The sequence below is a fragment of the Pedobacter sp. N36a genome (genome assembly GCF_014472395.1).
In the GTDB taxonomy this organism is placed as follows: Bacteria; Bacteroidota; Bacteroidia; order Sphingobacteriales; family Sphingobacteriaceae; genus Pedobacter.
Window position 1 is genome coordinate 576,489 of sequence record NZ_JACSZW010000001.1, and the last position, 57,671, is coordinate 634,159.

General features: G+C 40.7%; 50 protein-coding genes (2 of these 50 cut by a window edge). 20 read left to right on the plus strand and 30 right to left on the minus strand.

Annotated elements, in window-relative coordinates:
* The 4 genes from H9X96_RS02700 to murA all read left to right on the plus strand — a co-directional run.
* Positions 1-160 carry the final stretch of a PH domain-containing protein gene (locus tag H9X96_RS02700; protein ID WP_187664780.1) on the plus strand. The gene continues 1,433 nt to the left of window position 1, outside the view, so 160 of the gene's 1,593 nt are visible here — the last part of the coding sequence; the start codon falls outside the window, past its left edge; its stop codon occupies positions 158-160.
* Between the two features lie 119 nt (positions 161-279).
* Positions 280-2,586, plus strand: coding sequence for an ATP-dependent helicase (locus H9X96_RS02705; RefSeq protein WP_187664781.1), 2,307 nt, complete (start codon positions 280-282; stop codon positions 2,584-2,586).
* A 210-nt stretch (positions 2,587-2,796) separates the two neighbouring features.
* On the plus strand, positions 2,797-3,495 hold the full coding sequence (locus H9X96_RS02710) for a DUF4290 domain-containing protein (protein ID WP_187664782.1): 699 nt from the start codon (positions 2,797-2,799) through the stop codon (positions 3,493-3,495).
* A 41-nt stretch (positions 3,496-3,536) separates the two neighbouring features.
* Complete coding sequence (gene murA / locus H9X96_RS02715; RefSeq protein WP_187664783.1) at positions 3,537-4,862, plus strand: UDP-N-acetylglucosamine 1-carboxyvinyltransferase; 1,326 nt, start codon at positions 3,537-3,539, stop codon at positions 4,860-4,862.
* Positions 4,863-4,995: 133 nt separating this feature from the next.
* Here the strand turns inward: murA and H9X96_RS02720 are convergent, their stop codons facing one another.
* The 4 genes from H9X96_RS02720 to H9X96_RS02735 all read right to left on the minus strand — a co-directional run bounded on the left by H9X96_RS02720 (position 4,996) and on the right by H9X96_RS02735 (position 9,588).
* Entirely contained in the window at positions 4,996-6,357 is a 1,362-nt protein-coding gene (locus H9X96_RS02720; protein WP_187664784.1) for a pyridoxal-phosphate dependent enzyme, read from the minus strand.
* 153 nt (positions 6,358-6,510) lie between these two features.
* Entirely contained in the window at positions 6,511-7,599 is a 1,089-nt protein-coding gene (gene dprA, locus H9X96_RS02725; RefSeq protein WP_187664785.1) for a DNA-processing protein DprA, read from the minus strand.
* Positions 7,600-7,843: 244 nt separating this feature from the next.
* Complete coding sequence (gene rsmG / locus H9X96_RS02730) at positions 7,844-8,476, minus strand: 16S rRNA (guanine(527)-N(7))-methyltransferase RsmG (RefSeq protein WP_187664786.1); 633 nt, start codon at positions 8,474-8,476, stop codon at positions 7,844-7,846.
* Positions 8,467-9,588 (minus strand): glycosyltransferase, encoded by a 1,122-nt coding sequence (locus H9X96_RS02735; RefSeq protein ID WP_187664787.1) that lies wholly within the window; start codon positions 9,586-9,588, stop codon positions 8,467-8,469. The genes rsmG and H9X96_RS02735 overlap by 10 nt, the downstream gene beginning before the upstream one ends.
* Positions 9,589-9,717: 129 nt before the next feature.
* On the opposite strand from H9X96_RS02735, the gene tgt reads away from it, so the two are divergent.
* The 5 genes from tgt (at position 9,718) to H9X96_RS02760 (ending at position 16,131) form a co-directional block, all read left to right on the plus strand.
* Positions 9,718-10,848 (plus strand): tRNA guanosine(34) transglycosylase Tgt, encoded by a 1,131-nt coding sequence (tgt, locus tag H9X96_RS02740; protein ID WP_187664788.1) that lies wholly within the window; start codon positions 9,718-9,720, stop codon positions 10,846-10,848.
* Positions 10,849-11,952: an LptF/LptG family permease gene (locus H9X96_RS02745; RefSeq protein ID WP_187664789.1), complete on the plus strand. Its 1,104-nt coding sequence runs from the start codon at positions 10,849-10,851 to the stop codon at positions 11,950-11,952.
* Between the two features lie 12 nt (positions 11,953-11,964).
* Positions 11,965-12,846 carry a DMT family transporter gene (locus tag H9X96_RS02750; RefSeq protein ID WP_187664790.1) on the plus strand — a complete coding sequence of 294 codons (882 nt, stop codon included), beginning with the start codon at positions 11,965-11,967 and terminating at the stop codon, positions 12,844-12,846.
* A gap of 192 nt (positions 12,847-13,038) precedes the next feature.
* Positions 13,039-15,849: a PD40 domain-containing protein gene (locus H9X96_RS02755; protein WP_187664791.1), complete on the plus strand. Its 2,811-nt coding sequence runs from the start codon at positions 13,039-13,041 to the stop codon at positions 15,847-15,849.
* Between the two features lie 3 nt (positions 15,850-15,852).
* Positions 15,853-16,131 (plus strand): lipopolysaccharide assembly protein LapA domain-containing protein, encoded by a 279-nt coding sequence (locus H9X96_RS02760; protein WP_187664792.1) that lies wholly within the window; start codon positions 15,853-15,855, stop codon positions 16,129-16,131.
* Here H9X96_RS02760 and H9X96_RS02765 read toward each other — a convergent pair.
* From H9X96_RS02765 to ispE, 3 genes are read right to left on the minus strand one after another with little or no spacing between them, the layout of a single operon-like run.
* The gene (locus tag H9X96_RS02765) at positions 16,124-17,302 is read right to left on the minus strand and encodes a PLP-dependent aspartate aminotransferase family protein (RefSeq protein ID WP_187664793.1); all 1,179 of its coding nucleotides are present in this window, start codon (positions 17,300-17,302) and stop codon (positions 16,124-16,126) included. The genes H9X96_RS02760 and H9X96_RS02765 overlap by 8 nt on opposite strands.
* Positions 17,303-17,306: 4 nt before the next feature.
* Positions 17,307-17,723, minus strand: coding sequence for an OsmC family protein (locus H9X96_RS02770; protein WP_187664794.1), 417 nt, complete (start codon positions 17,721-17,723; stop codon positions 17,307-17,309).
* Positions 17,724-17,729: 6 nt separating this feature from the next.
* On the minus strand, positions 17,730-18,533 hold the full coding sequence (gene ispE, locus H9X96_RS02775; RefSeq protein ID WP_187664795.1) for a 4-(cytidine 5'-diphospho)-2-C-methyl-D-erythritol kinase: 804 nt from the start codon (positions 18,531-18,533) through the stop codon (positions 17,730-17,732).
* Positions 18,534-18,949: 416 nt separating this feature from the next.
* Here ispE and H9X96_RS02780 point away from each other — a divergent pair, with 416 nt between their 5' ends.
* From H9X96_RS02780 to H9X96_RS02800, 5 genes are all read left to right on the plus strand, one after another.
* Positions 18,950-19,744: a thymidylate synthase gene (locus tag H9X96_RS02780; RefSeq protein ID WP_187664796.1), complete on the plus strand. Its 795-nt coding sequence runs from the start codon at positions 18,950-18,952 to the stop codon at positions 19,742-19,744.
* Positions 19,741-20,226, plus strand: a complete 486-nt coding sequence (locus H9X96_RS02785; RefSeq protein WP_187664797.1) for a dihydrofolate reductase — start codon at positions 19,741-19,743, stop codon at positions 20,224-20,226. Before H9X96_RS02780 ends, H9X96_RS02785 begins: the two co-directional genes overlap by 4 nt.
* 113 nt (positions 20,227-20,339) lie before the next feature.
* Complete coding sequence (gene secDF, locus H9X96_RS02790) at positions 20,340-23,297, plus strand: protein translocase subunit SecDF (protein WP_187664798.1); 2,958 nt, start codon at positions 20,340-20,342, stop codon at positions 23,295-23,297.
* 86 nt (positions 23,298-23,383) lie between these two features.
* Entirely contained in the window at positions 23,384-24,688 is a 1,305-nt protein-coding gene (locus H9X96_RS02795) for an NAD(P)/FAD-dependent oxidoreductase (RefSeq protein ID WP_187664799.1), read from the plus strand.
* Positions 24,666-25,532 carry a hydroxymethylglutaryl-CoA lyase gene (locus H9X96_RS02800; RefSeq protein WP_187664800.1) on the plus strand — a complete coding sequence of 289 codons (867 nt, stop codon included), beginning with the start codon at positions 24,666-24,668 and terminating at the stop codon, positions 25,530-25,532. The genes H9X96_RS02795 and H9X96_RS02800 overlap by 23 nt, the downstream gene beginning before the upstream one ends.
* A 3-nt stretch (positions 25,533-25,535) precedes the next feature.
* Here the strand turns inward: H9X96_RS02800 and H9X96_RS02805 are convergent, their stop codons facing one another.
* Together H9X96_RS02805 and fbaA are read right to left on the minus strand one after the other, a co-directional pair.
* Positions 25,536-25,961 carry a GNAT family N-acetyltransferase gene (locus H9X96_RS02805; protein ID WP_187664801.1) on the minus strand — a complete coding sequence of 142 codons (426 nt, stop codon included), beginning with the start codon at positions 25,959-25,961 and terminating at the stop codon, positions 25,536-25,538.
* A 181-nt stretch (positions 25,962-26,142) separates the two neighbouring features.
* The gene (gene fbaA, locus H9X96_RS02810) at positions 26,143-27,222 is read right to left on the minus strand and encodes a class II fructose-bisphosphate aldolase (RefSeq protein ID WP_187664802.1); all 1,080 of its coding nucleotides are present in this window, start codon (positions 27,220-27,222) and stop codon (positions 26,143-26,145) included.
* 141 nt (positions 27,223-27,363) lie between these two features.
* Between fbaA and accD the strand changes: the two genes are divergently transcribed.
* Positions 27,364-28,209: an acetyl-CoA carboxylase, carboxyltransferase subunit beta gene (gene accD / locus H9X96_RS02815; RefSeq protein WP_062549979.1), complete on the plus strand. Its 846-nt coding sequence runs from the start codon at positions 27,364-27,366 to the stop codon at positions 28,207-28,209.
* Between the two features lie 183 nt (positions 28,210-28,392).
* On the opposite strand, the gene H9X96_RS02820 is transcribed toward accD, so the two are convergent.
* From H9X96_RS02820 to glmM, 5 genes are all read right to left on the minus strand, one after another.
* Positions 28,393-30,687: a GH92 family glycosyl hydrolase gene (locus H9X96_RS02820; protein WP_187665011.1), complete on the minus strand. Its 2,295-nt coding sequence runs from the start codon at positions 30,685-30,687 to the stop codon at positions 28,393-28,395.
* Between the two features lie 225 nt (positions 30,688-30,912).
* Positions 30,913-31,119, minus strand: coding sequence for a hypothetical protein (locus H9X96_RS02825; RefSeq protein ID WP_187664803.1), 207 nt, complete (start codon positions 31,117-31,119; stop codon positions 30,913-30,915).
* A gap of 113 nt (positions 31,120-31,232) precedes the next feature.
* Positions 31,233-31,778 carry a GNAT family N-acetyltransferase gene (locus tag H9X96_RS02830; protein WP_187664804.1) on the minus strand — a complete coding sequence of 182 codons (546 nt, stop codon included), beginning with the start codon at positions 31,776-31,778 and terminating at the stop codon, positions 31,233-31,235.
* Between the two features lie 10 nt (positions 31,779-31,788).
* A complete protein-coding gene (locus H9X96_RS02835) occupies positions 31,789-32,943 on the minus strand; it encodes a cysteine desulfurase family protein (protein WP_187664805.1) in 1,155 nt (384 codons plus the stop codon).
* Positions 32,943-34,331 (minus strand): phosphoglucosamine mutase, encoded by a 1,389-nt coding sequence (gene glmM / locus H9X96_RS02840; RefSeq protein ID WP_187664806.1) that lies wholly within the window; start codon positions 34,329-34,331, stop codon positions 32,943-32,945. The genes H9X96_RS02835 and glmM overlap by 1 nt, the downstream gene beginning before the upstream one ends.
* Positions 34,332-34,507: 176 nt before the next feature.
* Between glmM and H9X96_RS02845 the strand changes: the two genes are divergently transcribed.
* Genes H9X96_RS02845 through H9X96_RS02855 form a run of 3 tightly spaced genes read left to right on the plus strand, consistent with a single transcriptional unit; the run spans position 34,508 to position 36,530 of the window.
* On the plus strand, positions 34,508-35,242 hold the full coding sequence (locus H9X96_RS02845) for a bifunctional 2-polyprenyl-6-hydroxyphenol methylase/3-demethylubiquinol 3-O-methyltransferase UbiG (protein ID WP_187664807.1): 735 nt from the start codon (positions 34,508-34,510) through the stop codon (positions 35,240-35,242).
* Entirely contained in the window at positions 35,236-35,799 is a 564-nt protein-coding gene (locus H9X96_RS02850; protein ID WP_187664808.1) for a phosphatase PAP2 family protein, read from the plus strand. Before H9X96_RS02845 ends, H9X96_RS02850 begins: the two co-directional genes overlap by 7 nt.
* Positions 35,799-36,530: a ZIP family metal transporter gene (locus H9X96_RS02855; RefSeq protein WP_187664809.1), complete on the plus strand. Its 732-nt coding sequence runs from the start codon at positions 35,799-35,801 to the stop codon at positions 36,528-36,530. The genes H9X96_RS02850 and H9X96_RS02855 overlap by 1 nt, the downstream gene beginning before the upstream one ends.
* A gap of 84 nt (positions 36,531-36,614) precedes the next feature.
* Here H9X96_RS02855 and H9X96_RS02860 read toward each other — a convergent pair whose 3' ends face one another.
* From H9X96_RS02860 to H9X96_RS02900, 9 genes are all read right to left on the minus strand, one after another.
* On the minus strand, positions 36,615-37,088 hold the full coding sequence (locus tag H9X96_RS02860; protein WP_255430962.1) for a MarR family winged helix-turn-helix transcriptional regulator: 474 nt from the start codon (positions 37,086-37,088) through the stop codon (positions 36,615-36,617).
* Positions 37,066-37,239 carry a DUF5522 domain-containing protein gene (locus H9X96_RS02865; protein WP_187664810.1) on the minus strand — a complete coding sequence of 58 codons (174 nt, stop codon included), beginning with the start codon at positions 37,237-37,239 and terminating at the stop codon, positions 37,066-37,068. The genes H9X96_RS02860 and H9X96_RS02865 overlap by 23 nt, the downstream gene beginning before the upstream one ends.
* Before the next feature lies 1 nt (position 37,240).
* Positions 37,241-38,182 carry an MBL fold metallo-hydrolase RNA specificity domain-containing protein gene (locus H9X96_RS02870; protein WP_187664811.1) on the minus strand — a complete coding sequence of 314 codons (942 nt, stop codon included), beginning with the start codon at positions 38,180-38,182 and terminating at the stop codon, positions 37,241-37,243.
* On the minus strand, positions 38,182-38,778 hold the full coding sequence (gene coaE / locus H9X96_RS02875; RefSeq protein ID WP_187664812.1) for a dephospho-CoA kinase: 597 nt from the start codon (positions 38,776-38,778) through the stop codon (positions 38,182-38,184). The genes H9X96_RS02870 and coaE overlap by 1 nt, the downstream gene beginning before the upstream one ends.
* Positions 38,778-39,725, minus strand: a complete 948-nt coding sequence (locus H9X96_RS02880) for a YbbR-like domain-containing protein (RefSeq protein ID WP_187664813.1) — start codon at positions 39,723-39,725, stop codon at positions 38,778-38,780. Before H9X96_RS02880 ends, coaE begins: the two co-directional genes overlap by 1 nt.
* Before the next feature lie 81 nt (positions 39,726-39,806).
* Positions 39,807-40,151 carry a preprotein translocase subunit YajC gene (gene yajC / locus H9X96_RS02885; protein WP_187664814.1) on the minus strand — a complete coding sequence of 115 codons (345 nt, stop codon included), beginning with the start codon at positions 40,149-40,151 and terminating at the stop codon, positions 39,807-39,809.
* 29 nt (positions 40,152-40,180) lie between these two features.
* Positions 40,181-40,636 (minus strand): DUF1573 domain-containing protein, encoded by a 456-nt coding sequence (locus tag H9X96_RS02890; RefSeq protein ID WP_187664815.1) that lies wholly within the window; start codon positions 40,634-40,636, stop codon positions 40,181-40,183.
* 5 nt (positions 40,637-40,641) lie between these two features.
* Positions 40,642-41,535: a transcription antitermination factor NusB gene (gene nusB, locus H9X96_RS02895; protein ID WP_255430963.1), complete on the minus strand. Its 894-nt coding sequence runs from the start codon at positions 41,533-41,535 to the stop codon at positions 40,642-40,644.
* 111 nt (positions 41,536-41,646) lie between these two features.
* Complete coding sequence (locus H9X96_RS02900; protein ID WP_187664817.1) at positions 41,647-42,735, minus strand: Glu/Leu/Phe/Val dehydrogenase; 1,089 nt, start codon at positions 42,733-42,735, stop codon at positions 41,647-41,649.
* A 112-nt stretch (positions 42,736-42,847) separates the two neighbouring features.
* Here H9X96_RS02900 and H9X96_RS02905 point away from each other — a divergent pair, with 112 nt between their 5' ends.
* Together H9X96_RS02905 and H9X96_RS02910 are read left to right on the plus strand one after the other, a co-directional pair.
* The gene (locus H9X96_RS02905; protein WP_187664818.1) at positions 42,848-44,647 is read left to right on the plus strand and encodes an ABC transporter ATP-binding protein; all 1,800 of its coding nucleotides are present in this window, start codon (positions 42,848-42,850) and stop codon (positions 44,645-44,647) included.
* A gap of 138 nt (positions 44,648-44,785) precedes the next feature.
* Positions 44,786-45,112, plus strand: coding sequence for a DUF3276 family protein (locus H9X96_RS02910; RefSeq protein WP_187664819.1), 327 nt, complete (start codon positions 44,786-44,788; stop codon positions 45,110-45,112).
* A 184-nt stretch (positions 45,113-45,296) separates the two neighbouring features.
* Here H9X96_RS02910 and H9X96_RS02915 read toward each other — a convergent pair whose 3' ends face one another.
* The 7 genes from H9X96_RS02915 to H9X96_RS02945 form a co-directional block, all read right to left on the minus strand.
* Entirely contained in the window at positions 45,297-46,424 is a 1,128-nt protein-coding gene (locus tag H9X96_RS02915) for a TlpA disulfide reductase family protein (RefSeq protein ID WP_187664820.1), read from the minus strand.
* 32 nt (positions 46,425-46,456) lie between these two features.
* Positions 46,457-47,653 (minus strand): thioredoxin family protein, encoded by a 1,197-nt coding sequence (locus tag H9X96_RS02920; protein WP_187664821.1) that lies wholly within the window; start codon positions 47,651-47,653, stop codon positions 46,457-46,459.
* Between the two features lie 103 nt (positions 47,654-47,756).
* Positions 47,757-49,205 carry a RagB/SusD family nutrient uptake outer membrane protein gene (locus tag H9X96_RS02925; RefSeq protein ID WP_187664822.1) on the minus strand — a complete coding sequence of 483 codons (1,449 nt, stop codon included), beginning with the start codon at positions 49,203-49,205 and terminating at the stop codon, positions 47,757-47,759.
* Between the two features lie 18 nt (positions 49,206-49,223).
* Positions 49,224-52,784 (minus strand): SusC/RagA family TonB-linked outer membrane protein, encoded by a 3,561-nt coding sequence (locus H9X96_RS02930; protein ID WP_187664823.1) that lies wholly within the window; start codon positions 52,782-52,784, stop codon positions 49,224-49,226.
* 369 nt (positions 52,785-53,153) lie between these two features.
* Positions 53,154-54,356: a FecR family protein gene (locus tag H9X96_RS02935; RefSeq protein WP_187664824.1), complete on the minus strand. Its 1,203-nt coding sequence runs from the start codon at positions 54,354-54,356 to the stop codon at positions 53,154-53,156.
* A 102-nt stretch (positions 54,357-54,458) separates the two neighbouring features.
* Complete coding sequence (locus H9X96_RS02940; RefSeq protein WP_187664825.1) at positions 54,459-55,031, minus strand: RNA polymerase sigma factor; 573 nt, start codon at positions 55,029-55,031, stop codon at positions 54,459-54,461.
* A 221-nt stretch (positions 55,032-55,252) separates the two neighbouring features.
* Positions 55,253-57,671 carry the 3' portion of a TonB-dependent receptor gene (locus H9X96_RS02945; RefSeq protein ID WP_187664826.1) on the minus strand. Its footprint extends 536 nt past the window's final position, so 2,419 of the gene's 2,955 nt are visible here — the last part of the coding sequence; the start codon falls outside the window, past its right edge — the gene reads right to left on this strand; it ends in the stop codon at positions 55,253-55,255.

Sequence of the window (57,671 nt, forward strand, 5' to 3'; positions counted from 1 at the left end):
CAAGCAATATTTCTGGCATAAGAAAGCAGATATCGGGCATTTAATCCTGCATACTGCCGCCGGCACTTTACATTTTAAGTATGGAAAGTATACCGATATTCATCAGATCGTAAACTATTGGTTATATAAAGTAGAGTCGGGCAAAAAAGATTGGATGTAACTCCAATAAGAGACATAGTTTTCTTATTTTTGTCCGAATGTTTCGGACGTACTTTTAGGGTAGCCCGATAGCAATACATGGTTTAACAATACCTTTAAAAAGCAGAACAAGATAGCATTTTGGATTATTTAGCAGGATTAAACCCCCAACAACGCGCAGCAGTAGAAAACACCCAGGGACCAGCAATGATTGTCGCAGGTGCAGGCTCCGGAAAAACACGTGTCATTACTTATAGAGTAGCTCACCTGATTGAAAAAGGAATAGATCCATTCAATATTCTGGTGCTTACTTTTACCAATAAAGCCTCCAAAGATATGCGTGAGCGAATCATGAAAGTGATTGGCGCAGAAGCAAAAAATATCTGGATGGGTACTTTTCACTCTGTATTCGCGAAAATATTGAGAGTAGAAGCAGAGAAAATCGGTTATCCTTCCAGCTTCACCATTTATGATACGGACGATAGTAAAAGTCTGATCAGAGCGATATTGCGGGAGATGCAGCTGGACGACAAGCTTTATAATGCCAATTTCGTGTACAACAGGATCTCTTCTGCAAAAAACAACCTGGTTTCCCATATCGAATACCAGGAGAATGCGGAAATACAGGCGGAAGATATCAGTAATAAACGTCCTTTAATCGGAGCGATTTATGAAACGTATACCAAAAGATGCTTTAAATCAGGCGCCATGGATTTTGACGATTTGTTATTTAAAACAAATGTCCTGTTGAAAAACCACCCTGACGTCTTAAATAAATATCAGCAGAAATTCAAATACCTGATGGTGGATGAGTACCAGGATACTAACTTTTCCCAGTACACCATCGTGAAGAAACTTGCAGCAGCTTACCAGAACATTTGTGTGGTGGGTGATGATGCGCAAAGTATCTATGCCTTCAGGGGTGCAAACATTCAGAACATCCTGAATTTTGAACGCGATTACCCGGATTTGAAAGTCTATAAACTAGAGCAGAATTACCGCTCTACTCAAAATATTGTTGAAGTTGCCAACAGCATCATCGCCAACAATAAAAATCAGTTGGAAAAGAATGTATTCTCCGACAACGAGCCTGGCGACAGGATCAGGGTTCAGCGTGCCTTTACCGACAATGAGGAAGGTAAAATTGTAGCAGAAGCCATCATTCAGGAACGCAGTTCTAAAGGTTACAACTACAATGATTTTGCCATCTTATACCGTACCAATGCACAGTCCAGAGCAATGGAGGAAGGTTTAAGAAAACTCAATATTCCTTATAAAATCTATGGCGGACTATCTTTCTACCAACGTAAAGAAATCAAGGATTTAATCGCCTATTTCCGATTAACCTTCAATCCAAGTGATGAAGAAGCCATCAAAAGGGTGATCAATTACCCAAAAAGAGGGCTTGGTGATACTACCGTAGAAAAGCTATTGGTTGCTGCAGATGAACACAATGTGACCATGTGGGAAGTAGTTTGTAACCCACAGCAGTATATTGCAGGCAGAATTGCCAATCAATTGAATGATTTCGCAATGATGATCAAGAGTTTCACTGTAGAAGCCAAGAAATTGGATGCTTATGAAGCTGCTTTATACATCGCGCAACATTCTGGAATTTTAAAAGAGTTACATTCCGACATGACTGATGAAGGTCGTGGAAGACATGAAAACATACAGGAATTATTAAACGGGATCAAGGAATTTGGAGAACGCGAAGATATTGAAGACCGCAGTCTGGAAGTATTCATGCAGGACATTGCCTTGCTGACCAATGATGATAAATCAAACGACAAAAATGTTGATACCGTTTCCTTAATGACCATTCACTCTTCAAAAGGTTTGGAATTTAAGAACGTATTTGTAGTTGGTTTAGAGGAAAATCTCTTCCCTTCTCAGATGTCGCTCAATTCAAGGTCTGATTTAGAAGAAGAACGCAGGTTATTTTATGTAGCGGTAACCCGCGCAGAAAAGAAACTAACCCTTACCTACTCTACTTCAAGATACAGATGGGGTACTTTAACCAATTGTGAGCCAAGTCGTTTTATTGAAGAAATCAATGCCCGTTACCTGGAGATTGAAGTACCAAAATCTGCTAAACCACCTACTGGCGACGACAGTTTCTCTTCTGAGAGAAGAAGCTGGACACAGCAAAGAGATAGCTTCAGCAAGCCAAAACCAGCTGCTTCTGGTACATCAACAGGTACTTCTACCGCTCCAAGACCAAAAACGTCGGTATTGCCTAAAGCCCACGTGCCTACACCAGGTTTCGCACCTGATGCAGCCAACCTGTTCCAAAATGGAATGGATGTGGAACATGAGAAATTCGGTTTCGGTAAAATTGTGAGTCTGGAAGGCAGCTTGCCTGATGTAAAAGCAACGGTATTTTTTCAAGGTCTGGGTAATAAGCAGTTATTATTAAAATTTGCTAAATTGCGAATTGTTAAATAAAATATATCTTTACAGCATCCGGAGGAATTTATAAATCCGTGATTGCTACTTATTTGATTATAAATTATACAATTATTGGCTATAGTTCGTTATCACCTGATACGACCAGCCTTTAGCAAAATAGCTTACTCAAGAAGATAAATACGCCCTAAGGGCCGACCGGGACATTAAAACCGGTCGCACATAAAAATAAAAAGTATAATTATACAGATGAATTTCGATTATAATACCACAAGAAACGAGCTAATCCTCGCCGAATACGGCCGTAATGTACAGAACATGGTGAAGTACATTATTGAATTACCCGACCTTGAAGAACGTAATAAATATGCTCAGGCGGTGATAGATCTTATGGGATTCTTAAACCCCCATTTGCGTGATGTTGCTGATTTTAAGCATAAATTATGGGATCACCTACACATCATCTCGGGTTATAAAATCGATGTAGACAGCCCCTATCCAAAGCCTACTCCAGAGGATGCTTTGGTAAAACCGAAACACATCGGATACCCTCAGCAAAAAATCACCTATAAACACTACGGTAAAACTGTGGAAACGATGATCGAAAAGGCAAAAGCCGTTGATGATCCGGAACGCAGAGCAGCAATGGTACAAGGCATCGCTAATTTCATGAAAATGGCTTACGTAACCTGGAACAAAGACAGTGTTGCGGATGAAACGATCCTGAAAAACCTGCGCGAACTGTCGGGTGGTGAATTGCAATTGGACGAAAATGTAAACCTGGCGAAGGTTGAATTTAAGCCTGTAGTGACCAGACCAGCAAACAACAGTAACCGCGGCAGACAAAACAACAATAACAACAACGGTAAAGGCAGACAAAACAACACGAGTAACAACAATAACCGCCCTCAGCGTAACAACAATAGCAATCCAAAACCACGTCACTAGCGCTTACCAATTTTAATACTACTATACAAGCTTACTACAACATGAATGCATTCGAAATAATTGGTGGACAAAAGTTAAAAGGTGAAATCACACCTCAGGGAGCGAAGAATGAAGCCCTACAAATTATCTCAGCAGTTTTATTAACTGAAGAAAAAATAACCATCAGCAATATCCCAGATATTAAAGATGTTAACAAACTCATTGAACTCTTAGGAGACCTTGGTGTAACTGTAGAACGTCTTTCAAAAGATACTTATACTTTTGAGGCTAAAAATATTAACCTGGATTTCTTCCAATCAGATATTTTTAAATCTAAAGGCGGCAGTTTAAGAGGATCAATTATGATCGTTGGCCCACTATTGGCCCGTTTCGGTAAAGCGGCAATTCCTAAACCAGGTGGCGATAAAATCGGTCGCAGAAGATTGGATACGCATTTCTTAGGCTTTGAGAAATTAGGTGCTAAATTCGTTTATGACTCCAAAAAAGAGTTCTTTAACGTAGATGCCACTGCGCTTAAAGGTGCTTATATCCTGATGGATGAAGCTTCCGTAACAGGAACTGCAAATATCGTGATGACCGCTGTAATGGCTAAAGGAATCACAACCATTTACAATGCTGCCTGCGAGCCTTACTTACAGCAACTGTGTAAAATGCTGAACCGTATGGGTGCAAAAATCACTGGCGTAGGCTCTAACCTATTGACCATTGAAGGCGTAACCAAACTTGGCGGTACCACACACCGTATGCTGCCTGATATGATCGAAATCGGCTCTTTCATTGGCCTTGCGGCGATGACAGAATCAGAAATCACCATCAAAGACGTATGCTATTCAGAATTAGGAATTATTCCTGAAGTTTTCAGAAAACTGGGTATCAAGTTTGAACTTAGAGGTGATGATATTTTCATTCCTTCTCAGAAACATTACGTAATTGAGTCCTTTATTGATGGCTCTATGTTGACTATCGCAGATTCTCCATGGCCAGGTTTCACTCCTGATTTATTGAGTATCGTATTGGTAGTGGCTACTCAGGCAAAAGGATCGGTATTGATCCATCAGAAAATGTTTGAAAGCCGTCTGTTCTTCGTCGACAAGCTGATTGATATGGGTGCTCAAATCATACTTTGTGATCCACACAGAGCAACAGTAAATGGAATCGACAAGCAGTATAAACTAAGAGGAATCAGCATGACTTCTCCGGATATCCGTGCAGGAGTATCCTTATTGATCGCTGCTTTATCTGCAGAAGGAAAATCAACAATTTTCAATATCGAGCAAATTGAGCGTGGTTACCAGGACATTGACACTCGTTTACGTGCCCTTGGTGCACAGATTAAACGTGTAGATGCTTCAGCACCTAGTCACTAGAAAAACTGAGCCGATTTGCTTGGCTTAAATCACAAGACATAAAAAAATCCCGGAAATCCGGGATTTTTTTATGTCTAATAAATTGATACTGAATACATACGAAGGCTAGCCTCCTATTAAAAACGCCTTGATATTATGCAGAAATTGCATTGATGATGTCGTACTGAGTGATAATCTCAATTCTGCCATCCTCATCTTCTACCAATACCGCTGAATTTTCTTTATTAATCAACGATGAAATCTTATCAATAGAAGTATTCATATCTACAAAAGGAAAGGTACTCGACATGATTTCTTTCACTGGCGCAGATTTTAAAGAAGGGTTCTCTAAAAGTGCTTTAATGATATCGCTTTCTGCCAGCTTACCTACCACCATTCCTTGTTGAGTAACCGGAATTTGAGAGATATTTAAGGTATTCATATTGTTAATTGCTTCCAGAATGGTCTTCTCACAATCAATGGTAATGATTTCTGCGGATTCTTTTTTCGAAAGAATAGACCTTGCAGTCAGCTTCTCATCTTTAAGGAAACCACGTTCTCTTAACCAATCTTCATTGTACATTTTGCCCATATAACGGCTTCCATGGTCATGAAAAATCACTACAACCACATCTTCTGGTTTCAATTTATCTTTCAATTGCAATAGTCCGGCAATAGCAGATCCTGCTGAATTACCTACAAAGATCCCCTCTTTACGGGCAATATCACGCGTCATTAAGGCCGCATCTTTATCCGTCACTTTCTCAAAAAGATCAATGATGTCAAAATCTACGTTCTTTGGCAAAAAGTCTTCTCCAATTCCTTCCGTAATGTAAGGATAGATCTCATTTTTATCTAAAATTCCTGTTTCTTTATACTTCTTGAACACTGATCCATAAGTATCAATTCCCCAGATCTTAATGTCAGGATTCTGCTCTTTCAAGTATTTTCCAGTACCAGAAATGGTACCTCCTGTACCTACCCCAACCACTAAATGCGTGATCTTCCCTTCGGTTTGTGCCCAGATTTCAGGCCCAGTCTGCTCATAATGCGCCTGAGAATTGGCCAGGTTATCATATTGATTCGGTTTCCATGAATTCGGAACCTCACGTTCTAAACGAGAAGAAACTGAATAATAAGACCTTGGATCTTCAGGTTCTACGTTCGTCGGACAAACAATCACTTCCGCACCGAAAGCACGTAAAGCATCTACTTTCTCCTTAGACTGCTTATCTGTAGTGGTGAAAATACATTTATAGCCCTTAATGATTGCCGCCATAGCCAGGCCCATACCGGTATTGCCGGAAGTACCTTCTATGATCGTTCCACCCGGTTTAAGCTTACCGCTCTTCTCCGCGTCTTCAATCATTTTAACTGCCATACGATCCTTAATTGAATTCCCAGGATTGGTGCTTTCAACTTTCGCCAATACCGTAGCAGGGATTTCTTTCGTAATGTTATTCAATTTTACCAATGGCGTATTACCAATGGTTTCCAAAATATTATTGTACCACATAGTTACAAAAATACAAATTGATGCTTAGAATTCTATTTATAAAACATAATTCAATATTTAATATTGTAAAATTACATTAAGCAAAATTAGATTTTAATCTACTAGTCCAATAGACTTATCTGCCATCTATTATATAGGTAAATAAAGAATATCTCAATTGAGCCGATACCGTTTCCCCGGCAAAGAAGTCAGCAAGCCCTCGATTTCCAGCGTCAATAAATGCAATAATAACTTACTTTGGGGAAGTCCGATCTGCTGAGTCAAGGCATCAAGTTCCATATCCGAGACCTTTAACACCTTCAATATCTGGACTTCTATATCAGAAAGATCGACTGGCAGTTCTTCTGCCAAAATAGCTTTCACCCTAGGTTCCTCCCAGCCTAAAAAATAAGGAAGGTCTTTCGCATGATTGATCAATCCGGCGCAATTGGTCTTAATTAAAAAATTACAACCTTCAGAATACACATCCGTTGTCCTTCCAGGAAACGCATATACATCCCTATGGTAAGAATTGGCCAGATCTGCGGTAATGAGTGCTCCACCTTTGGATGCTGCTTCCACTACAATCGTCACATCCGAAATCCCTGCGATAATCCGGTTGCGTTTTGGAAAATTTTCCTTATCAGGATTTGTATACGGCAGAAATTCCGTTAACAAGCCACCATTCCACACCATCTTTTTGGCTGTAGGGCCATGCACCTGAGGATACATCCGGTCCAAACCATGCGCCAATACCCCTACCGTTGGAATCCCATACGCTAAACTTTCCTGATGCGCACAAATGTCAATGCCATAGGCAAGTCCACTCACAATTAACACCTCATAAGGTGCCAGCACTTCTGCCAATTGCTTACAGAGCAGCTTACCATAGTTAGTGGCCATACGAGTTCCGACTATACTGATGATTCGCGGGTGATTGAGATCAGCAGTTCCACGATAATATAAAATGATCGGCGCATCCTCACAGTTTCGCAATCGTGATGGATAATCATCATCCGTGTAAAACAGCACCTTCACCTGATATTTCTCTATAAACTTCAGCTGTTCTTTTGCTTTTAAAATCGCGTCCTTCCCTAAAATATGCGCTGCAGTTAGGAGACCAACTCCAGGAACCCTCATCAATGCTTTCTTATTCGCTTTAAATACCGCTTCTGGTGTGATAAAATGGGTTAACAGATGTTTAGCCGTAACGTGCCCCACATTTTGGATCATGCTGAGGGCAATTTTATAAATTAAGCTCATTAGACTAACTTATATTTTATCTATCGGCTTATCACCATGTTTGCTGTAATTCTATATTGGAGGGATCATTCCCAAAGCATTGGAAATGCCTACCCACTAGAAAGTTAACCTATGATGAACGCAGGTAGACGCGAAAAAAAAGCAGTTTGCTCTTTGAAGACATTCGAATTTTTGCCCTTCAGCAAAAATTCGGGGATGAAAAGAGTAACTGCTTTTTTATAAGGTCTCTCAAAGAGAAGAACCTTTATTGTGGGATATACATCACATACTTCGTATCGAAGAACTCTTCCTTAAAGTAATCAGAAAGCGGATAAAGCTCTGCTTTCAATCTTGTTTCTTTAATTTCTTCGGCCAGATCACCACCTTTAAGGTAGAGAATCCCGTTTGCAATTGCATTTTTAGAATCTTTATTGAACTTATCTTTTACCCAGGGATAGAAATCAACCAGGCGAGTCACTGCTCTTGAAACGACAAAATCATATTTATCAGGAACCTGTTCTGCCCTCAGGTGACTGGCTTTCACATTCTTCAATCCTAAACCAGCAGCAACTTCTGTGACCACTTTGATTTTCTTCCCAATAGAATCTACCAGGTGAAACTGTGTTTCCGGGAACATAATGGCCAATGGAATTCCAGGAAAACCACCACCAGTACCTACATCCAGCACCTTAGTGCCAGGTTTGAAGGTGCAAAATTTAGCGATACCCAAAGAATGAAGGATATGGCGTACATATAACTCTTCAATATCTTTTCTGGAGATCACATTGATCTGGGCATTCCAGAAACTGTATAAATCATATAACTGATCGAATTGAGCGATTTGCGCTTCAGTCAGATCTTTAAAATATTCTTGTATTAGCGTTGATCTTATTTCCACTTTACCTTTTTTACAAATATAGACAGAATGCCATTAAACACGAGGAAAATGAATAAGAGAATGTCCAGAAACGGGAAGCACCACCTTAAATCACTATAATTTAGCCGCTTTAAAATGCGGGGATAGATAAAACAACGGATCACAATGCTCAGCCCCAGGATCCCCAATGCCGGGTATAAAGTGGCTTTAAAGAACAATAATCCGGTGAAGAAAGCATAAAATAGAAACTGAAAGATAATCTGACAGGAAAGAATGAACTTATGTTTGCTTTTATAAAACTTTCCGGCACCGAAGTGGCGTTTTTTTTGTCGTAGGTAGCCCCCCCAGCTGGTATTTGGTTCTGACCATACCTGTGCGTCTTTATTAATTCTAATTTCCGTATTTGCTGCGGTAGCATTTGCATTTACGAATAAATCATCATCACCTGAAGGAATGTGCATGTGTGCTGCAAAGCCTTTATTCTTAAAGAAAAGCGTCTTTTTATAGGCCATATTCCTGCCAACTCCCATATAAGGCATCCCTTTTATGGCGTACGACAAATAATTTACTGCGGTAAAAAAGGTTTCAAAACGAATCAATGCGTTTAATATCCCTCTTTGTCTCATGTATGGGGAATACCCTAAAACGATATCAACTTCTGGATCTTCACTTTGCTGCATTCCCATTAACCAGTTTTCTGAGGCTGGCTGGCAATCGGCATCCGTAAAGACCAGCCAATCATTGGAGGCAGCTTTAATCCCCATCGTTACTGCAAATTTCTTTCCGGCGATGAACTTTTCACCCTCTCCGATCGTTACAATTTTTAATCGTTTATGCTGCGATGCAAAATTCTCTAGAAGCTGACGTGTGCCATCCCATGACCTGTCATTCACCACAATCACCTCAAAATCGGGATAATTCTGCGCCAACACCGAGGGCAGGTAAGCCGTTAAATTGTCGACTTCATTGCGGGCACAGATGACCACGCTCAAAGGTTTTTTTGCCGTTTCAGGGATAGGTTCTACGGGATAAAATGCAAGTTTCAGATGAACAAACAGACTAAAGTATAGTTGTATTAGGAAACAGAAGATAAATGCGCCCAGCAGGCAGGTCTCTAGTAAGGTTAATTCCACGTCGTATTTTTGTAGCCTCCAAATTTCAGGTTTTTAATCTGTAAATTCCTTTATGTGGATAAAAATTTAGGGCCATTTATAGCGTTATTTTTGCTATTTTTGGCAGATTTTAGTGGAGCATACAGATTTATGAAATTTACCTTACAGGCAAAAGATACACATTCAAAAGCACGAGCAGGAACAGTAACAACGGATCATGGGGATATACAAACTCCTATTTTCATGCCTGTAGGCACTGCCGGCACTGTTAAAGCAGTGCATCAACGAGAACTTAAAGAGGATATTGACGCCAAGATTATTCTTGGAAATACCTATCATCTATACCTCAGACCAGGTTTAGACATTATTGAAAGAAGCGGTGGATTGCATAAATTCATTGGCTGGGATCGCCCTATTCTAACGGATAGCGGAGGTTACCAGGTCTATTCTTTGAGTAAAGTAAATAAGATTAAGGAGGAAGGTGTGACTTTCCGTTCCCATATTGACGGTTCAAAACACTTATTTACGCCAGAAAATGCGATGGATATCCAGCGCACGATTGGAGCGGATATCATCATGGCATTTGACGAATGTACGCCATACCCATGTGATTATAAATATGCGGCGAACTCCATCAATATGACCCACCGTTGGTTAAAACGCTGCTGCAAGCGTTTCGACAGTACTGAACCTAAGTATGGTTTCAGTCAAACCTTATTCCCTATTGTACAGGGTTCTGTCTATAAAGATTTAAGAAAAAAATCTGCAGAATTTATTGCCAGTATGGACCGTGAGGGAAATGCGATTGGTGGTTTATCTGTTGGAGAACCCGCAGAGGAGATGTACGGCATGACTGAGGTCGTTTGTGACATCTTACCCTACGAAAAACCACGTTATTTAATGGGCGTAGGTACACCGATCAACATCCTGGAAAACATCGCTTTAGGTGTAGACATGTTTGATTGCGTGATGCCAACCAGAAATGCCAGAAATGGAATGTTATTTACCAGAAACGGAATCATTAACATCGGCAACAAGAAATGGGCGGACGACTTCTCTCCTATTGATGCAGACAGTGATTTGTACGCAGATCAGGTATATTCTAAGGCCTATTTAAGACACCTGATGCACTCGAAAGAGATGCTGGGCGCTCAAATTGCTACTTTACACAACCTGCATTTTTACCTTTGGTTAGTGAATACTGCCAGAGAAAAAATCATTAGTGGGGAGTTTTATGCCTGGAAAAACAAAATGGTGACCATCTTAGGTAATAAGCTATAAATGAACTTCATCAAGGGCAGGATTAAAATTATCGACTGGTATATTATCAGTAAGTATCTGGGTACATTTATTTATACCCTGACGCTTTTCGTCATCATTATCGTCATCTTTGACCTTTCAGAGAAACTCGATGACTTTCTTGGTAATAACCTGACCTTCTGGCAAGTGGTAACCCTGTATTATGCAGGATCGATTCCATTTTACGTCAATATGCTTTCTCCGCTGATCAACTTTATTGCCGTGATCTTTTTTACCGCAAAGATGGCCGATCAGACGGAAATTGTACCCATTTTAAGTGGAGGAGTAAGCTTTAACCGCTTCCTCCTTCCTTATTTCATCTCCGCATTCATCATTTTTGCAGTCAACCTAGGTTCCAATCTTTACATCCTCCCATATACCAATCAAATTAAGAACAACTTCGAAAACAACTTTATCAAGAAGAATGATCCGAGTAGTAAAACGGACATTCACATGAAGCTGGATGCGAAGACTTACATCTACATGAAAAGTTTTGACAACAAGACTAAGGTAGGGTCTCAGTTCACTTTAGACAATTTTAAAGGGGATATCCTAACCAAGAAAATTGTGGCGGATGAAATCAAATGGGATTCGCTGAAACGTTCCTGGAAACTGACAAATTATACAGTTAGAAATATTGACGGCTTAAAGGAAACCATGATAAACGGCAGTACGGTACCGAAAGATACAGTCCTGGATATGCGTCCTGACGATTTCTCAGCTTACGACAACATCTACGAAAACCTATCTAACAAAGACCTTTCTGAAAAGATTAAAAAAGAAGAAATCCGTGGTTCCGGCATCATGAACGACCTCTTATTTGAGCGTTATAAAAGATATTTACAACCACTATCCGCCTTCGTACTCACCCTGATTGGTGTGGCACTATCTTCCAGAAAAGTTCGTGGAGGAGTCGGTTTACCGCTTGGAATAGGAATTATCCTGAGTTTTGGCTATATTGTATTGAACCAATTCGCCAAGATGTTCTCCCTAAAAGGAGGGATTTCTCCACTATTTGCAGTATTGTTACCTACCATATTCTTCGGCTTACTGGGCTATTATTTACTCCGCAAAGCACCAAAATAAGTGGAACAAACAATGCAGAGCTCCTCCAATAGAAATCTTTTAATTCTACATGCGACTGTTTTTATCTGGGGTTTTACCGGCATTTTAGGTGCGGTTATTTCAGTAAATGCGGTGCAATTGGTCTGGTACCGTGTATTGATCGCCAGTTTAACTTTATTCATCTATTTTCTTTGTTCAAAAACCAGCTTAAAGATCTCCAGAAAGCAATTTCTGCAATTCTTCTTCACTGGAAGTGTGGTGGCCCTGCATTGGATTCTGTTCTTCTATGCGATTAAAGTTTCCACTGTATCCGTAACACTGGTTTGCCTCTCTTCTTTTACCTTATTTACCGCAATACTTGAGCCCCTGATCAAGAAGAAACCAATCCTGGTTCCAGACGTAATCATCGGCTTGATCATTATCCTAGGGATCTATATGATCTTTAAATTTGAATCCGGGTATACCCTTGGGATCATTATGGGTCTTTCTTCTGCATTGGCTTCGAGTTTATTTTCAACGATTAATTCTACTTTAGTACAGAAAAGTGATCCAAAAATCATCGGATTCTATGAAATGGCAGGCGCTTTATTCTGGATCACACTGTACCGTTTGTTTGACCGTTCCTTGCTGACTGAGCATTTTGACCTCAGCTTTTCGGACTGGTCATACCTGCTGTTATTGGGTACGATCTGCACCGCTTTGGCCTATGTGGCCGGCGTTTCAGTGATGCGCACCCTATCTGCTTTTCGCGTAGCACTCATCACCAATCTGGAACCGGTATACGGGATCATCCTGGCCTTCCTTTTCTTTGGCACCAAAGAAACCATGTCTGCCGGCTTTTACGCAGGAGCGATCCTGATTATTGGGGCGGTTTTCCTATACCCGATCTACCAAAAACGCAGGAAACTAAACTAAACTGGCCCCTTCCTATCTCTTGGAAATCAAGTCCATCCATCTCCAAAAAAATACTTATATTTCAACCGTATAAGAACTGCTGAAAGGTAAAAAAAGAGGGATAAACACCATGTATTCAGGGCTAAACCAAAGATCAACCGATAAAGAATTGAAAATTTCCAATAAAACCAATCACATTAGCATCGCAAATTAATGACGACATCTACCGCAAACAGAGCATTAATCATCAGCGCTATAACTTCATTAGTATTAAGTTTAACCGGGCCTAAAAGCGTTGCTCAGATCTTTAACTCCGAACAAAACCCGCTTAGTGTGAAATGGCGACAAATTAATGCCACCGGATTTCGGATTATTTATCCAATAGAGCTGGAGAAAGAAGCCCAGCGCATGTCGAACACCATTACCAAAATCTATCCTTATGTTGGGGCAAGCTTGGGCCAGCAAAAAGCCAGCATTCCGATTCTCTTACAAAACCGCGGAGTCATCGCAAACGGCTTTGTACAGCTGGCTCCAAAAAAATCCGAATTTTACACCACTCCTCCCCAGCAATTCGACAGTCAGGATTGGTTAAATAACCTCGCAGTACACGAACTTCGCCATGTGGCACAATACGATAAACTAACCGGTGGCGCCGCACATCCTTTTCCAGAAACTGTTTACTTTGCCTGGCTTGGTGTGAGCCTGCCGCTCTGGTATTTTGAAGGAGATGCAGTAAGCACAGAGACCTCGCTCACCAATGCCGGTAGGGGAAGAATTCCAAGCTGGATCATGCCCTACAGAACACAGCTGCTGGAAGGAAAAAACTATTCCTATACCAAATCCAACTTTGCTTCGGAAAAAGACCTGACCCCTGGATATTACCAGCTGGGTTATACACTGGCTTCCTCAATTCGGGCATCTGCCGGAGAATTTGTGTTCGACAGTGTCCTTACCGACATCAAACATCGCCCGGTTCGCCTCTACCCCTTCTCTAAAAGTCTGAAGAAATTTAGTGGAAAAGGAACCACCGAATGGTTTCATGCCAGTACCGAAAAATTGCGGGAAGAATGGACAGCGCAAGCCCATAAAACACCCTCCAAAGACTACGCTCCTCTAAACGGAAAACCGAATTATGCCACCAGCTATTTTATGCCGGTAAAGATCAACGATCAGCAAGTGCTCGCTTTGAAACAAAGTAAAGGAGAAACCCCTCATTTTGTGCTCATTGGGCCGGATAAAAAAGAAAAAAGATTGCTTTCTATTGCCGTACAGGAACAGCCATGGTTCAGCTATGCGAACGGTGTAGTGGTTTGGGATGAAATCAGATACGACCCCAGATACAGACAGCGCAATTACAGCGTGATCAATACTTACGACTTAAAGAGCGGCCGCAGTCATAAACTCAGCTCCCGAAGCCGGCTCTTCTCTCCTTCCCTTTCGGCGGATGGCAAGAAAGTAGTCGTGGTGAGGTACGACTTAAGTAACCAAAGCAACCTACTCGAAATGGATGCGGTAACCGGAGCTATCCTCCACACCTATCCAAATCCGCAAAACCTGATCCTGCAAACCCCAGCCTACAGTCCAGATGGCAGCACGATTGCTTTTATTGCGGTGACCGAGCAAGGCAAATCTCTTCAGCAAATGGACCGCACTGGAAAAACGGAAGTTTTAATCCCCCCAACACAGCAGCAGTTGAGCAGACCTGTTTACTTTTCCAAAGGAATCGCATTTAACGCACACTATAACGGAATTGACAACATTTACTTTATAGAACCCGAAACCAAAAAGATAAGCGCGCTGAGTGCCGCTAAATACGGTGCATTTAATCCTGCTTTTTCTGCCAATGAAAAATCCATGGTTTTCAACAATTATGGAATTGCAGGTTACAATGTGGCAGAAACGGAGATACAGCCAGAAGCCCCTGGAGAAAATCACTTTGTTTTTCTTGGAGCAGCCGCTGTAAAACAGGAAAATACAGGTAGTGTTTTTGCAGACATCCCCGATAGTACTTATACTTCCAAGTCTTATGGCGGATTAAAAAACCTGTTTCAGGTACACAGTATCAATCCGATAATTGAAGATGAATATCGCGGTGGCTTACAAATCAACTCCGATAACCTCCTCAACACCATGAACGTCTTTGCAGGCGTCAATTATTTCCGGGACCTGGGACGGTTTGAATACAATGCCGGATTTACCTATAGAGGTTTTTATCCGATATTGAGTACTACCTACCGCAACAGACCAAGGCGTGCTTTTTACAGCAGCAATAAAGGAATTCAACAAGGTGATTGGCGTGAAAATGACGTTCGCTTAGCCGCGACCTTGCCTATCAGCCTGAACGCTTTGGATGATTTTTACAACTTCTCCTTCACAACGGCTACCAGCTATACCAAAAGGTATCAGCCTGAAAATATGCCTGATAACTACATCAGCACCCTTAAATTCCCATTGGAGTACAGCGTTAGCTTTACGCACAGCATCCGGCAATCAGAAAGGGACATCGCCCCGAAATGGGCCCAGGTGCTGCGATTCAGCTATCTCCACCAGCCTTTTGACCCACAGTTGTCCGGTGATATTTTTGCGGCAGAAAGTTTCTTTTATTTTCCCGGACTCGCTAGAAACCACTCTTTTCTGGCCAATTTCAGCTATCAGCGCAGCTTTGGTGTGAGGAAATATGATCAGCAGATCAATACAGTATACGGATACAATAACATTCCAGCACTTAATATTCTCAAAAACACCTTACTGCTCAACTACCGCTTCCCAATTGTGTTTCCTGATGCGGAAATCGGTCCTTTGGCCTATATCAGAAACCTTCGTGGCGGCGTATTTTGTCACTACGAAAACCTTGGAGAAGATACAAATATTGGTCAGCCTAAAACTTTTGGCTTCGAATTGCGTAGTAGTATGAACTTACTGCGCTATCAACCTGTAGTAGACGTAGGCGGCAGGATCGTTTTTGTGAACAAAATGTATCACCAAAATCCTATCTTAGAATTACTTTTAAATTATAGCTTTTAACACATGCGTACTAAAACCATTTTCATCATCATCTTTACCGTCCTTATCACTGTCTTTTTAATGATCAACACCGATAAGGTAAAGTTCGATTTCATTTTTGGAGAGGCAGATGTTTCTAAACTATTAGTGATTGGCGTCTGTACTTTTATTGGCTTTATACTGGGTTATATGGCTGGGCGACCAAAAGTGACCATCAGTACTTATGATAAAGAAAGTCCCCAGGAAGCTCCTGAGGACCGTAAAAAATCGATCAGCGATGAGGATCGCGATTATATTAGCTAAGTGCCTGTTTGATATCCCCAAGGATGTCGTTGATGTGCTCCAGGCCAATTGACAAACGAACAGATCCTTGTTCAATACCCACCTCTAACCTTTGCTCTTCCGTTAATTTGGAGTGAGTACTGGTTGCAGGGTGTGTCGCGATAGACCTGGTATCTCCAAGATTTGCAGAGATCGAGAACATCTTTAGTTTGTCCATGAATTTACCTGCTGCTGCTGCGCCACCTTCAATGACCAGGGTCACGATACCACCACCTTGTTTCATCTGCTTTTTAGCAATGTCATATTGAGGGTGAGAAGGCAGGAAAGGATACCTCACTTTTTTAATGCGGGGATGACTTTCTAAGAATTCTGCTACTTTCAAGGCATTTTCACAATGTCTGTCCATACGAACAGCCAGGGTTTCTAAACTTTTCGACAGCAACCAGGCATTGAAGGGCGACATGGCCGGCCCACTGTGTCTGGCGAAAGCTTCAATTTCTCCAATCAGTTCATGAGAACCTAAAATCACACCACCTAATGTACGACCTTGTCCGTCGATAAATTTAGTGGCCGAATGGATAGAGATGTCTGCACCCAATTTAATTGGCTGTTGCAGATATGGGGTAGCAAAACAGTTGTCTACCACCAATAATACACCATGTTTTTTTGCCAGTTTCGCCAACCATTCCAAGTCGATAATATCGATTCCAGGGTTAGAAGGCGTTTCTACAAAAATCATTTTTGTATTCGGTTGGATGCCCTGCTCCATTTGTTCTGGTTTATCCAGATCCGCATAAGTATAGGTAATCCCCCATTTTGGGAAAATATTATTCAGCAGCTGGTGCGTAGATCCAAAAACAGATCTGCTGGCCAGTACGTGATCGCCGGATTTTAAAAAGGCAGCAAAAGTAGTAAAGATCGCAGCCATACCCGTTGCGGTTACCCATCCTGATTCTGCACCTTCTAAAACGGCCATTTTATCAATTAATTCAGAAGTATTCGGATTGGCGTAACGGCTGTAAACGTTGCCTTCCTTCTCATTTGCAAACAAAGCGCGCATTTCTTCTGAATCGTCAAATTTGTAACTTGAAGTCAGGTACAAGGGCACAGAATGCTCTTTAAAATGGGTTCTCTCGGCTTGTAAGCGTATGGCCAGGGTCTCGAAATTCTCTTCTTGATTCTCTTCTTGCATTTTGTTATTGATAAATAGTATATGTAAAGTTGATGGTTGCTGATCTTCCCAAAATATTGGATACCGAACAGTATTTATCGAAAGTAAGGGCCAGCGCACGTTCTACTTTTCGCACGTTTAAAGGACCATATAGATCGAAATGAATATTGATCACGTCAAATATCGGAGGCATTTCTTCCGTTTTTCTGGAAGCCTTGATTTTGATTTTTACATCATTCAATGGTTCTTTTTGTTTAGTGAGGACATTGACCATATCAATTCCGCTGCATCCGCCAAGGCCAATCAGCAGCATTTCCATTGGGCGGAAACCTTTTCCCTCACCACCGATTTCCGGCTTTGCATCCAATTCTACCTTAAAACCGGTAGAATTTTCCGCTTCAAAATTAAATTTATCGTTTTTTCTTATCAGGTTGATTTCCATAATTCACTAAACGTTATAAAATACTTTATTGGTTCTTTCGAGTTCAAGAAGTTGCACTGGTGCTTCAAATATTGCGTAAACCGCAGATCCGCTGCCACTCATCGAAGCGTAGATTGCGCCTTGCTGGTAAAGGCTCGCTTTGATGGCTTCAATTTCGGGGTACTTCAAAAACACAGAAGCCTCGAAATCATTTTTCAGATTCGCTTTCCAATCCCTCAAAGGCAAATGTATTAAATCTTTTACCGATGTCCCAGTATCAGCTACCATTATTCCTGCATAAGCATCGGCAGTAGAGACATGAATATCCGGCTTCACCAGAACAAGAAAATAGGCAGACAGATCTACCTGAATATCAGTAAATTCATCACCTTTCCCTTCGGCATATCGAGGTTCATTTTGAATGAAAAAGGCACAATCAGCACCAAGCTGCCTGGCATAACCCTCCAATTGCGGAATAGAAAGTCCCAATTTGAATTTATCATTCAGCAGTTTCAGGATAAAAGCGCCATCGGCAGAGCCACCACCCAAGCCTGCTCCTACGGGAATATTTTTTAATAGACAAATGTGCTGCGGAGGAAGGTCAAAGTCCTGTTTCAGCAGCTGATACGCTTTCAGACAAATATTGTCTGCGGTGGCACCTGGGACCTCAATTCCTTCGATCGTACAGCTCAAAACGTCTGCATCAAGGCATTCAACTACGTCGTAAAGCTTTACCGGATAAAATACGGTTTCAATATTATGATAGCCATCGGCACGTTTCCCGGTGATCTGTAACCCAAGGTTAATTTTAGCATTCGCAAAGGCAAGCATCGATTATGATTTTATAAGGCAAACTTACAAAATCAAATTTCTCCTTTGGACAAGTACTTATGAAAATGAGAATTTTTCCAGAAAAAAAATGAACTATTAGCCAGGTAGTGGTCTGGAAGTGTTCGGGAAGAGAAGGGCATTGGTGTAGAGAGGAGAAGGGCTTCCGATAGGGTCCAGGTCTTGCCTTAGGTTCTGCTATCCAAATCCCTTCCCAGCCCCTTCCTCCGGCTAAAAGAAAGCAGATCTCTTCCCGACTACAACTACAGCGCATTCCCTGAAGAATAATTCCTACTTTTGCAGTGGCTGATCATAAAACGGGAAAAGTAATCCAATCCTTTCCTAAAAAAATCCTGCGAAAAACTGTAAAAATACTATCTTGCAGGAGTCGCAGGCCGAAAAAAGAAGCTTGCCAACAGATGAAACAATATTTAGATTTAATGCAGCACGTGCTGGATCATGGCACACAAAAACATGACCGTACCGGAACAGGAACCATCAGTGTTTTTGGTTACCAGATGAGGTTTAACCTTCAGGAGGGCTTTCCTATGGTGACGACCAAGAAATTACACCTAAAATCCATCATTCATGAACTGATCTGGTTTTTAAGCGGAGATACCAATATCAAATATCTGAAAGATAATGGCGTGAAAATCTGGGACGAATGGGCGGATGCCGATGGCAACCTTGGCCCTGTTTATGGTTCGCAATGGCGTTCATGGCCAACACCTGATGGCCGTAAGATCGACCAGATCAGCCAAATTATCAACACTATAAAAAACAACCCGGATTCTAGAAGGATTATCGTATCCGCATGGAATGTGGCGGATATCGATGAAATGGCTTTACCACCTTGCCATGCCTTTTTCCAGTTTTATGTGGCAGATGGTAAACTCAGCTGTCAATTGTACCAAAGAAGTGCAGATATCTTTTTGGGAGTTCCGTTTAATATCGCATCTTACGCCTTGTTGACCATGATGGTTGCCCAGGTATGTGGATTGGAATACGGAGATTTTATTCATACACTTGGTGATGCCCATTTATACAATAACCATATAGACCAGGCCAGACTGCAATTGAGCAGGGAGCCAAAAAAATTACCGCTCATGAAGATTAACCCAGAGGTCAAAGACCTGATGGATTTTAAATTTGAAGATTTTAACCTGGAGGGTTACGAACCACATCCTCACATTAAAGGAGCTGTGGCCGTATGATCGTTTCCATTGTAGTCGCCATTGCCGAAGATAATGCCATCGGTAAAGACAACCAATTGTTATGGCACCTGCCAGCAGACTTAAAACATTTTAAAGACATTACCAGTGGACATACCATCATCATGGGCAGAAAAACCTATGATTCTATCGGCAGGCCACTTCCCAACAGACGTAATATTGTGATTACCAGAAATACCGGATTGGAGCTTCCGGGAACAGAAATCACCAATAGTTTGGATGAAGCGCTGGCGCTTTGCGAAGGTACAGAGGAGGTATTCATTATCGGCGGCGCCGAACTTTACAAGCATGCTTTAGCCGCTACAAACCGGATTTACCTGACCAGAGTGCATCAAACCTACGAAGCAGACACTTTCTTTCCAGAAATTGATCTGGAGGAATGGAACGAACTCAGCAAGGAAAAGCATCTTCCAGATGAGAAAAACAAGGTCGCTTATACGTTTTCAACACTTGAACGCAAATAGTTAAGCGCCCATAATAAAAAATTGAGAAGGTAGTCTATTATTTAAAAAAATAATTAGATTTGCCGACTTGTTAAAAAAATATATAGCTTATATAGACTAATAATTACAAACAAATGCAGGGTAAAGGTTTTATTAAATTTATGGCAATACTTCTAGGTATTGTCTGTGTGTATTCTCTCTCATTCAACTTTGTCACTTCGAAAGTTGAAAAAGACGCAAAGGCTTATGCCAAAGGAGACTTAGATAAGGAAAAAGCTTATTTAGATTCTATGGCCACAGTGCCGGTTTATCCTGTTTTTGGATTTAACTACCAGTTCTGTAAAGAAAAAGAAATTAACCTTGGGCTAGACCTTAAAGGTGGGATGAACGTAACGATGGAAATCTCGTTAGCGGAACTGGTTAAATCTTTAGCTGGTAATCCTGATGATGCTAATTTCAACAAAGCCTTAGCAATTGCTCAAGAGAAACTAAATGCTGGTGGAAAAGATTTCATCGCCATATTCGTAGATGAGTTTGAGAAACTTTCTCCAAATGTGAAATTGGCTGACTACTTTTCAAATCAGGACAACGCTAAATTGCTTAAAGCTAACGCCAGCAATTCAGATGTTAAAAATTATTTGTCTAAAGAAGCAACAAGTGCGATCGATCGTTCTTTCGTGATCATCAGAAGCCGTATCGATGGTTTCGGTGTGGTAAGCCCTAACATGCAGAAACAAGAAGGTACGAACCGTATCCTGATTGAGATGCCAGGTGTTCAGGATAAAGAAAGGGTTCACAAATTATTGCAGGGATCTGCAGAATTACAATTCTGGCAGGTATACAACAATGAGGAAGTGTATCCAGTATTAGAAAACATCAACAAGACTTTAGCTGCCACTTTAAAAACTACTGATGTAGCTCCAGCAGGTACAGATACTACTGCCGCTAAATCGGAAAGTAAATTGGCTGGTCTTGCTAAAAATAAAGACACTAAAGATTCTGCTGCAGTTAAAAACAAAGACCTTGCAAAATCTAACCCATTGTTCTCTGTATTAAACGTGCCTACTTACCAAGGCGAAAACGGTCAGACCTCATTACGTCCAGGACCAGTTGTAGGTTGGGTAGCTCAAAAAGATACGGCTAAAGTAAATTCATATTTCAAAAGATCAGAAGTAGCTTCTATCATTCCTCAGAGTTTCAAATTCATGTGGAGTGTGAAACCAATGGACGTGACGACGACTGGTGGTGCTAAGATTTTCGAATTGTATGCGATCAAATCTACTTCAATGGATGGTAAACCAGATTTAGGTGGTGATGCAATCAGCGATGCCCGTCATGATTACGATCAAAAAGGCAGACCAGAAGTAACCATGTACATGACTGGTGATGGTGCAACAAAATGGAAAAAAATTACTGCTGAAGCAGCAGCAGATCCAAACAATAAAAAATCTATTGCCATTGTATTAGACAACACGGTTTACTCTGCACCAACTGTACAGAACGAAATTCCTAACGGTATCTCTTCTATCACTGGTAACTTCACTGTAAACGATACACAAGATTTAGCCAACATCTTAAAAGCAGGTAAGCTTCCAGCTCCAGCTAGAATCGTTGGTGAGTTTGTGGTTGGTCCTTCTCTAGGTGAAGTGGCAATCCATGACGGTTTAATCTCTTTCGTACTTGCCTTCGTGGTGATCTTAGTGTTCATGGCTTTATATTACAATAAAGCAGGATGGGTAGCTAACCTTGCGTTAGTGATCAACTTATTCTTCATCATGGGTATCCTAGTTTCACTGGGTGCAGTATTGACCTTGCCAGGTATCGCAGGTATCGTATTGGTAATCGGTTTATCCGTAGATGCGAACATTCTGATCTTCGAGCGTGTAAGAGAAGAGCTGAACTTAGGTAAACCAACTCCGGTTGCGATTAAAGAAGGTTTCAAACATGCGATGTCTTCTATCATTGACTCGAACGTTACGGTATTTGTATTAGGTGCGATCCTTTACATCTTCGGTACTGGTCCGGTTCAAGGTTTTGCAACGACACTTTGTATTGGTATTCTTTCTTCATTATTCTGTGCGGTATTGATCTCACGTTTAGTGTTCGACTGGTTATTAGAGAAAAAATCAAACATTACTTTCGGTAATAAATACACCATTCACGCCTTCAAAAATATCGCGTTTAACTTCGTTGGACATAGAAAAATCTATTACAGCATTTCTACTGCGATCATCGTTTTAGGTTTTATCTTCTACTTCAAAAATGGTGGATTGAACTTAGGTATCGACTTTAAAGGTGGTAGAACTTATATCGTTCACTTCGATAAAGGCATGGAAACGGAAGATGTAAAAGCGAAATTAGCCGCAGTATTCCCTGAGTCGGAAACTGTAGTTAAAACTGCTGGTGCAAACAACGAACTGAAAATCACCACTACTTACCACATCACTGATCAAGACAATGGCGCGGATAAATTAGTAGAAAAGGCCCTTCAAGAAGGTCTTGCTAAAACTGGTGTTCCTTATAAAATTGAAAGTAATGAGAAGGTGGGTCCTATCATTGCAAGTGACATCGTTTACGGGGCTTACGGAGCAATCTTGTTCTCTTGTTTAGTGATGTTTATCTATATCGTAGTCAGGTTCAAGAAACTGAACTATGGTTTAGGTGCAGTAATCGCGTTATTCCATGACGTGTTACTGGTACTATCTTTCTACACGATCTTAGACGGTGTACTTCCATTCTCATTAGAGATTGGCCAGGATTTCATCGCAGCGATCTTAACGGTAATGGGTTATACCATGACGGAAACTGTAGTTGTATTTGACCGTATCCGTGAGAAATTAGCGGAAACTGGAAAAGAAGACTTACATGGTGAAGAACGTAATAAACTGATCAACTTTGCCCTAAACAGCACATTGAGTCGTACTATTTTGACTTCATTAACCGTATTCTTCGTATTACTTGTGATCTTCATCTTCGGTGGCGCAAGTATCCGTGGATTTATCTTCGCACTATTGATCGGTCGTATCATCGGTACGTACTCTTCATTGTGTATCTCTACCCCTATCGTTATCGATTTAGGTAAGAACAAATAAGAAATCTTAAGATTTAATAATTAAAGGCACCCTTTTTGGGTGCCTTTTTTGTTATCAGTATATTTAAGAATTCAAATTTTATAAATATGGAGCAGCACTTCCCGAAAGGCAGCAAAACGAGAATAGTCATTGTAGGTGGCGGATTTGGTGGGATAGAATTAGCGAAGAAATTAAGAGATAAAGAAATAGAAGTCATCATGGTAGATAAACACAACTACCATACTTTCCAGCCATTACTGTATCAGGTCGCTACCGGTGGTTTAGAAGCCGATTCGATCGCCTTCCCGCTCCGCAAGATTTTTAAAGGTCAGAAAAACCTGATTTTCCGGGTGGCCGAAGTAAGTGCTGTGGATCCTTTGAACAATTGCATTCAAACGAGTATCGGCACCATTGATTACGACCATTTGGTGATCGCTACTGGCTCTACCAGCAATTTCTTTGGACAGGATCAAATTCAGGCCAATGCCATGCCGATGAAGTCTATCCCAGAAGCCTTAAATCTGCGAAGCCTGATTCTTCAAAATTTGGAAGCTGCACAGATTGCCACGGATCCATTGGTGGCCAATGAACTGCTCAGCTTTGTGGTGGTTGGCGGCGGACCTACCGGAGTGGAAACTGCAGGAGCCATTGCCGAGCTTAAAAAACATGTATTGAAAAGTGATTACCCGGAACTGGATATTGACAAGGTGCGCATTTATCTGATAGAAGGTTCGCCGGAATTATTGGGAGCCATGTCTCCTCAGGCTTCTAAAAAAGCAAGGCTGTTTTTAACAGAATTAGGCGTTAATATTATGACGGAAGCCCGGGTGCAGTCGTTTAATGGCAAAGTGCTGACCCTCGCAGATGGACAGCAGATTGGCTCTTCCAATGTGATCTGGTCTGCAGGTGTAAAAGGTGTGGTTCTGGATGGTTTAAATCCAGAAGTCATTGTTCGCGGAAACCGCTTAAAGGTGGATGAAATCAATAAAGTAGATGGTTACTCCAATATTTACGCCATAGGCGATGTTGCCGCTATGATCACAAGCGAATTTCCTAACGGACATCCAGGCGTTGCCCCTGCGGCCATTCAACAAGGCCGACAATTGGCAGGAAACCTGTTGAACATTATTGAAAAGAAAGCCACCGCCAATTTTAAATATAAAGACAAAGGGGCTATGGCCACTGTAGGTCGGAACCGGGCAGTTGTTGATTTACATCATATCAGATTTCAAGGGGTATTCGCGTGGTTTACCTGGATGTTTGTACATTTGATGACACTCGTTGGCTTTAGAAATAAACTCGTGGTTTTTGTGAACTGGGTTTGGAGTTATTTCAGCTACGATCGTGGCACAAGATTGATTATCCGACCTTACTACAAGAAAATAAAGCATGAACCAGCAAAAGTCGATTAAACTGATAGAATGTCCAAGAGATGCCATGCAAGGTATCCATGATTTCATTGACACCGACCTGAAAGCAGCCTATATCAATTTGCTGCTGCAGGTGGGCTTTGATACCATCGATTTTGGCAGTTTTGTGAGTCCTAAAGCCATTCCTCAATTAAGAGATACTGCCGAAGTATTGGCAAAACTGGATTTGAGCAGTACCCGATCCAAACTGCTGGCCATTGTAGCCAATTTAAGAGGCATAGAAGCCGCTGTACAGCATCCGGAGATCCATCAACTGGGTTTTCCTTTTTCTATCTCTGAGACTTTTCAAATGCGCAATACGAATGCTACGATTGCTGCTTCCCTGGATACGGTCAAACAAATGCTGGAGCTTTGTACTCAGCATGATAAAACTGCAGTGGTGTATTTATCCATGGGTTTCGGAAACCCTTACGGCGATCCATGGAATGAAGAGATCGTGATGCATTGGGCAAGTACACTGACCGATATGGGCGTCAACATACTCTCTTTATCAGATACGATTGGCATATCCTCTCCGGAAAGAATTAAAGCGATTTTGCCAGGCATGATGAAGACATTTGATCAGGTAGAGATTGGCGTTCACTTACACAGCACTCCGGAGACGCGTATTGAAAAAATACAAGCAGCTTATGATTGTGGATGCTTTAGATTCGATAGCGCCTTAAAAGGCTTTGGAGGCTGCCCTATGGCAACTGACGACCTGACTGGGAATTTAGCTACTGAAGACCTGATCTGGTTTTTGGAAAGTAAAGGAGAAACTTTAGGACTGGATATGGAAAAATGGAAAGCTGCGGTACAGCTCTCCAATCAGATATTTTTGAGTTAATCGCTATCCTTTCTTTACCATTTTAAAATGCTGGAATCCTGCTTCTTCAAATTGCGGTCCTTCGGCCAAAAAGCCAAATTTAGCATATAAAGACATTGCAGGCAGCTGTGCGTTCAGGTAAATATAATGCGCATCTGCAGGTAAATCGGCTAACACTGCCGCTACCAGCGCCTGCCCTATTCGCTTACCCCGATATGCTTTCAATACGGCAAATCTCTCCAGCTTATAGCCTTGATCTGTTTTTCTCCACCTACAGGCACCACATGGCTGATTATCCATCTTAGCAAGAAAATGGGTCGATTCTTCTTCATTTTCCCATTCCAGTTCTGGCGGGCAATGCTGCTCATCCACAAAAACGACTCTTCTGATCGCAAATACATGATCTAGTTCCTCTTTTCCATTTACCTTATTTACGAATAGTGTTTCCATTGCCTGCTGATGTTTCTACAAATATGGTAAAAAATAGGGGTTTGAACAGCCAAAATCAGGAACAGAATAAGCAGCTCTTCGAAATTTAGAGTTAAATAACAAGGCCTGTTCCATATCATGGAGCAGGCCTTGTTTGATTTCAGGACTGTTTAAAGACTCCTGACGATCTGGAAACGAAAAACTATAGTTTATCGCTTGCGTCTCTACAGTTAAGGTCTTCGAAAGCCTGAGTTAAACGTTTAACAAAAGCTTCTTCACCTTTACGTAACCAAACGCGAGGATCATAATATTTCTTATTTGGTTTATCATCGCCATCTGGGTTACCGATTTGCGCTTGAAGATAAGCTTCATTTGCTTTATAGTAATCCAAAACACCTTCCCATAATGCCCATTGCATATCTGTATCGATGTTCATTTTGATTGCTCCGTAAGAAATCGCTTCTCTGATTTCTTCCTGAGTAGATCCTGAACCACCGTGGAATACAAAATTGATAGGTTTTTCAGCAGTGATTGCATATTTTTCTCTGATATAATCCTGAGAGTTCTTAAGAATTACCGGCTGTAATTTCACATTACCTGGTTTGTAAACGCCGTGAACATTACCGAAAGCTGCTGCTACCGTAAATTTATCACTTACTTTACTCAATTCTTCGTAAGCATAAGCTACTTCAGAAGGTTGAGTGTATAATTTAGAGCTATCTACATCACTGTTGTCTACTCCATCCTCTTCTCCACCAGTTACACCTAGTTCGATTTCGATAGTCATACCTATTTTCGCCATGCGAGCAAGATATTTAGCAGAAATCTCGATATTTTCTTCGATAGACTCTTCTGATAAATCTAACATGTGTGAAGAAAACAATGGTTTACCATGCGCTGCGAAGAATTTTTCGCCATGGTCTAGTAAACCGTCGATCCATGGTAATAGTTTCTTTGCTGCGTGGTCAGTATGCAAAACTACTGCAACACCGTAATGCTCAGCTAATAAATGTACATGTTTAGCTGCAGAAACTGCGCCTAATACACATGCATTCAAATTGTCATTATTCAATGTTTTTCCAGCATAAAATTGGGCTCCGCCATTGGAAAGCTGAATAATAACAGGTGAATTAACTGCCTTCGCTGTTTCCATTACCGCATTGATTGTGTTGGTACCGGTAACATTAACTGCAGGTAATGCAAACTGATGTTTTTTAGCCTGTTCAAACAATTCCTGAACGGCATCTCCGTAAATTACGCCTTTATAGCCTTTTAAACTCATTTTTTATAATTTTATATATGCCGAAGTTAGGAAAAATATCCCTCTGGCCAAATCTAAGGCCGATTATTTTTAACTAAAAACTACCTTAAACTCTTCTAATTTTTTTTTGTTTCTTTGTACTCGCATTTTTCAACAAATAACATGGCTTGGTTTAAGAGAGAAAAAAAAGGTATCAGTACAAGAACAGAAGAAAAAAAAGAAGCGCCAGACGGTTTATGGAACAAGTGTCCTAATTGTAAGAAAGCACTCCACAGTGCCGATCTGGTTGAAAATAAATACGTTTGCCAATATTGCGACTACCACCTTAGGGTAGGATCAAAGGAATATTTTCAGGTATTGTTTGACAATAATGAGTTCACAGAGTTATTTGCAAATCTAACTTCAGGTGACCCATTAAACTTCACAGACAGTAAACCTTATGTAGACCGTTTGGTAGAAAGTCAGGCTAAAACTGGCTTAAAAGACGCAATTAGAGCAGGTGTAGGTAAAATTGAAGGACAGGATTTAGTAATTGCCTGTATGGACTTCAACTTTATTGGTGGTTCTATGGGATCAGTAGTAGGTGAGAAAATTGCCCGCTCCATTGACTATAGCATCAAGCATAAAATTCCTTTCCTGATGATTTCTAAATCTGGTGGTGCCAGAATGATGGAAGCAGCATTCTCGTTAATGCAAATGGCAAAAACATCGGCTAAATTAGCCTTGTTGAGCCAGGCAAAAATTCCATACATCTCGTTACTGACGGATCCTACGACAGGTGGTGTGACTGCATCTTACGCAATGCTGGGCGATATCAATATCGCAGAACCAGGTGCTTTGATCGGTTTTGCTGGTCCGAGGGTAATTAAAGAAACGATTAAAAAAGATCTTCCTAAAGGATTTCAAACTGCAGAGTTTGTCCAGGAACATGGTTTCCTTGATTTTATTGTAGACCGCAGGGCGATGAAAGCTAAAATTGCAGCTTTCCTTAAAATGGTAGCCAACTAAAATTTCAATAGAACTGAATCCTTCATTTCGATTTAACGAATAAGTATTTTCAGTTTAAACATAAAAAAAGTGGGAGTTTTTATACAACTCCCACTTTTTTTATGCCATATGTTTTTTGTGTTTTAAATAGCCATTGAAGAAATCTACTAAAATGTAGGTTTCTTCAATGCTTCGCTTCTAAGCCTATTTATTAGGATCAGTTGAGAAAGAGTAAGGGAAATCCGTTTCTTTCGTTCCACGCTGCTTATTTGGCGTTGCAGACATATTGAAATCAAGCGTTGCACCTTTCAGAAGTTCAGAATGGCTCAGCCAGTTTTTTGGATAAGCAGCACCGTTGTATTTCAAACCTTGAACATATCTGTTCGCATCGCTGTTATTAGCGGCATTGATTACTACTTTTTTACCATTTTCCAAGCTTAAAGTCACCTTTTTAAATAATGGTGCACCCAATACGTATTGATCTGTAGCAGGAGTTACTGGGTAGAAGCCCAATGCTGAGAATACATACCAGGCAGAAGTCTGGCCATTATCCTCATCTCCGCAATAACCATCCGGAGTTGCTTTATACATACGGTTCATCGTTTCACGCACCCAATATTGAGTTTTCCATGGTGCACCAGCATAATTGTACAGGTAAATCATGTGTTGAATCGGTTGATTACCATGTGCATATTGCCCCATATTGGCAATCTGCATCTCACGAATTTCATGGATTACACCACCATAATAGCTGTCGTCAAAAATTGGAGGCAGGGTAAATACAGAATCCAGTTTTTGAACAAACTTCTCTTTGCCACCCATTAACTTAGAAAGACCATCAATATCCTGGAATACTGACCAGGAATAATGCCAGCTGTTACCTTCTGTAAAAGCATCACCCCATTTAAAAGGATTAAACGGAGATTGGAAACTACCATCTTTATTTTTTCCTCTCATCAATCCACTAGCTGGATCAAAAAGGTTTTTATAATTCATACTGCGTTTTGCATAAAGATCTGTTTCTGCTTTTGGCTTACCCAGCGCTTTACCCAATTTGTAAATCGTGAAATCGTCATACGCATATTCTAAAGTACGCGCTGCATTTTCATTGATCTTCACATCATAAGGTACATAACCTAATTCGTTATAATACTTCACTCCTGCTCTTCCAACTGCATCTAATGGTCCTTCATTATTTGCACCATGAATCAATGCCTCATATAAAGTATTGATATCGTAACCACGAAGTCCTTTAATGTAAGCATCAGCCACTACCGAAGCAGAGTTGTTACCAACCATTACATTCGCATAACCCGGACTAGACCATTCCGGCAGGAATCCGCCTTCTTTATAGTCGTTGATCAAACCTTCCTGCATTTCTTTGTTGATCGATGGGTAAACCAGGTTCAAGAAAGGATATAATGCTCTGAAAGTATCCCAGAATCCTGTTCCAGCAAACATATAACCTGGCAAAATTTTGCCATTATATGGGCTCCAGTGCACAATTTTATTGCTGGCATCCAATTCATATAATTTATTCGGGAAGAATAAAGTACGGTAAAAGCTAGAGTAAAAAGTACGGGTCTGGTCCACAGTACCGCCTTCTACAGCTACTCTGCTCAGCGTTTTATTCCAAACATCTTTAGCTTTTGCTTTGGTCGCATCAAAAGTATCATTAGCCAGTTCTCTTTTTAAATTAAGTTCTGCCTGTTCAAAGCTGATAAAAGAAGAAGCTACTTTCATCAGCACTTGATCGCCTTTTTTAGTTTTAAAACCTACGATTGCACCAGAGTGATCTGCTTTAATTTCCAGCTCATCTTTCAGCAGCTCTTTACCTTTCCAGGCATTAGCAGACACGAAATCTTTGTCGAAATAGGCTACGAAATAGTTTTTAAAGTTTTCAGGTGTCAGCTTGTGACTGTGTCTGGTGGTATAACCAATCACTTTTCTTTCTTTAGGAAAAATCTTAATGTAAGATCCTTTATCGAAAGCATCAATCACTACAAAAGAACTATCCGATTTTGGAAAGGTAAACCTGAACTGTGCGGCACGCTCTGTAGGAGTGATCTCTGTGGTCACATCAGCGTCGGCCAGGTAAACACTATAATAATAAGGTTTAGCCACTTCCGCTTTATGCGAATACCAGCTGGCGCGATCATCCTGATCTATACGCTTTTTACCGGTTACCGGCATGATCGAAAACTGACCATAATCGTTCATCCACGGAGAAGGCTGATGGGTTTGTTTGAAACCACGAATTTTATCGGCATCGTAAGTATAAGCCCATCCATCTCCCATTTTCCCAGTTTGTGGTGTCCAGAAGTTCATACCCCAAGGCAGGGCAATTGTTGGATAAGTATTTCCGTTAGACATTGAGGGCTTGCTTGCCGTCCCCATCAAAGGGTTGATCCATTCGACGGGATCACTCAATTTACCAACGGTTTGCGCAAAAGCTGCGGAAGAACCGGCAATCAATAATGCGGTTAAGTAACGCTTCATCATCATGATATTGGATAAGTAGTTTATGTTATTTGGTTTAAAATCTAGCCTCAAACGCTCCATTTGAACATTTCTGTAAACAAACGATTGTTTTATGTGTTAAAAACGTTTTAGCACAGTCCTAAAGTAGGAGATTTTTTTAAATAAAAAAAGGCACTATATTTAAATATGGTGCCTTCATTAACAATGTAGCTGTAATTGTTACTTTAGAACAGATGCTTAGGCTTACCTTCCTGGGAAGGTTCCAGGCTCATGACTGGATCCCATAGGCTTATTTGTTCGGCGGTGATGCTTGAAAAAATCTGTCCGACTAAAGTCTCCTGCAGAAGAGGTATCGCCAGTATCTGGCTTATTGTTCCCAAAATCTTCTGTCTCTTTGTACACCGTTTTCCGGTGACTGTGTTTTTCATTGTTGTTTTCCGGCGTTTTCATAACATGATGATTTTATTGATGATACCGTACCAGTAAAGAAACAACGTAAAATCAGTTATGTTTAATATAATAGGATTAAAAAATCAGAAAAAAAAACACGGATTTAATTCTGCTTACGAATCAGTAGCTAAAGCCTTTGGCGCATATATTTTTTCTTTGATCAGCGCGGCTAATACGGTCAGCTCACTTCCCTCAAATGTCGCAGTGGCCATCAATAACATTGGATACGATACCAATGGATCGGTATAAGATGGTTGTCGGTAGCTGAAATCTAACACCTGGAAACCAAGACGTTCATAAAACCCGATTCTACGAATGGAATATTCATCTTCAGGCGGTTCTACTTCTAACAGCATCCTGCCTGGAAGCAATGATTTATAGTAATTGAGTACGGATGCGCCATAATTTTTGCCCCTTAGTTCCGCATCAATTGCAAAATGTTCTACGAAATAACAGCCGGAGATCTCCCACCAGATGATAAAACCAATATGTCCATCGTCGGTATGGATCAGATCAAGGTGCATTTCCTGATCTGTAGAAATTCGTTTGAGTAAGGAATCCCAATCCCTCCGCTCATGCGGAGGGAAGGCATCCTCATATAGTTTTTTTATAAAGGTCAGCGAGGGATCGCTGGCCTTAGTAATTCTGTGAAACTGCATAGAATACTATTTATGCAGTAACGTTCTGACTTACGATTTGTTTGACTTTATCTACTACAATATCCAGTTCTTCTTTCGTATTGTATTTGCTGAAAGAAAACCTTACAGATGGTCTGTTCGGATCTGCATCAATACCGGTTAACACATGAGAACCGATGTTAGATCCTGAAGAACAAGCACTGCCGCCAGAGGCAGAAATGCCGTTGATATCTAGGTTAAACAGCAACATATCAGACATATCCATTGCTGGAAAAGAAACATTCAATACCGTATACAAGCTCTTGTCTGCATCTGTTTCGCCGTTAAAACTAATGTCAGCGATTTCTGTGCTCAATCTATTTTTCAAGTAATCTTTTAATCCCTGTATATGGTTCTGATGGCTTTCCATTTCTGCATACGCCATTTCAAGGGCTTTTGAAAGTCCAATAATTCCGTATACATTTTCAGTACCACCACGCATATTGCGTTCTTGTGCACCACCATAAATCATTGGAGCGATTTTTACATTGTGGTTTACAAATAAGAACCCTACACCTTTAGGGCCATGCAATTTATGAGCTGAACACACAATAAAGTGCGCTTTCAGCTTTCTCACGTCATGCTGGTAATGACCCATTGTTTGAACAGTATCACAATGATAAATGGCATCATATTGCTCACAGATCTCTCCTACTCGCACAATGTCGGTTAAGGTCCCCAATTCATTATTGGCATGCATTAAAGAAACAAATGAACGATCGTTTTCTTTTAGCAATTGCTCCAAGTGGTCATAATCAACATTCCCTTTCGCATCGATGTTTACAAAACTCAGTTTGTCAATCACACCTTGTTTCAGCAGCATATCTAATGTATGTTCTACCGCATGGTGTTCAATTTTCGAAGTAATGGCATGTTTGATATTAAAAGCAGCAATTCCGCAACGGATAGCGGTATTATCAGCTTCTGTGCCTCCAGAGGTAAAAAAGACCTCAGCAGGAGTCGCATTTAAGAGACCGGCAACTGTTTTCCTTGCTTTTTCTACCAGCGTTCTTACCTCTCTACCCTGAGCATGAATTGCAGATGGATTGCCGTAATAATTAGTCATTACGTTCAGCATCTCCGAAATTACCTCTGGATCCAGAGGTGTTGTTGCCGCATTGTCTAAATAGATCCTGTTTACCTTCATTAGTTCAATTTTAAAATTTCTTTGATATCTGAGATGATCTTTGAGGCCAGGTTTTCAGCTACTGTTTCGCTGCCTGCTTCGCTGTAGATGCGAATGATTGGCTCTGTATTAGACCTGCGCAAATGCACCCATTCTTTATCAAATTCTATTTTCAAGCCATCGATAGCGCTGGTAGGCTGATTTTTATATTTCTCCTGAACTTTAACCAATAAAGCATCGATGTCCATTTCAGGGGTTAGTGTAATTTTATTTTTTGAGATATAATAAGCTGGGTAGCTGCTTCTCAAAAGAGAAATTGACTTGCCAAACTTCGCCAAATGCGTTAAGAATAAACCGATGCCGACTAAGGCATCACGGCCATAATGAGATTCAGGATAGATGATACCACCATTACCTTCACCACCGATGATCGCTTTATTTGCTTTCATTTGATTCACGACATTCACCTCCCCTACTGCTGAAGCGTGGTATTCCATTCCTGCTTTTTCCGTTACATCTCTCAATGCTCTGGTAGAAGAAAGGTTGGAAACGGTATTTCCCGGCGTGTTTTTAAGCACGTAATCCGCCACTGCAACTAAAGTATATTCTTCACCAAACATCGACCCATCCTCACAAACAAAGCACAAACGGTCTACATCTGGATCCACTACAATACCTAAATCTGCGTTTTTAGCTTTTACCACCTTAGCGATTTCCGTTAAGTTTTCTGGCAATGGTTCAGGATTATGTGGGAAGTGGCCATCAGGTGTACAGTACAATTCATATACCGTCTCCACACCTAAAGCTTTCAATAAAGCAGGAACGAAGATTCCTCCTGTCGAGTTGACACAGTCGATCGCGATCTTAAAGTTTGCCGCTTTAATTGCAGCAACATCTACTAATGGTAAAGCTAGAACGGCATCTATATGCTTTTGCAGATAGCTATCGTCTTTAGTCACCGTACCCAGATCATCTACCTCAGCAAAGCTAAACTCTGATTTCTCAGCGATCTCTAAAAGTTCTTTTCCATCAGCATCGCTGATAAACTCACCTTTATCATTCAATAATTTCAAAGCATTCCATTGTTTTGGATTGTGACTTGCCGTTAAGATGATCCCACCTCCAGCTTTTTCAAGTGGCACGGCGATTTCTACTGTTGGAGTAGTTGACAAACCAAGGTCGATCACTTCAATGCCTAAGCCCTGAAGGGTACCTATGACCAGGTTGTTCACCATTTCACCAGAAATTCTGGCGTCACGTCCAACAACAATTTTCTTAATGTTCGTTTTATTGATAATCCAAGAGCCATAAGCTGCTGTAAATTTAACGATATCAATAGGAGTCAAACCATTACCGGCGATTCCTCCGATGGTTCCTCTTATTCCGGAGATAGATTTTATTAGTGTCAAGTTATTCGGTTTTTTTTTCAAAAATAGCAAAAAAACAACATAAAGACTGATTTATAGCACTTCAAATCGTAAAATTAACATCATTAAAATCATGGAGGAAGCTTAAATAATCCTCAATGTTGCATTTGAAAATACTATATTTGTATTTTTCGTAAACATCAACAAAAACGGGCTTTATGCAGCGCAAGTGGTTTCAATATTGGTTCAACTCTCCTTATTATCATATTTTATATAGTCAACGCAATGATGCTGAAGCAGAATTCTTAATTGATAACCTGTCGGCACACCTGAAGCCTGCTGCAGATTCCAGGATTCTGGATATTGCCTGCGGCCGCGGCAGACATTCCATTTACCTGAACAAAAAAGGTTATGATGTAACCGGAGTTGATCTTTCTGAACAAAGCATCAAATATGCGCAGCAATTTGAGCAGAAGAACTTGCACTTTTTCGTTCATGACATGCGTAAGCTGTCTTTTATCAATTATTTTGACCTTGCCTTGAACCTGTTCACCAGTTTCGGTTATTTTGATACAGAAAAAGAACATGTGAGCGCATTGACCTCTTTCAGAAAAAGTTTAAAACATGATGGGACCTTGGTAATTGATTATTTCAATACGCAAAAGATCATCAAAAACCTGACACAGCAGGAAACAAAAACGATGGAAGGCATAGAGTTCCATCTTCATAAATTTGTGGCTGATGGCAAAATTATCAAACATATCAATTTCGAACACCGCAATAAATCTTTCGCTTTTGAAGAGCGCGTACAAGCATTCCAAAAAGAAGATTTTGAAAGAATGTTACTAAAAAGTGGCTTGGAAATCACGGAAACCTTTGGCAATTATGCTTTAGAAGCCTTCGACGAGACTAAATCTGACCGTTTGATTTTAATCTGCAAAAAAATATGCTAGAAGCCCTGCATCAATTTGACGTAGACCTATTTCTTAAAGTAAACCGCGACATGGGCAACCCAATTTTCGACTGGCTGCTGCCTTTAATGCGCAATCGTTATTTCTGGATCCCATTATATTTATTTATCATCATTTTTTGTGTTAAAGAATATAAGAAAAGAGGATGGTACATTATAGGAATGCTGGCTTTTACTGTAGCGATGGGCGATTTAATTGCTTCGAGAGTGATCAAGCCATTAGCAGGGCGGATCAGGCCATGCAACGACATTGACCTGGTTGGCGAACTTATTCGTCGTGTGCCATGTGGCAGCGGCTATAGTTTTCCTTCCGCACATGCGACCAATCATTTTGCCATGGCCGTTTTCCTGATTTTCGTATTTTACGATAAATGGAAGCCTATCTTACCGATTGGACTGGCTTGGGCCTTGATCATTTCCTTCTCACAAATCTATGTCGGGGTACACTACCCTATTGATACCATGGTAGGCGCCTTACTGGGCAGTCTGATTGGTTTCAGTACTTCAATCATCTACAAAAAAATACAACCACAAGTATAATGGAAATCTGGAAGTTGCTCATCTTATTCTTTAGCGCCTTTTTAGGAGGCTCTGCCATTTTTATGGTAAAGAGCGATAAATCGCAGCTACTGAAGTTAATTCTTTCCTTTAGTGGAGCTTATTTATTCGCCATTACCGTATTACACCTGATTCCGGAAGCTTACAGCGGACCAGATCATGCACAAATCGGGATCTTTATCCTGGTTGGTTTCCTATTTCAAATTCTATTGGAACAATTTTCGGAAGGTGTAGAACATGGCCATATTCATAAACACGGAGATTCAAAAGCTTTTCCATATGGAATCATGATCAGTCTGTGTCTGCATGCCTTTCTGGAAGGGATGCCATTGGCTAAAGATCAGCACAATGCCTTGATTTTCGGAATCTCCTTACACCACATTCCTGCGGCTTTTGCCTTGGCGAGTATATTGATGCAAAGTCATTTCAAAAGAAACAGCGTGCTTTTTTACATCAGCATTTTTGCGATAATGGCACCGTTCGGATTTTATGTGAGTTATGGCTTGAGCAATGGCACTATTGGTGGCGTAGAAGACTATTTCAACAAGATCATGGGTATTGTGATCGGTATCTTTTTACACATTTCTACTACGATCTTATTTGAATCAAGTGTAGACCATAAGGTGAGTAAAAGGAAAATGATCGCGGTATTGTGTGGCGTGGGCATTGCCCTGCTTGGCTATTTTATGACCGGCCAAACACACCAGCATTAACCTTCTTCAATAAATTATAGCTTTTACAAAAAAAGCTACACCTCTATAAAGGCGTAGCTTTTTTTCTCTATAAAATTGATAAGATTAACCTCTCATTTTATCCAGCAAATCGTTCAATAACTGTGCTTCCTCAGCCGACAAGTTCTTTGCTGCCAGCGCAGAAAGGTCTACCCCATCGTCCATTTTGCGGAGTAAAGTCAATCCTTTTTCCGTGATCAAAATATCAACGGCCCGTTTATCATGGACATTCACACCTTTGGCCACTAATTTCTTTTGCACCAGACGTTCTGTGATGCGGGAAGCATCACACATCTTATCCAGCATTCTTGATTTCAATAAATTTATTGTGGAAGGCGCAGGGTACTGACCTCTCAAAATTCTTAAAATATTGAACTGCTGTGGAGTAATCTCATAAGGGGCAATGACCTGCTTAAAATAGTCATTGCACCAACTGTTGGTAAATACCAGGTTTGCTATTGCCTGCTGATATATATCTTTAAATTTTGTCGCTTTTATTTCTTTCTCCAACCGCATCTCAGTCATTCTGTTTATTCTCATTCCCTTTTTCTGGACTGGTCTTTTTCTTGCCAAATCCCCATGGGCAGTGTTTACATTTATTTTTACAGCAATAGCCCCTTTTTAGATGATAAGCTTCAGTGAAAACCATTAGCCCATCCTCGTTCAAATAATAGTCTATCCCCTCTATCATCTTATGTAAGCAATTTAACGACCAAACTATTTGCGAAATGTTCCTTCAACTGCTTTCCATCGCCATGATTGGTCCAAACCTCTGTAGGTTTTACCTGATCTATGGTATAAATGATGTCATTCCAGTCTGCATGATCAGATACATACAACTGAATTTCACTATTGTTTTGTAAGTGCTTCCAACCCGTAGCGAATACTCTAATTACATTTATAGCTCTAAAATAGCTCCTAAACACCATTGGAGGAACCATATAAACCATATTTGTTTGCGTGTTCTTCATCACTTTACGATCATACATTTCATATTTTCCCATATTTATGCCATTCTGCTCATAAATTTTCACAAAAGGCATCATACTATGGTGCACCAGTATCCTTTTTTCCGGACAATGGTCATTCATCAAACTAATCAGCCGCTGACATTTACCTAAGGCATAAGCGCCTAACATAATGTTACTTTGAGTTCCATTGAGCTTCAAAATTTCTTCTTCTGCTGCTGGGTGACGGGTATTTGGATCAGCAAAAGTCGTCTCTGTAATCAGGACATCTGCCTGCACAAATTCAATGGGCTCGCAGGTCTTATCTGGCTGTAATTTATAATCACCGGTATACAGGTATTTAACACCTTGATATTCCATTAAAATCATGGCCGAACCCAGAATATGTCCGGCAGGGATAAAGCTGATTTTAACGCCATTCAGCGTAAAACCCTCATGATAACCTTTCAAATGAAACTCACCACCGGCAAACTTCTTATAGCGGTGTTTCATAAACAAGGAGGTCGTTTCCGTACAATAAACATGGAGGTTACCTCCGATGGCATGGTCTCCATGGGCATGGGAAATCACTGCGTCTTTTACTATTTCCTTTGGATCCAGATAAAAATCACCATATCTACAAAATAAACCAGTTTTTGTAGCAACTATAAAATCATCTAATATCATTAAGGATTTGTATTTAAGAATTGACGGTGTAAAGCCATCACTTGTGTAATTAAAGAATCTGTTTCATTGTTGTGGACCAGCATATCCGCCATTTTAGCTTTCTCTTCGTCGGAGAGCTGCTTATCCATACGTGCCTTCACTTGCTCCTCGGTTACGCCATCGCGCTGCATGACGCGCTGCAATCTGGTTTCCAAGGGCGCAATGACCAGCACATTACGGTCGCATAACTGATAAGAACCACTTTCAAAAAGCAAGGCTGCTTCTTTGAGGATATACGGTACATTCGGCGCAACCTGACTTGCCCACTTTTCAAAAGCACGGAATACCGCTGGATGAACCAATTGGTTGAGTTTTTCTAACTCTGCTGCCTGATTAAAGACAATCCCAGCGATGTGTTTATTGTTTAGTACCCCTTCAGGTGTATAACTTTCTTCTCCAAAAGTATCTTTTACCCCTTGAATCAGGATGGGGTCCGTGATCATAATTTGTTTGGCTACCGTATCTGCATAAAATACAGGAATGCCCAAGGTTTCGAACACCCGGCATACTGTGGTTTTTCCACTTCCTATTCCTCCTGTTATCCCTATTTTTAACATTATTTTTCTATAATAAAATCAACTTTAGCAGGTTTAATCTGCACCAGATTGCAATAATCAGGAAAGCGATTCAACCTAACGGTCAGCTGATTGTGCTGAAAAACCTTCCATTCATTCATGTCTACTATCGCCTCAATGAATTCTTCATTGATCTGGCTGTACTTAGACAGCGCCACCATTAAAGTCACCTTCACCTTTTTAGGGTAGAGTTTTATATTGTAATATTCTTTATTGTTGATCACCTTTAAGGGCACTTCTATCACTTTTTCTGTAAACTCATCCACTGGTAGCTTCACGTCTACACTGGTTGGGAAGATGTTTACATTTTTCATCTTATTCTGCAGCATTGCTACCCTGGCGACCGTGGAACTTTGGATATCTTCCAATTTCAAAGTATCAGTATTCCATTCTTTTATTTTGACAATATCTTCCTCCGGGCCGGAGATCGTCACATAGTCCGGATTCACCTTAATGGCATTAGATAAACCATACTGCGGTACAAAGCGAAGATTGGACACCAGTTTAACAGGCACTCTTTTTACCCTCCTTTCGGAGAAGTCAAAATACAGCGTATCCGGCTTTACGGAAATGATCTTCTGAGAAGATTCCAGCTGGCGGTTCACATTGAACAGCTGCTCAGAAAACAACACATAATTCCTTTTATTCAATTGCTCCAGGTTAATGGAAATCGACTGAGGTTTGATCCTCAATCTCGCAAATAACAACTGCCAGCCCGTTCCTTCCACCTGTAAATCTACGGTATCTGATTGCAACGGATGAAAAGCTTTCTTTTGAGGGAAGTTCTTATAGTCGAGTACCGTCTTGGCCGTATAAACGTATTTATTGTTCAATGCCATGAACAACCATGCCGCAACAGCCAAGAACAGACAGGTGACCAGCGCCAGAAAACGCTTTTGCTCTACTTTTGTGAGTTTGATGATGGGCATATAGACAAAGTAATCAAATATACTGAAATGCAAAAGCCGCACCAAACAAGGATGCGGCTTTTACCAGTATAGCTGTAAAACCTATGCTTTTGAAGCTTCAGTTTTTGCAAGATCAACTTTAGGAGCAGCAGCTTTTGTTGCATCTAAAGAGACCGAAGTTTTATCAAAACGGATTTTAGTACCACTTTCTACTTCAATAACGAAAGTAGTATCGTTCATATCTACAATTTTACCGTGAATACCGGCAGTAGTCACAATTTTATCACCTTTTTTCAACTCTTCAACCAATTTTTTATGGTCTTTAGCTTTTTTAACCTGAGGTCTGATCATGAAAAAATAAAATACCACCATGATTAAAACCATTGGTACCAAGGTACCTAGCATGCTGCTACCACCTGTTGCTTGTAAGATTACTGTTGACATCATAATTATATGTTAAGATTTTTTATTCGTAATTATTTATTTTCTTTAATTTCTCCTGTTAAATGCAGTTCTGCTACAGTTGGATTCGCATTTGAAGTCACCGTAACTACCTTATCCTGCATTCCAAATTTACCTGCACTGTCAAAAACCACATTAATGCTCGCTGAAGCACCTGGAAGAATCGGCTCTTTAGGGATCTCAGGAACCGTACAGCCACAAGTTGAAGCTGCATTGCTAATGATTAAAGGGCTTTTTCCGGTGTTTGTAAACTTATAACTGTAATGAACTTTCTCTCCCGGAGCTATTTTACCGAAATTATAGTTTTCATTCTCAAAAGTCATCACTGCGGCATCAGCCGCTGCTACCGGGTCAGTACCTTCGGCAAGGGAGGTTGTCCCTGCTTCGGTGCTTGCACCAGCAGTTTTCGCTGTGTTTTGGCAGGAAGCAAATGTCATCGCTGCAATTGCAATTAACAAGATTCGTTTCATATTTTTTATTCTTCGATTAATCCGCGGCCCAATTTATGGATGCTATCTGTTCTTTTCAGGTCGCCTAAAATTTTGTCCAAGATACCGTTAATAAACGAATTACTTTTCGGAGTACTGTAATCTTTTGATAAATCTAAGTACTCATTAATCGTTACTTTAACAGGAATAGATGGGAAATTAAGCAATTCACAGATTGCCATTTTCATTAAAATGGTGTCCATTAATGCAATCCTTTCCGACTCCCAGTTTTTGGTACGTTCAGCAATAAGTTCCTGGTATTCTTTGTTGTTTTTCAGGGTATAAATGAAAAGATCTTCTACGAATTTCTTATCCTCTTCCCAGTCCTGACTGATTGGCGTCAGTTTGTTTTTGCGTGGATCTTCAGAAGTAAAGTTCTTTAAAGTTTTAGCAACCATTCCCTGCATTACTTCTTTATCTACAGACCAGTTGATAAACTTATCTTCAAAAGCCTGGATGATGTTGTGGCTTTTTAAAATAATTTTTCTAAAGATAAATTTGATGATCACTTTTGATTCTTCTAAGCTATTGTCCTCATCTGCAAGATAAGCGATATACTCAGGAGTAACTTTTAAGGCATTGAAGATACCTTTTACAAATTCAGGATCAGACATCCAGTTGATCTGGTATTTGTTGACGTTGTCCTTAAAGTCCGGGTTTTCTTTTAAAGTAACCGCAAACTTATTGTGGAGCAGTTTCATGTTAGGATTCAGGTCCTCTGCTGTAGGCAAATGTTTATTTGACCTTTCAATAGCGTCGATGCTAGTGTATTCTGTAACTTCAACAAGGAGTGATAGCATCCAGATGTACATCTCGTACACGCTGTCAATACTTTCCAATAAAGCTTTTTTTGAAGAAGCTAAATCTCTCTTGTCTGTCATTTGCCATGCAAAAATGTTTTGCAAAGCTTTAATTCTTAAGTGCCTTCTGTTTAACATGAATGTGTAAGAACGAGTGGTAAATTACCGGTGATTTAATTTGTGATTTGTGTACTAAAATGATGATTTTATTTTCTTGATATCGATTATTCTTTGTTCAGCAATGTGATTCGCGGCCAGGATAGTTGAAATGTTGTCTTTCTTAGACATCCTGATCACATCGCGTGTAGCATTATAGATGTTTTCCGTCAGCTGAATGGTACGTTTCTTGCCGTAACCCGTCAATTCAGAATAACAGCTGATTAAACCCCCGGCATTGATCAGGTAATCTGGTGCAAACAAGATGCCTTTTTCCAATAATAGCTGACCATGTACCAGCTCATCTGCCAACTGATTGTTTGCAGAACCCGCGATAATGGCGAACTTCATTTTAGGGATGGTTTTATCATTTACCGTCGATCCTAAGGCACATGGCGCGTAAATATCGGCGTCTATTCCAAATATCTTGTCTGCCGCAATAGGCTTGGCTTTATAAGTACGCGCAACATGCTGCAAACGTTCTTCGTTGATGTCACTGATGTAAACTTCTACATTTTCTGCTCTTAACAGCTCTACCAGGTGCTCTCCTACATTCCCAATCCCTTGAACTACCACCGAACGTCCCGCCAGCATATCTGTTCCAAACACCTCTTTTACGCAAGCTTTAATGCCTAAAAACACGCCTTTTGCCGTATGCGGTGCTGGATCACCTGCGCCACCTAAAGATTCTGGAACGCCGGTGACATATTCGGTTTCCATACGGATGTACTCCATATCTTTTGTAGTGGTTCCTAAATCTTCTGCTGTAATGAATTCTCCATTCATGTTTCGGATAAATCTGCCGTAGCTGCGCATCATGGCTTCCGATTTTCCTTTTCTGGAATCGCCGATAATTACGGCTTTACCACCGCCAATATTTAAGCCGGTGATGGCTGCTTTATAGGTCATTCCTCTGGATAATCTGAGTACATCTTCCAATGCTTCCGCTTCTGAAACATAGCTCCACATCCTTGTTCCGCCTAAAGCAGGACCTAATGTCGTATCATGAACAGCGATGATGGCTTTAAGGCCGGTATCGGGATCATTGCAAAAAACGACCTTTTTATGCCCTGCGGCGCTTAACTGATCTAAAACTGAATTCACAAGAGAACTATTATCAGGCATATAATTTTGTTTATCAGATATGTCGCAAAACTAGCATAAAAAAACATTATTTACACAGTTTTAACCAAAGTCTTTAAAAAAATTACCTTCATTTGGCTAACTTTGCTTACTCATGAAACACCTCAGATTTTTAAACAAATACTTCTATAAATATAAATGGTGGATTATTCCGGGGGTGTTTTTCGTGGTCATCTCGAATATCTTCGCAGTGATCCCGGCACAAGTGATCGGCCATGCCTTCAATTTAATTACAGAAAACATACAGATCTACGGTCTGTTTGAAGGTTTCGAGCGCCGCAGTATCATTTATAATATCTTTAGTCAGAGTCTCTTTTACTTCGGACTTTTAGTACTCGTACTTTATTTACTGAGAGGGATATTCCTTTTCTTCATGCGTCAAACCATCATTCTAATGTCCAGACATATTGAGTTCGACATGAAAAACGAGATTTATGCGCATTACCAGGAATTGAGTCTGGGTTTTTACCGCCGCAACAATACCGGAGATTTAATGAACCGCGCAACAGAGGACGTCAACAGAGTCCGTATGTATGTTGGCCCTGCCATCATGTATGCCATCAATACAGGGGTATTGTTTATACTGATCATCTATGCCATGTTCTCTGTAAATGGTACACTGGCAATTTTCTCGCTGCTTCCCCTTCCGATACTGGTGGTGATCATTTATTTTGTCAATACCATTATCAATAAAAGAAGTGAAGAGATCCAGGAGCAGCTTTCCCGACTGAGCAGTTTTGTGCAGGAAAGATTTTCGGGTATCCGCGTAATCAAGTCTTATGTGCGTGAAGACCATACCAAGGCTGTTTTTGCGGCAGAAAGTCAGGGCTATAAAAATAATGCGATGGGACTGGTAAAGGTTCAAGCCTTATTTTACCCTACGATGCTCCTGCTTGTGGGTTTAAGTACCATCTTAACGGTATACATTGGCGGGAAACAGGTCATCGAAGGTGCCATCACTCCAGGAAACATTGCGGAGTTCATTGTCTATGTAAACCAGCTTACTTTCCCGGTATCGATGCTAGGCTGGGTGACTACCCTAATTCAACGTGCCTCAGCTTCTCAAAAAAGGATCAATGAGTTTCTTCATTTGAAGCCGGAAATTATTTCCGGTGATGCAGACATGTTGCCAGTAAACGGGAATATCCGTTTTGAAAATGTGAGTTTTACTTATCCGGACACTGGGATCCAGGCCTTAAAAAACATCAGCTTTGAGATTGAGCAAGGTCAATTTGTAGCCATCATTGGCCGTACCGGTTCTGGAAAATCCACCCTTGCAAATCTGATGATGCGCATGTATGATGTAGATCAGGGAAAAGTGAAGATGGACGGTGTGGCTATTGACACCCTCAATGTTCAGCACTATAGAAGTCAGTTCGGCTTTGTTCCACAGGAAGTCTTTTTGTTTTCGGATACGATCAGAAACAATATCGCTTTCGGCTTAGACACAGTCGATGAGGAAGCAGTGATACAGGCGGCTAAAAATGCGGCTGTGTATCATAATATCATCAATTTCGAGCATAAATTTGACACCATGCTTGGCGAGCGGGGCATTACCCTTTCCGGCGGACAAAAACAACGGGTATCTATCGCCCGCGCATTAATTAAAGAGCCGAAAGTATTAATCTTCGACGATTGCCTTTCCGCAGTCGATACCCGCACAGAAGAGGAAATTCTGAACAACCTGGGTAGGGTAATGAAAGGAAAAACCAGTATCCTGATTGCGCATCGGATATCTACCATAAAAAATGCCAATAAAATCCTGGTTTTAGACGATGGAAAGATTATTGAACAAGGTACACATGCCGAATTGTTGCAGATTAATGGCAATTACGCAGAAATGTATCAGAATCAATTGCTAGAAGAGGAAACAAACAGCAGCTCTGCCATATAACAGCACCTTAAAAGGATGATCTGTGATTTAGCATCAGAAATAAGCAAAAGAAAGTCCTTTTGTGTAATTTTCTATTTTGAAGTTTAATAATTATTCCTTTATATTTACCCGAACCAAAAACCAAGATTAATACCAACCATGGGAGAATTTGACAACAAAGAGAGAGAAGAGGTTTTTTCGAAGAAAGTAAGGGCCGGTAAGAGAACGTACTTTTTCGACGTAAAAGCGACAAGATCAGGGGACTATTACCTAACTTTAACTGAGAGTAAGAAAAGACTAGAAGACGGTGTGTTTGTAAAGCATAAAATCTTCCTATATAAAGAAGACTTTGAGAAATTCGCAGAAGGATTAAATGAAACTGTTGAATATATCAAAAACCACCAGGACGTAGTTGAAAAACGTTACGAATACTCCGAGAACCACGAAGGTGTAGCCAACAAAAATAACGAAGACTTCCCTTACTAGTCCTATCAAAGAAATTCAAAGCCTCTCATCAACCAGGGGCTTTTTTTATGTCCAAAAATTCCGGGCTAATTCGGAATGCACTTCCCTCCTTTCTGTGATCACAAGCAATCTCTCCAATAAAAAAGGCTTGCAGAACCGGAATGAAACCGTTCAGCAAGCCTTCTCCAGGAGAAATTAGGGAGGTTTACTTTAAAAGTTCTGCCAGTTTATCATGAAGTGCCTTACCTCTAAGGTCTTTCGCCACGATAATGCCTTTAGCATCCACTAGAACAGAATGAGGGATACCTCTTACCGCATAAAGCTTCACCATTGGGCTCTGCCAGTACTGAAGGTCCGAAATCTGGTACCAGGTTAATTTATCATCCGCAATCGCTTTCTTCCATGCCTCAGCTGCAGTTGGCTTATCCAGTGAAACGCCAAGTACATTTAAACCTTTATCATGGAACTTTTCATAAGCAGCAACCAGGTTCGGATTTTCTTGTCGGCATGGACCACACCAGGATGCCCAGAAATCGATGAGTGTATATTTACCCTTAGCCACCACTTCATTTAAAGAAAGCGTAGTCCCTTCTGGTGTTTGCGCACTGAAATCCGGTGCTTTAACCCCTATCGCTACTTTTGCTAAGGCATCTAAACGATCTTTTAACTTTAGGCCATAAGTGCTATTTTTTACGGCAGCAGCTAAAGCATTATAGATTGGTAAAGTGATTGATGGCTCTACATCTCCGTTTAAAATCAGGTAAGCGGTATAATAAGATTGAGGATTATTTTTAATGAAGTCTGCCGTCACTTTTTCCTGTTCGCCTTCTATCTCATCGAATTTCTGACTTACAGCCGCCATTTTCTCCGAATTATTGTCTTTTTTTGCATCGCCATATTCCTTATTCAATGCCCTCATGGATGTCGTCAAAGGAGCCATAACCGCCGAATATTTCAAATGATCTGCATGTGCTGGCGATCCGGTGATGATCAATTGAGAAAAATCGTCCGCATTCCCTTTTAAGTTCATGATGGAGTTGTCCAAAAATGCATTGTATCTGATGCGCTTGTCCGCTACCCGAATGCTGAAAAACTCAGCGCCGTTGTTTACAGTTCCTTTCAACACAAACTTACCCCCTTTAATCGTTTGAGAAAGGGTATCTGAAGTGTTCTGATCTGTACTACGGATGAATAAGATCTTATCACCGTCTTTTACACCACTTAGTTCACCTTTTACGGTAAAACCTTTAGCCTGCTGTGCGTTTACTGCTGTCACATTCAACAAGGTCACTAAGACTAGCGACAAAGTTGAAATTTTTAATAGGTAATTCATTTTCTATGTTTATGTTAGATTTAAGATAGGATTTACAGCAATTCGATTTTATCAATCAGGTCTTGTGCCAGCTTCTGAATCTTCGAAGTTTCCGCATCAGCAAGGACTCTTGATTTTTTTGCAGCAATCAATCCTTCTTCTTTCCTTTTAAGGGATAAGCACACTTTAGCGAAAGTGCTTTGAACTGAATATTCATCTGGTTCCAATGCTGCGGCATGTTTTGCCATTTTATAGGCTTGTTTTAACACTTTAGGATTGGGAGTATGCTGGTTCACAACTTTAGAATCTGCCCTTCTCGCCAAAAAGCTCAGCTTTTCTGCATCATCTTTCAAATCTCCCTTTAGCGCTGCATCAGCTATTTTGATGTATTCTGAAGTCCGGTTATTGTCCAGATAGAAATCTGCTTCCAGCATAATTCCTTGCTTTCTACGGTCTAATTTATCGGAGTTTTTAAAGTAAGACAGGTGTTCCATAAAAGCCTTTTCATTCTTACCGTACAGGTAACCGTACATGGTGCTGGTGATCAATCGGTCTTTCAGTTTTTCTCTTTCTTCTTCCGTTGCAAAAGCGGTGTACGCAGTTTGATTGGCCATGAAATGAGCGCCTAAACGGTCGTTTTCTGTTCTCGCCAAAGCTTTAATTGCTTTCCAGCCCAGAGCCGAATTCAAATCCGTTAAAGTGATGCGTTCCGCAATATCTTTTCCGATCAGTTCTGCTTTATTTCGGTCCGATTTCTGCACTGCCAGAAAGTAATCCAGTACAAACGGAATGTCCCTTTGTCCGGATTCATATTTCTGACTCAAGAAAGAAAGGTTTCTCTTCGGATCTGCGGCCATCTTTCCTTCCTCCAGGAATTCAGCAACGGTCATCTTTGAAGCGGTTCTATGGATCACTTCTCCCTTATCATTTACAAAAAGGAAGGTTGGGAAGGACTGCACATTATATTTTTTTCGGAGCTCAATTCCTTCTCCTTTTTCCATATCAATTTTAGCGTTGATGAAATGGGTATTGAAGAAATTAGCTACTGAAGGATCATTAAACACATTTTTATCCATCCATTTACAGGGTGCACACCAGGAAGTGTAGCAATCTATGAAGATCAGCTTGTTTTCTTGGGCAGATTTGGCAGTAGTAGCCACCCAGGTTATGCTCTGGTTAAACTTGATTTCTTCCTGTGCTTGGATGCCGGTGGCGATCAACAGGAATAGAAATAGATTAAGGTATTTCATATATTATGTTTTATAAGGGGTGATTCAAAAGCCCAGTTTTTTATCATTAAACTGTTGCCGCCTGTTTAAACAGGCAGCAACAGCTTAGGACGCAATGCGTTTTTTAGCGATCCAATACTGGAATCGAAGGATTTAGTGCCAATACTTTAGGTGGAATTGGCAGCACATAACGTTTATCATTTGCCGGTAGGGTAAATGTTTGTGTTCCGAAAAAATGGCTGACTGATTTGGCGAAACGCGGATCTTTATTGAGACGTTTCAGGTCGATCAAACGTGTGATTCCCTGAAAAGGCATTTCTCTTCTTCTTTCCTCCAGCACAAGAACTAAGGCCTCCTCTTTCGTAGCCGCTGTCAACGGTTTATTACCAGCGATACGCGCATTCCTCAAGGTATTCAGGTGCTGCAAAGCGATCCCCATATCTCCAACTCTGGCTTCTGCTTCCGCAGCGATCAACATCAATTCTCCGGTACTGAAAGCCATGTTAAATTCGATGTAGGGTGCCCAGAGTGATCGTCCTGGGAACCTGGTAAGATTCCCTCCCAATTGTGCAGAATCGGTACAGAAGAATAGATGAAGACGCTTGTCGATCCCCCCTGCAGGTAAATCTTTAGCATACACATTTAACAATTCTTTGCTGGCGTATAGCTCTCCGAACACCGCACCAGAACTCGAAGCTGTTTGGCGGGCCCAAACGGTTTCAATGCTCTTATCTACAGAAGGAAAAAACACATCCTTATTACTTGAAAGAATTACTCTTCCGTAGGTTAGCCCCAGTTTGGTGGTATAATCCTGGTATTTGATCAAACTGCGATTCACCTTCAAAGCCTCATTGGCATTTTGCAGTGCCGCCGTGTATTTGCCCATCACCAGGTAAACCTTGCTTAACAGTGCATTCGCTGCTGCTTTTGTAGGACGGAATTTATGATCTGCAACCGTGCTCAGGTTAGGTTCTGCTGCTGCCAAATCATTCAAAATCTGTGTATACACTTCGGCCACCGTATTTCTGATATAACTTTGCGTCACATCTTCTACCAATACCAGAGGAACGCCAAGGTCGGTAGCGGCAGTTGCTGCATCATAATGAACGGAATAACCATTAACCAAATTAAAATACTCAAAGGCTCTTCCAACAAGTGCTTCTGCTTTTAACTGTCTTTTTTGAGCAGACGCACCGTCTGGAACATTTTCTATGTTATTGATTACCGTATTGTAAGTAAAGATCTTCGAATAAGCGGCCTCATAAAAACTATCTTCATTACCTGATTCTAAGATCGCACCAGGGGCAAAACTGTATAAGTTCCGTTTTAATAGGGAATACAAAGTATAATCTGTAGAACTATTGACATCTTTCTCTGTTCCAACCTGTGCGTCATCCGTCAGAAAAATTGGATAACCGGAAGAACTTTTATTCAGGTCCCGATTATTTAATAACTTTTTATAATCTTCAAAAAACTCAGGAATGGTGTATCCTTTTGGCTTAATATCCAGATAATCTTTACATCCGGTAAAGATCCCCGCAGCAAGCAATAAAGCAATAAATATCTTTTTCATTTGTATATTGGTTATGGATTAAAAATTAACAGAAAGACCGAATGTGTAGGTTGCTGGAATATAAGCGCCTCTTGATGGAGGTGGTTTAATCGCAGGCTTTGCCACTTCACTGGTACTGTTTACTGGGATTGTAGTCAACCCAGTCCAAACTTCAGGATCCAGATTTTGCTTATTTGCAGACCACCTCCATGCGTTTTGTACCTGGAAGCTCAAGCGTAATTTTTGGATAAAACTCTGTTTCAGAAATGAATTAGCCAGAGTATAGCTGATCGTAACATCTCTCAATTTGATGTAATCTGCTCTTTGAACATTTAGATCTGCTGCAGTCCAGAGCTGTGTAATCACATCTGAAGCATTGGAGTAAAATCCAGGAGCAATTCCCGGAATATTTTCGTCACCCGGTTTCTTCCAATAATTTAGGGCCAGTCTATCCATATTCGAGGTGTAATTCAATTCCGGCAACCTGGTGAGGTATGGACTGATCACATCACGCATTTTATTTCCACCATAGTAAATGAACATGAAAAACAGGTCAAAATTCTTATAGCTGATCGTGTTCATTAATGAAGCTGAAAATGGTGGCGTAACCGTACCTTGATAAACCAGATCGTCCAGGGTGAGGTCAGTAGTTTTACTCACCTCCCTACCGTCTTTAGTTAGCGCAACAGGTCTGCCTGCAGCATCTAATCCTTTATAACGAATGCCATATATCGCCCCCATTGGCTTGCCTACTCTCATATTTTTATTTGGGTCCTCTACATAACTGTAAATCGTATTGTTGGCATTTTCAATTTTTGTCACCACATTTTGATTGTAATTAAAGTTCATCGAGGTCGTCCAGCTAAAATCAGCCGTAGAAAGATTTTTGCTACTGAAAGCAACATCAATCCCACGATTACGCATACTGCCATAATTCATAAAGATGTTATCCCAGCCAAGTGTTGGATCCAGATTTCTTTCCCCTAATAAATCACTTGTATTTTTATTATAAAGATCTATACTTCCAGAAAACTTACCTTTTAACAGGCTGTAGTCCATACCAAAATTGGTCACCTTGGTTTTTTCCCAGCGTAAGCCAGAGTTGGGTGGACTGTCAACATAAGCTTGCGCTTCATTGTTCATTGGGTTAGGGCTGGCATAATCTTTCATGATCAGGTATGGGCCTCCTTTTTTCGAGATGTTACCATTGATACCATAAGTGGCACGGATGGCCAAACGGTCCAGCCAGTCGTTGTCATTTTCTGATAGGACATACAATAATCCGGTTGACCAAAGTGGCTTATATTGATATTTAGGATTGGTACCAAACAAATTCGATTGGTCCATGCGAATACTTGCTGTTGCGGTCAGCTTACGATCAAAAGTATAAGATCCGTTGCCATAGAAAGAAACAAAGCGATCTTCTTTGTTGAACATTCCTTCATCTTTGTTTTTCGAATAAAAGAAACTGTTACTTAGCGATTGTACCCCTACCTGCTGTTTACCTAAAGCAACTTCATCCAGTAAACCGTAAGAAAGACTATTGTCATTGTATCCGTATCGGTAGGCTCTGGTACTTGTGGCCAGCATACTGCGCTGTTCAGCACCAGCAATAAAATCAATGCGGTGTTTCTCTCCGAACAATTTATTGTAATTGACTTGGGCACGTAAAGTATGTGAATTGACATCAGCCCTGGTCTCATCGACCTGTCCACCATTAGAGATCAGAAATTCTTTGGCACCGTCAGATTTAATTCTGGTGGCATCGTTAATCATCGTCTTTACGTCATAGGCATTTTTGCTCAGGTATTGCTTGGTATAATTGTCAGTCCTTTCTTTCTGATAAAGGAGATTTAAGGAAAGACCTTCTGCCAGCTTCATCGTTGCATTAAAATTCAGGTTCAGGTAATTGCTGTTATTGTGGTAATGCTTGCTGCTCATGTAATTGAGTGGCGCATAGTTTTCATCCTGTAAACCCAATGCATTTAAACGGTCAATCTCAAATTGCGATTTTGAATTGTACCAATTTACCGGATTTCCATTATGGTCTCTTAGCATGTAATAAGAGGCTTTACCGTTATTCAACAGGTTAAAACCAATCACCCCATTGTCGTAATCTTCCTTTAAGGAGCTGCTCAATACGCCGACATTTACTTTCAGCCATTTTGTGAAATTGAAAGTATTGTTCAGGTTAAAGCCTACTCTACTATTGCTTTGTTGGCGTTCATAGGGATTACTGTTCATATAATTTCCACTCAGGTTGTAAGTGTAGAAATCTGAACCGCCAGAAAGCGATAGGTTATGTTGTTGTACCAAGGCTGTTTTACGCATAAACTCGTCTACAACCTGGTCATATCTATCGTTATTTCTGTAGAAGTCCAAGGATGATTGTAATTGCGCTTCATCTGCAGCATCCCATTTACCATTTACTTTCTGTTTTTGTCGGGCATCATACAACAGTCGGTACACATCGTTCATAGACTTACGTGGATCAATCGCTTCGTATGAACCTGACCGGTAGCCGAACATTTCCTTTTGGAAATCCACCAACTCCGAGCTGCTCATTTTATTCGCATACTCCGGATTAGGAAGTGGGGTAAATTTAGCCGTTCCGTTATATGCTATTCTTACCGGCCCTTTCACCCCTTTGCGCAGGGTAATGACAATCACGCCATTTGCAGAACGTGCGCCGTAAATGGATGCTGCGGTAGCATCTTTCAGTACGTTCACAGATTCCACATCAGCCGGGTTAATCGATTGAATATCCCCTTCAAAAGGCGCTCCATCGACTACGATAAGTGGTTTCATCTCTGCATTCAAGGTAGAAACACCACGAATCTGGTATTTAGTTTTCCCTTCAGAACTGTAACTGGTAAAACCAGCGGCCATCCCTTCAATTCTATCCAGAATATTGGTTTGCATTTTACCTTTCAGGTCTTTATCTGCATTGATCGTGACAATAGAACCTGCTGCACGTTCCTTAGGAATGTCCTGATACCCGGTTGAGACAACCGATATCTCCGATAGCAACCCAGGATTGACTTCTAAAGTAATCGTTAGCGGGCCGCCCTGACTTACCGGCACTTCTTTTACTTTATAGCCGATAAAAGAGACGATCAGGATTGCTTTTTCGTCTACGGCATGAAGTTCAAACTCACCATTCCCATTGGTGATGGCATTTTTCTTAGTATCCTTCACCTGAATAGTTGCTCCAGGCAGAGGCAGTCGGTTTTCGTCCAGCACTTTTCCTTTGACCTCTACGAATTTGAAGGTACTTTTGAGCTGATCCAATACTGTGAAATCCTTCTTCTTGATCACCACGGTATTTTCGATGATCTTAAAGCTCAGGTCTTGCCCCTGGAAGCAAGCATCCAGTGCCTGTTCCAATTGTACATTCTCCAGGTTCAAGCTCACCTTTCTTGCGCTTTTAATCAGGTCGCTGTTGTACAGAAAAGTATAATTAGTTTGTTTTTTGATGGATAAGAGTACTTGTTGTAAACTGGCATTCTTTTCCCGCAGTGTAACCCTCTGACCAAAGGTGCTCGCCGCAGCTTGTACCAAGGTCATAATGATCATGATAGTGATCAAATTAATCCGCATTATAATTTGTTTTCTGGTTAAGGTATTCATGCCGGAAACCCTTGCATAAATAGCCTGAAATGGTTTAAAATATGGCAAAGGGCGAGCCCTGTCCATACCCTTTGAAGTATTAAATAAATACATACATTTGTAAGGTTGGGTTAAAAATAGTTAGGTCTATTGCTACGTTTTTTTTCGTCCTGATCAGCATCGGGACAAACAGAAAGAAATGATTAACCGGACACTGATCCCGAGTATCAATCGTGATCTTCGACCGGGGAAGTGCTTCAACACTTTCCCGGTTATATGTGGGTTAATAGCTATCTTTTCCTACTCTTGGGCTCGTAATTGTTTCTTCATTTTTTTAGTTTATGGTTTATGATTTGTTGATTATAGCGATACCAGAATCTTACTTCTGGCATTGGTTTGCTTTTCTATTTTAAACCTGACATTCAGGTACCTCAGCATCTCCAGAAATGCATTGGCATCGACCTGCCTGCTCACTTCCCCGGAGATTAAAAGCGGAGGAATTTTACCTTCATACACGACATCTACATTGTACCAGCGCGAAGCCTGACGCATAATGACCTTTAAATCGGTATTATTGAAACGGAAGTAACCGTTTTTCCAACTCATCACTTCTTCCATATCTACTTTAGCGGAGAACAATTGACCATTGCGATCTGTGGCTTGCTCCCCTGGTTTAAGGATTACTGTGTTTTTTTGGTCAGTTACTTTTACGCTCCCTTCTATCAACGTGGTTTTCAAGGCAGGCTCCTCTTTATAGGCATTGATATTGAAATGGGTACCCAAAACTTCTACCTGTTGCTTTTCAGTTTGCACGATAAAAGGGACACGTTCAGATTTACCTTTTTTAAATTGCTTGGCCACTTCAAAATATGCCTCTCCTTTTAGTTCCACTTTACGTTCGCTCAGCTGATCAAAAGTCAAAGGAAATCTTAAAGAAGAGGCCGCATTGAGCCATACTTTGGTGCCGTCTGGCAGCACCACCTGGTACTGGCCACCATTAGGGGTACTAATTGTGTTGTAAATATTGGGTTTATTGACGTTGGCAAGGTGATATACCAACAGTCCATCTTTAGTTTTAGCGATGCTGATGCCCGACTCATTAACCAGCGTACCTTTTTTAGCATCTGATAAAGAGATTTGTCTGCCATCATCAAGTGTAAGTACGGCATTGTTTCCCCCTGCATGAATTTGCTTTGCTGCTGCAGCTTGTGCCAATGAGTTGTCATCTTCCCTGTCCGATCTAGAGTTATAGAATAACAGTCCGGCAGTTAAGGCTAATGCAATCCCAGCTGCTGCTGCAATTGAAGGCCATAAAAGAATACGTTTTGGTTTTCCCGGCCGAGCTTGTTCTGGCTGAGCTTTTTCTTCCTCTAACTGCAATCTTCCCCAGACTTCGTCTAAATCCTCGCTGCGTTCCTTTTCCGTTAAATCAATACCCGTAATATGATCATCCCTATCTGCGCTACTTTTCAAGTGCCATTGCGCCAAGAGCGCCTGCTCTTCTTCCGTACATTCACCGGAAAGATATTTGATCAATAACTCTTTTGCGTCTAGTTTTGCCATAATGCGAAGGATTGCTGTTTCTCCTTATCAAAACAACAGACAGGCAACTTAGCTGTATGGGGTAAATAAAAATGAAAAAAATATAGGATGAGCTCCTTGGCATTAAGAAATCAAAAATAAAAACACCACAAGGCCTAATTTTACCCTTAAAATCTTTAGTGCATGCTGCACATGTTTCCTTACCGTTTGTTCGGAAATAGTCAGCTGTTCCGCAATTTCTTTATGACTTAACTGCTCTTTCCTACTCAGCTCAAAAACCGTCCTCATTTTAGCGGGTAAGGCCGCAATTTCTTTTTCAATTAATAAAGTCATTTGCTTTTCCCGAACCAGGTGATCTGCTGCTGCCTGATCTTCATCGATAAAAGCCTGGAGGGAACTCAAATATTGGGAGGCTACTTTTTGATGGGAAATGGCATTAAAAATTCGGTTACGAACCGAGGTATACAGATATGCAGATAAATTATCAGGAAAGGACAGGCGCTCTCTTTTCGTCCACAATGCGGCAAAAAGTTCATGAATAATATCTTTGGCTTCCTCGCGGTCCTGCATCCATTTATAGGCATGGGTATGCAATAACCATTTGTATCTGTTGTAAATTTCTGTGAATGCAGCCCTATCCCCAGACCTCAACAATTCGGCAAGTTCGTTGTCCGATATTGTTTTATAATTCAGCATTTCATTGTATCCCCCGGACGAATATAAGAATTCTCAATAAATACCAAACCCTATAACTATTGAGTTATATATAGATGATAAAACAGAAAACCTCTGAACCATAGGTTCGAAGGTTTATTTTCTACCCTATGATCCAGAGGTTTTTACAAAATTTCTTGTCTACTCTTCCTTTCTACTCCCAACAAAATCAATGTCTGTGAAAAGGCCTGGGAAGGTTTGCCCTACATAAAGCTTCCATCTCCTCTTCTCATCACTCCTCTTCCATTTCTCCCGGTCGCACCAGACCATTTCTGCAGTCTCATGGTTAACTTCACCATAAAATACCTACTCAGCGCATTAGATTTTGTATCGACAATATCGGTACCATCAATCTGCTGTGTGACAAAATTATTTTGGTTAAGTACATCAAATGCCTGAACGGTCACTTTTCCTCTACGGTCAAAAAATTCCTTTTCAGCATACATATTGATTACAAAAGGGTTGGAAGTAATGTTAGAGCTAATTCCTCTTACATAATTTTTACTGGCACTATAGCCAAATAAGTAGCTATCCCATAAATACACCCTTCCATCCACATTTAAGGCTAGGGTATTGGTATTCGTATTGGCAGCGGTAATCACGCTGTTAGTAGATCGCGTATTGGTATAAGAAACATTCGGATTAATCTCGAACCAATCTGTCGGGTTGATCCTCGGACCAAAACGTTCCATCATCGTTTGCACATTGGCCACATTTAGTACGCCGTTCGACATAGACAAACGGTGGTCATAACTATAGGACCCACTTAAGGCGAGGTTATATTTTCTATCATTTAATTGTTTGTTCACCGAATAGTTGGCATTAATACGATACACACCATTGGCGTTTAAGTACCTGGTCTCATTGATCGTATTGGTCCCACCTTTAGGAAGTTCTGTTCTGATCTGCACTACATTTCTGATGACCGCATGATCTGTGGTTGAAGCATTCACATTCAGGGAATAATTCAACTTTGAATTGGCAATATAATTATTGTAGTTGGCATTTAATGTATGGGTAAAAGAGGCCAAAAGATCCGGGTTACCAATCACCGGACTTTGTGGATTCGTTACATCTCTAACCGGCTGAATCTGATCAAATGATGGCTCCACTGCATTCCCTGAATAGTTTAGTTGGATTTTATGCTGTCTGGACCACATATACTCAAAGCGTGCAATTGGAATCAGATTAAAGCTATTTCGGTGCGTACTGGTTCCTAAGCTGGCCTTCGTCCCTGATAAAACAGCTGGTACTCCGGTTACTCCCACAGAGAACCTCACTTTAGACATCCTATCCAGACCATAGCGATAATTTAAGGCAATACGCCCTTGAGTAAATGAATAATCATAAATATTACTTAAAGAATCAATCACGGCAAGTATACCGTTCTCACCAATATTTCTGGTGGTAGCGGTATTGTCGTAGCCATTATAATTCAATTGGGCATTAAATTCCAATTGCGTGTTGAGCGTTAAAGGTTCCACATAAGTCAGACTCCCTCTATAATTCTTCTGCAGATTCTTACGTTCCACAATCCGGTTCACCAGGGAATCGTAAGGTAGAATTAAAGGATCCTTATTATAGAAAGTATACCTACCATCTTGTATCTGCTCTGAATCCTGGTTATTATTATTCAGATCCACCTGCATGGAAACGTTTCTTCTTGGTTTTTTAAATATATGCTGATAAAATACAGAGGCACCAATCTGAGGTCTGGTGTTTTTAGTTAAGTTCCTGATAAACTCATCTCTGTTATTATATCCTCTTTGAAAAATGGTATCCAAACGGGTACTCGTTGTTGAATTAGTTCTGAAAGTAGGTATGATTCTTAAAAAGTTGCTGCTATCAAGGTCAGCTTCTATTTCTAATCTAAAATTATGACTTTGAGTCAGGTTATCAGACATCCTTCTCGACCGTTCATTTGTCAAGTTGTCGACCACCCCTTTTTGTACATTCGTATCAATTACCGCATATCTCTTTGCTGTGCTTTCGGTGATGGAATTCACGTCTGAGGAATTGAAGCCATAATTCAGATTCACCGCAACCTTCTTACTTACTTTATCACGGTAGCTCACTGAGCCGTTACCAATCTTAGTAGTTCCTCCACTCGCACCACCGCTGCCAGAGTTACCAGTGTTACCGCCACTATTTCCAGCATTGTTTCCACCGCGGCCGCCTCCACCACCGCCACTATTGCTATTGCCGCCATTATCACCGCTGGAAGCCACTCCATTTATCGTGTTATTGAAACTTCCATTCACACCGATAATTTGGTTCCCGTTAATTCTGGTTCCGAAAACTCCGCTTTCAAATCTCTTATTACTTCCTGCGGCCACGTTTGCATTCACCATATTCCCTACAGATTTATCTGTTCGGGTGGTAATGTTTAAAATCTTTTCCGCATCGCCGTCTTTTACGCCGGTTCTTGCCGCCTGATCTCCATAATCATCAACAATCTGTATTTTGTCTACGATTTCTGCAGGAAGGTTTTTAATCGCATTCGCGATATCTCCTCCTAAATACTCTTTACCATTCAATTTAGCCTTCGTGATGGATTGTCCCTGGTGCACTAATGTCCCATCGGTTCCCACTTCCATTCCTTCCATCTTCTTCAGCAATTCA

Excerpts from the sequence above, each read along its gene's own strand:
- H9X96_RS02710 (WP_187664782.1), top strand. The coding sequence starts at position 2,797 with ATGAATTTCGATTATAATACCACAAGAAACGAGCTAATCCTCGCCGAA.
- murA (WP_187664783.1), top strand. The coding sequence starts at position 3,537 with ATGAATGCATTCGAAATAATTGGTGGACAAAAGTTAAAAGGTGAAATC.
- H9X96_RS02720 (WP_187664784.1), bottom strand. The coding sequence starts at position 6,357 with ATGTGGTACAATAATATTTTGGAAACCATTGGTAATACGCCATTGGTA.
- dprA (WP_187664785.1), bottom strand. The coding sequence starts at position 7,599 with ATGAGCTTAATTTATAAAATTGCCCTCAGCATGATCCAAAATGTGGGG.
- tgt (WP_187664788.1), top strand. The coding sequence starts at position 9,718 with ATGAAATTTACCTTACAGGCAAAAGATACACATTCAAAAGCACGAGCA.
- H9X96_RS02745 (WP_187664789.1), top strand. The coding sequence starts at position 10,849 with ATGAACTTCATCAAGGGCAGGATTAAAATTATCGACTGGTATATTATC.
- H9X96_RS02750 (WP_187664790.1), top strand. The coding sequence starts at position 11,965 with ATGCAGAGCTCCTCCAATAGAAATCTTTTAATTCTACATGCGACTGTT.
- H9X96_RS02755 (WP_187664791.1), top strand. The coding sequence starts at position 13,039 with ATGACGACATCTACCGCAAACAGAGCATTAATCATCAGCGCTATAACT.
- H9X96_RS02760 (WP_187664792.1), top strand. The coding sequence starts at position 15,853 with ATGCGTACTAAAACCATTTTCATCATCATCTTTACCGTCCTTATCACT.
- H9X96_RS02765 (WP_187664793.1), bottom strand. The coding sequence starts at position 17,302 with ATGCAAGAAGAGAATCAAGAAGAGAATTTCGAGACCCTGGCCATACGC.
- H9X96_RS02770 (WP_187664794.1), bottom strand. The coding sequence starts at position 17,723 with ATGGAAATCAACCTGATAAGAAAAAACGATAAATTTAATTTTGAAGCG.
- ispE (WP_187664795.1), bottom strand. The coding sequence starts at position 18,533 with ATGCTTGCCTTTGCGAATGCTAAAATTAACCTTGGGTTACAGATCACC.
- H9X96_RS02780 (WP_187664796.1), top strand. The coding sequence starts at position 18,950 with ATGAAACAATATTTAGATTTAATGCAGCACGTGCTGGATCATGGCACA.
- H9X96_RS02785 (WP_187664797.1), top strand. The coding sequence starts at position 19,741 with ATGATCGTTTCCATTGTAGTCGCCATTGCCGAAGATAATGCCATCGGT.
- secDF (WP_187664798.1), top strand. The coding sequence starts at position 20,340 with ATGCAGGGTAAAGGTTTTATTAAATTTATGGCAATACTTCTAGGTATT.
- H9X96_RS02795 (WP_187664799.1), top strand. The coding sequence starts at position 23,384 with ATGGAGCAGCACTTCCCGAAAGGCAGCAAAACGAGAATAGTCATTGTA.
- H9X96_RS02800 (WP_187664800.1), top strand. The coding sequence starts at position 24,666 with ATGAACCAGCAAAAGTCGATTAAACTGATAGAATGTCCAAGAGATGCC.
- H9X96_RS02805 (WP_187664801.1), bottom strand. The coding sequence starts at position 25,961 with ATGGAAACACTATTCGTAAATAAGGTAAATGGAAAAGAGGAACTAGAT.
- fbaA (WP_187664802.1), bottom strand. The coding sequence starts at position 27,222 with ATGAGTTTAAAAGGCTATAAAGGCGTAATTTACGGAGATGCCGTTCAG.
- accD (WP_062549979.1), top strand. The coding sequence starts at position 27,364 with ATGGCTTGGTTTAAGAGAGAAAAAAAAGGTATCAGTACAAGAACAGAA.
- H9X96_RS02820 (WP_187665011.1), bottom strand. The coding sequence starts at position 30,687 with ATGAAGCGTTACTTAACCGCATTATTGATTGCCGGTTCTTCCGCAGCT.
- H9X96_RS02825 (WP_187664803.1), bottom strand. The coding sequence starts at position 31,119 with ATGAAAACGCCGGAAAACAACAATGAAAAACACAGTCACCGGAAAACG.
- H9X96_RS02830 (WP_187664804.1), bottom strand. The coding sequence starts at position 31,778 with ATGCAGTTTCACAGAATTACTAAGGCCAGCGATCCCTCGCTGACCTTT.
- H9X96_RS02835 (WP_187664805.1), bottom strand. The coding sequence starts at position 32,943 with ATGAAGGTAAACAGGATCTATTTAGACAATGCGGCAACAACACCTCTG.
- H9X96_RS02845 (WP_187664807.1), top strand. The coding sequence starts at position 34,508 with ATGCAGCGCAAGTGGTTTCAATATTGGTTCAACTCTCCTTATTATCAT.
- H9X96_RS02850 (WP_187664808.1), top strand. The coding sequence starts at position 35,236 with ATGCTAGAAGCCCTGCATCAATTTGACGTAGACCTATTTCTTAAAGTA.
- H9X96_RS02855 (WP_187664809.1), top strand. The coding sequence starts at position 35,799 with ATGGAAATCTGGAAGTTGCTCATCTTATTCTTTAGCGCCTTTTTAGGA.
- H9X96_RS02860 (WP_255430962.1), bottom strand. The coding sequence starts at position 37,088 with ATGAGAATAAACAGAATGACTGAGATGCGGTTGGAGAAAGAAATAAAA.
- H9X96_RS02865 (WP_187664810.1), bottom strand. The coding sequence starts at position 37,239 with ATGATAGAGGGGATAGACTATTATTTGAACGAGGATGGGCTAATGGTT.
- H9X96_RS02870 (WP_187664811.1), bottom strand. The coding sequence starts at position 38,182 with ATGATATTAGATGATTTTATAGTTGCTACAAAAACTGGTTTATTTTGT.
- coaE (WP_187664812.1), bottom strand. The coding sequence starts at position 38,778 with ATGTTAAAAATAGGGATAACAGGAGGAATAGGAAGTGGAAAAACCACA.
- H9X96_RS02880 (WP_187664813.1), bottom strand. The coding sequence starts at position 39,725 with ATGCCCATCATCAAACTCACAAAAGTAGAGCAAAAGCGTTTTCTGGCG.
- yajC (WP_187664814.1), bottom strand. The coding sequence starts at position 40,151 with ATGATGTCAACAGTAATCTTACAAGCAACAGGTGGTAGCAGCATGCTA.
- H9X96_RS02890 (WP_187664815.1), bottom strand. The coding sequence starts at position 40,636 with ATGAAACGAATCTTGTTAATTGCAATTGCAGCGATGACATTTGCTTCC.
- nusB (WP_255430963.1), bottom strand. The coding sequence starts at position 41,535 with ATGACAGACAAGAGAGATTTAGCTTCTTCAAAAAAAGCTTTATTGGAA.
- H9X96_RS02900 (WP_187664817.1), bottom strand. The coding sequence starts at position 42,735 with ATGCCTGATAATAGTTCTCTTGTGAATTCAGTTTTAGATCAGTTAAGC.
- H9X96_RS02905 (WP_187664818.1), top strand. The coding sequence starts at position 42,848 with ATGAAACACCTCAGATTTTTAAACAAATACTTCTATAAATATAAATGG.
- H9X96_RS02910 (WP_187664819.1), top strand. The coding sequence starts at position 44,786 with ATGGGAGAATTTGACAACAAAGAGAGAGAAGAGGTTTTTTCGAAGAAA.
- H9X96_RS02915 (WP_187664820.1), bottom strand. The coding sequence starts at position 46,424 with ATGAATTACCTATTAAAAATTTCAACTTTGTCGCTAGTCTTAGTGACC.
- H9X96_RS02920 (WP_187664821.1), bottom strand. The coding sequence starts at position 47,653 with ATGAAATACCTTAATCTATTTCTATTCCTGTTGATCGCCACCGGCATC.
- H9X96_RS02925 (WP_187664822.1), bottom strand. The coding sequence starts at position 49,205 with ATGAAAAAGATATTTATTGCTTTATTGCTTGCTGCGGGGATCTTTACC.
- H9X96_RS02930 (WP_187664823.1), bottom strand. The coding sequence starts at position 52,784 with ATGCGGATTAATTTGATCACTATCATGATCATTATGACCTTGGTACAA.
- H9X96_RS02935 (WP_187664824.1), bottom strand. The coding sequence starts at position 54,356 with ATGGCAAAACTAGACGCAAAAGAGTTATTGATCAAATATCTTTCCGGT.
- H9X96_RS02940 (WP_187664825.1), bottom strand. The coding sequence starts at position 55,031 with ATGCTGAATTATAAAACAATATCGGACAACGAACTTGCCGAATTGTTG.